The 56605-nt window shown below is 67.1% G+C and carries 58 protein-coding genes, 1 tRNA gene and 1 pseudogene (2 of these 60 only partly in view); 35 read left to right on the forward strand and 25 right to left on the reverse strand.

Annotated features, from left to right (window positions below; translation table 11 throughout):
• The 7 genes from HRF36_RS04250 to HRF36_RS04280 all read left to right on the forward strand — a co-directional run.
• Positions 1-2214 carry the 3' portion of a hypothetical protein gene (locus HRF36_RS04250; RefSeq protein WP_173206621.1) on the forward strand. 747 nt of this gene lie to the left of the window's left edge, so 2214 of the gene's 2961 nt are visible here — the last part of the coding sequence; its start codon lies beyond the left edge, outside the window; it ends in the stop codon at positions 2212-2214.
• Complete coding sequence (locus HRF36_RS04255; RefSeq protein WP_173206624.1) at positions 2211-2876, forward strand: alternate-type signal peptide domain-containing protein; 666 nt, start codon at positions 2211-2213, stop codon at positions 2874-2876. The genes HRF36_RS04250 and HRF36_RS04255 overlap by 4 nt, the downstream gene beginning before the upstream one ends.
• A complete protein-coding gene (locus HRF36_RS04260; RefSeq protein ID WP_173206627.1) occupies positions 2873-3778 on the forward strand; it encodes a hypothetical protein in 906 nt (301 codons plus the stop codon). Before HRF36_RS04255 ends, HRF36_RS04260 begins: the two co-directional genes overlap by 4 nt.
• A gap of 100 nt (positions 3779-3878) precedes the next feature.
• Positions 3879-4619, forward strand: a complete 741-nt coding sequence (locus HRF36_RS04265) for a SipW-dependent-type signal peptide-containing protein (RefSeq protein WP_173206630.1) — start codon at positions 3879-3881, stop codon at positions 4617-4619.
• A gap of 93 nt (positions 4620-4712) precedes the next feature.
• On the forward strand, positions 4713-5447 hold the full coding sequence (locus HRF36_RS04270) for a signal peptidase I (protein WP_173206633.1): 735 nt from the start codon (positions 4713-4715) through the stop codon (positions 5445-5447).
• Positions 5448-5520: 73 nt separating this feature from the next.
• Complete coding sequence (locus tag HRF36_RS04275) at positions 5521-7179, forward strand: bifunctional 3'-5' exonuclease/DNA polymerase (RefSeq protein WP_371740010.1); 1659 nt, start codon at positions 5521-5523, stop codon at positions 7177-7179.
• 195 nt (positions 7180-7374) lie between these two features.
• Positions 7375-7878, forward strand: a complete 504-nt coding sequence (locus HRF36_RS04280; protein ID WP_173206639.1) for a DUF3145 domain-containing protein — start codon at positions 7375-7377, stop codon at positions 7876-7878.
• A gap of 103 nt (positions 7879-7981) precedes the next feature.
• Here the strand turns inward: HRF36_RS04280 and HRF36_RS04285 are convergent, their stop codons facing one another.
• The 6 genes from HRF36_RS04285 to aceE all read right to left on the reverse strand — a co-directional run bounded on the left by HRF36_RS04285 (position 7982) and on the right by aceE (position 15721).
• Entirely contained in the window at positions 7982-9220 is a 1239-nt protein-coding gene (locus HRF36_RS04285; protein ID WP_173206642.1) for a beta-ketoacyl synthase, read from the reverse strand.
• 157 nt (positions 9221-9377) lie between these two features.
• Positions 9378-9626 (reverse strand): acyl carrier protein, encoded by a 249-nt coding sequence (locus HRF36_RS04290; protein WP_043592609.1) that lies wholly within the window; start codon positions 9624-9626, stop codon positions 9378-9380.
• Positions 9627-9708: 82 nt separating this feature from the next.
• Entirely contained in the window at positions 9709-10719 is a 1011-nt protein-coding gene (locus HRF36_RS04295) for a beta-ketoacyl-ACP synthase III (RefSeq protein ID WP_173206645.1), read from the reverse strand.
• Complete coding sequence (locus HRF36_RS04300) at positions 10716-11636, reverse strand: ACP S-malonyltransferase (RefSeq protein ID WP_173206648.1); 921 nt, start codon at positions 11634-11636, stop codon at positions 10716-10718. The genes HRF36_RS04295 and HRF36_RS04300 overlap by 4 nt, the downstream gene beginning before the upstream one ends.
• Before the next feature lie 106 nt (positions 11637-11742).
• Positions 11743-12954 carry a PucR family transcriptional regulator gene (locus HRF36_RS04305; RefSeq protein WP_371740012.1) on the reverse strand — a complete coding sequence of 404 codons (1212 nt, stop codon included), beginning with the start codon at positions 12952-12954 and terminating at the stop codon, positions 11743-11745.
• A 22-nt stretch (positions 12955-12976) separates the two neighbouring features.
• Entirely contained in the window at positions 12977-15721 is a 2745-nt protein-coding gene (gene aceE, locus HRF36_RS04310) for a pyruvate dehydrogenase (acetyl-transferring), homodimeric type (protein WP_173206651.1), read from the reverse strand.
• Positions 15722-15985: 264 nt separating this feature from the next.
• Between aceE and HRF36_RS04315 the strand changes: the two genes are divergently transcribed.
• The gene (locus HRF36_RS04315) at positions 15986-16459 is read left to right on the forward strand and encodes a peroxiredoxin (protein ID WP_173206654.1); all 474 of its coding nucleotides are present in this window, start codon (positions 15986-15988) and stop codon (positions 16457-16459) included.
• An 85-nt stretch (positions 16460-16544) separates the two neighbouring features.
• A tRNA-Val gene (locus HRF36_RS04320) sits at positions 16545-16617 on the forward strand.
• Positions 16618-16662: 45 nt separating this feature from the next.
• Here the strand turns inward: HRF36_RS04320 and HRF36_RS04325 are convergent.
• From HRF36_RS04325 to HRF36_RS04340, 4 genes are all read right to left on the reverse strand, one after another.
• Positions 16663-17769 carry a tyrosine-type recombinase/integrase gene (locus HRF36_RS04325; RefSeq protein ID WP_173206657.1) on the reverse strand — a complete coding sequence of 369 codons (1107 nt, stop codon included), beginning with the start codon at positions 17767-17769 and terminating at the stop codon, positions 16663-16665.
• The gene (locus tag HRF36_RS04330) at positions 17766-17960 is read right to left on the reverse strand and encodes a hypothetical protein (RefSeq protein ID WP_173206660.1); all 195 of its coding nucleotides are present in this window, start codon (positions 17958-17960) and stop codon (positions 17766-17768) included. The genes HRF36_RS04325 and HRF36_RS04330 overlap by 4 nt, the downstream gene beginning before the upstream one ends.
• Positions 17961-18302: 342 nt before the next feature.
• Positions 18303-19556, reverse strand: coding sequence for an AAA family ATPase (locus HRF36_RS04335; RefSeq protein ID WP_173206663.1), 1254 nt, complete (start codon positions 19554-19556; stop codon positions 18303-18305).
• A 94-nt stretch (positions 19557-19650) separates the two neighbouring features.
• A complete protein-coding gene (locus HRF36_RS04340; protein ID WP_173206666.1) occupies positions 19651-19980 on the reverse strand; it encodes a hypothetical protein in 330 nt (109 codons plus the stop codon).
• Between the two features lie 709 nt (positions 19981-20689).
• Between HRF36_RS04340 and HRF36_RS04345 the strand changes: the two genes are divergently transcribed.
• From HRF36_RS04345 to HRF36_RS04375, 7 genes are all read left to right on the forward strand, one after another.
• Positions 20690-21004 (forward strand): HNH endonuclease, encoded by a 315-nt coding sequence (locus HRF36_RS04345; protein ID WP_173206669.1) that lies wholly within the window; start codon positions 20690-20692, stop codon positions 21002-21004.
• Complete coding sequence (locus HRF36_RS04350) at positions 21001-21336, forward strand: hypothetical protein (RefSeq protein ID WP_173206672.1); 336 nt, start codon at positions 21001-21003, stop codon at positions 21334-21336. The genes HRF36_RS04345 and HRF36_RS04350 overlap by 4 nt, the downstream gene beginning before the upstream one ends.
• Positions 21329-21571: a hypothetical protein gene (locus HRF36_RS04355; RefSeq protein WP_173206675.1), complete on the forward strand. Its 243-nt coding sequence runs from the start codon at positions 21329-21331 to the stop codon at positions 21569-21571. Before HRF36_RS04350 ends, HRF36_RS04355 begins: the two co-directional genes overlap by 8 nt.
• The gene (locus HRF36_RS04360) at positions 21564-23168 is read left to right on the forward strand and encodes a hypothetical protein (RefSeq protein WP_173206678.1); all 1605 of its coding nucleotides are present in this window, start codon (positions 21564-21566) and stop codon (positions 23166-23168) included. Before HRF36_RS04355 ends, HRF36_RS04360 begins: the two co-directional genes overlap by 8 nt.
• Before the next feature lie 110 nt (positions 23169-23278).
• A complete protein-coding gene (locus HRF36_RS04365; RefSeq protein ID WP_173206681.1) occupies positions 23279-24352 on the forward strand; it encodes a phage portal protein in 1074 nt (357 codons plus the stop codon).
• A gap of 2 nt (positions 24353-24354) precedes the next feature.
• A complete protein-coding gene (locus tag HRF36_RS04370; protein ID WP_173206684.1) occupies positions 24355-25944 on the forward strand; it encodes a hypothetical protein in 1590 nt (529 codons plus the stop codon).
• A gap of 62 nt (positions 25945-26006) precedes the next feature.
• Entirely contained in the window at positions 26007-26339 is a 333-nt protein-coding gene (locus HRF36_RS04375) for a hypothetical protein (protein WP_173206687.1), read from the forward strand.
• Positions 26340-26985: 646 nt separating this feature from the next.
• Here HRF36_RS04375 and HRF36_RS04380 read toward each other — a convergent pair.
• A complete protein-coding gene (locus tag HRF36_RS04380) occupies positions 26986-27468 on the reverse strand; it encodes a hypothetical protein (RefSeq protein ID WP_173206689.1) in 483 nt (160 codons plus the stop codon).
• Positions 27469-27501: 33 nt separating this feature from the next.
• Here HRF36_RS04380 and HRF36_RS04385 point away from each other — a divergent pair, with 33 nt between their 5' ends.
• The 10 genes from HRF36_RS04385 (at position 27502) to HRF36_RS04430 (ending at position 34295) form a co-directional block, all read left to right on the forward strand.
• A complete protein-coding gene (locus HRF36_RS04385; protein WP_173206692.1) occupies positions 27502-28092 on the forward strand; it encodes a hypothetical protein in 591 nt (196 codons plus the stop codon).
• 19 nt (positions 28093-28111) lie between these two features.
• Positions 28112-28468: a hypothetical protein gene (locus HRF36_RS04390; RefSeq protein WP_217270863.1), complete on the forward strand. Its 357-nt coding sequence runs from the start codon at positions 28112-28114 to the stop codon at positions 28466-28468.
• Between the two features lie 5 nt (positions 28469-28473).
• On the forward strand, positions 28474-28899 hold the full coding sequence (locus tag HRF36_RS04395) for a hypothetical protein (protein WP_173206698.1): 426 nt from the start codon (positions 28474-28476) through the stop codon (positions 28897-28899).
• Positions 28900-28902: 3 nt separating this feature from the next.
• Positions 28903-29424, forward strand: a complete 522-nt coding sequence (locus tag HRF36_RS04400) for a hypothetical protein (protein WP_173206701.1) — start codon at positions 28903-28905, stop codon at positions 29422-29424.
• Entirely contained in the window at positions 29424-30905 is a 1482-nt protein-coding gene (locus HRF36_RS04405; protein WP_173206704.1) for a hypothetical protein, read from the forward strand. Before HRF36_RS04400 ends, HRF36_RS04405 begins: the two co-directional genes overlap by 1 nt.
• Positions 30902-31255 carry a hypothetical protein gene (locus tag HRF36_RS04410; RefSeq protein WP_173206707.1) on the forward strand — a complete coding sequence of 118 codons (354 nt, stop codon included), beginning with the start codon at positions 30902-30904 and terminating at the stop codon, positions 31253-31255. The genes HRF36_RS04405 and HRF36_RS04410 overlap by 4 nt, the downstream gene beginning before the upstream one ends.
• Entirely contained in the window at positions 31252-33003 is a 1752-nt protein-coding gene (locus tag HRF36_RS04415) for a carbohydrate binding domain-containing protein (protein WP_173206710.1), read from the forward strand. The genes HRF36_RS04410 and HRF36_RS04415 overlap by 4 nt, the downstream gene beginning before the upstream one ends.
• 9 nt (positions 33004-33012) lie before the next feature.
• The gene (locus HRF36_RS04420) at positions 33013-33615 is read left to right on the forward strand and encodes a hypothetical protein (protein ID WP_173206713.1); all 603 of its coding nucleotides are present in this window, start codon (positions 33013-33015) and stop codon (positions 33613-33615) included.
• Positions 33615-33944, forward strand: coding sequence for a hypothetical protein (locus HRF36_RS04425; protein ID WP_173206716.1), 330 nt, complete (start codon positions 33615-33617; stop codon positions 33942-33944). Before HRF36_RS04420 ends, HRF36_RS04425 begins: the two co-directional genes overlap by 1 nt.
• Before the next feature lie 141 nt (positions 33945-34085).
• A complete protein-coding gene (locus HRF36_RS04430) occupies positions 34086-34295 on the forward strand; it encodes a hypothetical protein (RefSeq protein WP_173206719.1) in 210 nt (69 codons plus the stop codon).
• Positions 34296-35080: 785 nt separating this feature from the next.
• Here HRF36_RS04430 and HRF36_RS04435 read toward each other — a convergent pair.
• The 3 genes from HRF36_RS04435 to HRF36_RS04450 all read right to left on the reverse strand — a co-directional run bounded on the left by HRF36_RS04435 (position 35081) and on the right by HRF36_RS04450 (position 37532).
• A complete protein-coding gene (locus HRF36_RS04435; RefSeq protein ID WP_173206722.1) occupies positions 35081-35779 on the reverse strand; it encodes a hypothetical protein in 699 nt (232 codons plus the stop codon).
• Positions 35780-36680: 901 nt separating this feature from the next.
• Positions 36681-36944: a hypothetical protein gene (locus HRF36_RS04445; RefSeq protein ID WP_173206728.1), complete on the reverse strand. Its 264-nt coding sequence runs from the start codon at positions 36942-36944 to the stop codon at positions 36681-36683.
• A 54-nt stretch (positions 36945-36998) separates the two neighbouring features.
• Positions 36999-37532 (reverse strand): GNAT family N-acetyltransferase, encoded by a 534-nt coding sequence (locus HRF36_RS04450; protein WP_173206731.1) that lies wholly within the window; start codon positions 37530-37532, stop codon positions 36999-37001.
• Between the two features lie 71 nt (positions 37533-37603).
• On the opposite strand from HRF36_RS04450, the gene HRF36_RS04455 reads away from it, so the two are divergent.
• Positions 37604-38425, forward strand: coding sequence for an ornithine carbamoyltransferase (locus HRF36_RS04455; protein ID WP_173206734.1), 822 nt, complete (start codon positions 37604-37606; stop codon positions 38423-38425).
• 140 nt (positions 38426-38565) lie between these two features.
• On the opposite strand, the gene HRF36_RS04460 is transcribed toward HRF36_RS04455, so the two are convergent.
• From HRF36_RS04460 to HRF36_RS04485, 6 genes are all read right to left on the reverse strand, one after another.
• On the reverse strand, positions 38566-38760 hold the full coding sequence (locus tag HRF36_RS04460) for a hypothetical protein (RefSeq protein ID WP_173206737.1): 195 nt from the start codon (positions 38758-38760) through the stop codon (positions 38566-38568).
• A 279-nt stretch (positions 38761-39039) separates the two neighbouring features.
• Positions 39040-39675 (reverse strand): hypothetical protein, encoded by a 636-nt coding sequence (locus HRF36_RS04465; protein WP_173206740.1) that lies wholly within the window; start codon positions 39673-39675, stop codon positions 39040-39042.
• Positions 39676-40117: 442 nt separating this feature from the next.
• Positions 40118-41098 (reverse strand): alpha/beta hydrolase, encoded by a 981-nt coding sequence (locus tag HRF36_RS04470; protein ID WP_173206743.1) that lies wholly within the window; start codon positions 41096-41098, stop codon positions 40118-40120.
• Positions 41091-42614, reverse strand: coding sequence for an MFS transporter (locus HRF36_RS04475; protein WP_371740014.1), 1524 nt, complete (start codon positions 42612-42614; stop codon positions 41091-41093). Before HRF36_RS04475 ends, HRF36_RS04470 begins: the two co-directional genes overlap by 8 nt.
• 105 nt (positions 42615-42719) lie before the next feature.
• Entirely contained in the window at positions 42720-42866 is a 147-nt protein-coding gene (locus HRF36_RS04480; RefSeq protein WP_173206746.1) for a hypothetical protein, read from the reverse strand.
• A 38-nt stretch (positions 42867-42904) separates the two neighbouring features.
• The gene (locus HRF36_RS04485) at positions 42905-43897 is read right to left on the reverse strand and encodes a sugar phosphate isomerase/epimerase (RefSeq protein WP_173206749.1); all 993 of its coding nucleotides are present in this window, start codon (positions 43895-43897) and stop codon (positions 42905-42907) included.
• A gap of 157 nt (positions 43898-44054) precedes the next feature.
• Here HRF36_RS04485 and nhaA point away from each other — a divergent pair, with 157 nt between their 5' ends.
• Together nhaA and HRF36_RS04495 are read left to right on the forward strand one after the other, a co-directional pair.
• Complete coding sequence (gene nhaA, locus HRF36_RS04490) at positions 44055-45353, forward strand: Na+/H+ antiporter NhaA (RefSeq protein WP_173206752.1); 1299 nt, start codon at positions 44055-44057, stop codon at positions 45351-45353.
• Between the two features lie 124 nt (positions 45354-45477).
• Complete coding sequence (locus tag HRF36_RS04495; RefSeq protein WP_173206755.1) at positions 45478-47343, forward strand: BCCT family transporter; 1866 nt, start codon at positions 45478-45480, stop codon at positions 47341-47343.
• 341 nt (positions 47344-47684) lie between these two features.
• Here the strand turns inward: HRF36_RS04495 and HRF36_RS04500 are convergent, their stop codons facing one another.
• Positions 47685-48299 carry a helix-turn-helix domain-containing protein gene (locus HRF36_RS04500; protein ID WP_173206758.1) on the reverse strand — a complete coding sequence of 205 codons (615 nt, stop codon included), beginning with the start codon at positions 48297-48299 and terminating at the stop codon, positions 47685-47687.
• 433 nt (positions 48300-48732) lie between these two features.
• Positions 48733-50151, reverse strand: coding sequence for an NAD(P)/FAD-dependent oxidoreductase (locus HRF36_RS04505; RefSeq protein WP_173206761.1), 1419 nt, complete (start codon positions 50149-50151; stop codon positions 48733-48735).
• Between the two features lie 239 nt (positions 50152-50390).
• Between HRF36_RS04505 and HRF36_RS04510 the strand changes: the two genes are divergently transcribed.
• A complete protein-coding gene (locus HRF36_RS04510) occupies positions 50391-51263 on the forward strand; it encodes an alpha/beta hydrolase fold domain-containing protein (protein ID WP_173207924.1) in 873 nt (290 codons plus the stop codon).
• A 27-nt stretch (positions 51264-51290) separates the two neighbouring features.
• Here the strand turns inward: HRF36_RS04510 and HRF36_RS04515 are convergent, their stop codons facing one another.
• Positions 51291-51572 carry a GlsB/YeaQ/YmgE family stress response membrane protein gene (locus HRF36_RS04515; RefSeq protein WP_173206764.1) on the reverse strand — a complete coding sequence of 94 codons (282 nt, stop codon included), beginning with the start codon at positions 51570-51572 and terminating at the stop codon, positions 51291-51293.
• A 119-nt stretch (positions 51573-51691) separates the two neighbouring features.
• Between HRF36_RS04515 and HRF36_RS04520 the strand changes: the two genes are divergently transcribed.
• On the forward strand, positions 51692-52360 hold the full coding sequence (locus HRF36_RS04520; protein WP_173206766.1) for a DNA-binding response regulator: 669 nt from the start codon (positions 51692-51694) through the stop codon (positions 52358-52360).
• Between the two features lie 95 nt (positions 52361-52455).
• Here the strand turns inward: HRF36_RS04520 and HRF36_RS04525 are convergent, their stop codons facing one another.
• The gene (locus HRF36_RS04525) at positions 52456-52824 is read right to left on the reverse strand and encodes a helix-turn-helix domain-containing protein (RefSeq protein ID WP_173206769.1); all 369 of its coding nucleotides are present in this window, start codon (positions 52822-52824) and stop codon (positions 52456-52458) included.
• Between the two features lie 91 nt (positions 52825-52915).
• Between HRF36_RS04525 and HRF36_RS04530 the strand changes: the two genes are divergently transcribed.
• From HRF36_RS04530 to HRF36_RS04545, 4 genes are all read left to right on the forward strand, one after another.
• Positions 52916-53773, forward strand: coding sequence for an SDR family oxidoreductase (locus HRF36_RS04530; protein WP_173206772.1), 858 nt, complete (start codon positions 52916-52918; stop codon positions 53771-53773).
• A gap of 99 nt (positions 53774-53872) precedes the next feature.
• A complete protein-coding gene (locus HRF36_RS04535) occupies positions 53873-54601 on the forward strand; it encodes a histidine phosphatase family protein (protein ID WP_173206775.1) in 729 nt (242 codons plus the stop codon).
• Between the two features lie 33 nt (positions 54602-54634).
• Positions 54635-55186, forward strand: coding sequence for a DUF3090 domain-containing protein (locus HRF36_RS04540; protein WP_173206778.1), 552 nt, complete (start codon positions 54635-54637; stop codon positions 55184-55186).
• Positions 55186-56001: an SCO1664 family protein gene (locus HRF36_RS04545; protein WP_173206781.1), complete on the forward strand. Its 816-nt coding sequence runs from the start codon at positions 55186-55188 to the stop codon at positions 55999-56001. The genes HRF36_RS04540 and HRF36_RS04545 overlap by 1 nt, the downstream gene beginning before the upstream one ends.
• Here HRF36_RS04545 and HRF36_RS04550 read toward each other — a convergent pair.
• Positions 55970-56605 (reverse strand): annotated as a pseudogene (locus HRF36_RS04550) (VWA domain-containing protein) (it continues 1363 nt past the right edge of the window). The gene HRF36_RS04545 and the pseudogene HRF36_RS04550 sit on opposite strands and share 32 nt — an antisense overlap.

Consider the following 56605-nt stretch of genomic DNA (forward strand, 5'->3'; position numbering starts at 1 on the left):
ACCACGACCCCGGTCGACGGCCTCACGATCGATCACGTCACGTACAACGTCACCACGGGCGGCAGCGGCTGCAACGCCTGGACGGCGGAGGGGTGTTCGTCGACACCTCTGAACCTCGTCAAACAGAAGGTCACCAAACTGTCGTTCACCGACAATGCCGTGAACAACCTGAACCGGACGAACAGCACCTACTCCCGGGTCCTCAACCTCCAGAGCGCGACCGTGGACGACCTGGTCGTCTCGGGCAACGACGTGGTCTCGCCTCGCATCGGTGCGGCACAGACGTCGCTGTTCGACATGGGATCGAACCGCAGTCAGGCCGCCTCCATCGGCACGATGACCATCACCGACAACCGGATCACCGGAGTGGCTTCGACGGTTCTCGACACCGATGCCGTCATCCGGCTCCCGACCGACAAGGCCCTGCTGGGCACCGGGTTGATCGCTCGCAACACCATCACCTCCGAAGGCAAACAAGCGGCGGGTGTCAACGCCGTCTACTGGGACGGCCCCTTTGGCGACACCACCAACGTCTCCGACAGCCACCTGACCATCGAGGACAACCACTTCGACGGGTTCGGCAAGAACACCGTCGGCACGGTACGCATGTACCAGACCGGAGCCGTGGCGATGCAACGGAACACCTTCGGCACGAACTCACTCACCCAGTCGGACACGACTCGCGAAGAGGGGACGACGGCCGGGGCCCTCGACGCCGTCATGGTGGGCAACCTCGGACTCGGCGCGAACGGCAAGATGAACACCTGGTTCCCGACGGCGCGCACGTCGTCCAACAGCCAGGACGCCCCCATCGAGGCGCACGAGTGCGCCGTCGATCTCGAGATCGCTCCGCCCGACGATCCCCGTAACACCACGGCGATCGACGGCGCTCGAAACCCGTCCCACCCTGCGCGCGTCGACGTGTACTGGACCGCGGGCAACACCGCCGAGGTGTTCCTCCAGTCCGTCGACATCGGATCGGGCGAGGCCCGGACCATCCACGTGCCCCTGCCCGCCGCCGCCGACGAGCGCCTGGCTTCTTTGCCGAGCGGGGCGCCCGTGCCGGTCGACCCGGCGACCGGCGTGGTGTCCGGAGGCCTCCGCCTTCAGACCCAGGACCCGAACGCCGGCGCGACGACGGTCTCGTCCCAGTACAGCCGAGTCGTCTCCATCACGGGCAGCTGCCTTCCCGCCATCACGATCGACCAGGCAGCCGGACAGAACGACCCCACGATGGGCCGCGACCTCCACTACACGGTCACGTCGTCCATGAGCCTCGACCCGGCCACCGTCACGAGCGACGACATCGTCTTGCAGGCCCGACCGACGGCAGACACCACGGACGCCGCGCGCTTGAACCCCCGGATCACCGCCGTCACCCCGGTCGAGGGCACTGACGAGAGGGAGTACGACGTCGTCGCCCGGGTCGACGATTCGGCCACCGTGACGGCGACGATCGGGGCGGGGGCCGTCACCAGCCAGGTCGGCATGACCAACACGGCACCCGCGACGAGCACCGACAACCAGATCACCTTCACGAACCCGATCGCGCTGACCCCACCGAACCTCACGGTCGTCACCGGCGACAAGAAGGGCAAGTCGTACAAGCTCGCGATCCGACCGGGTGCGCCGACGCCCACCGATCGCCTGCAGTTCAGCGCCGTCGTCGACGACGCGGGGCAGCAGCACGGTGTCGCGGTGTCACCGGCGTCACCGACCATCTCGGGTGGACGCACGACGAGCGGGGCCGTGACCGTCAGAGCAACCGACGACGACGTTCCCGCCGACACTCCGGTCAGCATCGCCCACACCATGACGACGCAGGACGCGAACTACCAGGGGCTGGTCGTCCCGAGCGAGACGATACGGCTGTTCTCCACCGATCCCACCCTGCAGATCACGAAGCAGGCCTACGTCGACGTCGCCGACCAGTCGTCCCCCGCGACGATCCAGGCGACCGGCACCGAGGCGCCCAAGGACTCCCGACTGACCGACGGTCAGGCCGTGTGCTTCGTCTACACCGTGACGAACATCTCGAAAGGCGACCTGGCGACGCGTCTGACCGACGCGGTCGTCACCGACACCGACACCCGCCTCGGCAAGAACGGCGTCATCGGCACCGTCCCGGCGCTCAGCGTCGGCGAGTCGGTCCAGTTGTCCGCCTGCACCAGTCTCATCCCCGTCGACACGACCGCAGGAGGAGTTGACCGATGACGACCGACACGACGCCCGCAGGACGCCACGTCGCGCTCATGGCCGGAGGCGCGGGGCTGGCCATCCTGCTCGCCGGCGGCCTCACCCTGGCGGCCTGGTACGCAACCGACACCATCCGGGGTGCCCACCTGATCGCAGGCGACATGTCCATGACCACGGGGACGCCGACCTGGGCCCAGGTGACACCCGGAGTGTCCGAACCGCAGTCCGGAACCCTGACGACGACACCGACCGACTTCTACGCGATGCCCGGGGACGTGATCGACATCACCGCCCCGGTCACCGTGACGTTGACCGGAAAGAACCTCAGCGCCGGCCTCGAGGTCGACCTCGACGAACACGGTGCCGCGGCCAGAGCCTCGGACGCCGGACGACTCACGCTCTCGTACCACGTCGAAGACGCCGAGGGGCACCAGGTGGCCCCGGTCACCGGCGACGCCCCGCTCGGCACGCCTCTCTCGGTCCCGGGGCTTTCCGGGGACGACGATGCCGTGACGAGCTCATGGCAGGCGGTCGTCCGAGTGGGAGTCCTCGGTGACTACGAGTGGACCGACGGCACCGTGACGGTCGACCCCGATCTCTCGTCGGCAGGCGACCTCACGGTGCGGCTGCGGCAGGTCCGTGACGGCGCGGGGTTCACGACTCCCGGGGGCTCGTCGTGAGACGGCGAACGAAGGCCCTCGTCGCCGCGACCGCTGCGGCCGCGTGCCTGGCGGCCGGTACCGGAGCCCAGGCCCTCTGGTCGATGGACGACACCGCCGCGGTCTCGCCGATGCAGGTCGGCCGGGTTCAGTTCGCCGCGCAGGCCGACAGCGGCCGGCGCGTCTTCTCGGAGGCCGGTGCTCCGGTGACGGTCTCCGTTCCCGGCTCCGTGATCGCGAAGGTCGTCGATCAGGTGGGTCCCGATCCCGAACCTGTCTTCTGGCGATTTCGCGCCTCCGGAGCCGCCCTGGGGATCGCCGGTCTGGACTACGACGTGACCGCGGTCGCGCAGACCTCGACGAACGGCGAGCGCACCGATCTCGCCGATGGGCTGGCGAAGCCGGGCACCCTGCTCTCGAAGTCGACGATGACGATCTATCCCGCCAGCGCCAACGGGGACTGCTCCACCGTCCCGGACGTCGGCCCCGACCAGGAGGACCGGAACGTCCGGCTCGCCGGGGCCACGGATGTCGAGCTGCAAGCACCCGGCGCGAACCGCGACGGTGCGGTGCGGACCGACGAGTGGTGCGCGGCGATCAGCTGGCAGCGCGACCCGGATGGCGTCTACGCGAACGGCGTTCAGGTCGTCGCCACGGGTGAAAACGGTACACAGAACGGAGCCCTGGACGACTGGAGCTCGGTCGTCGCCTTTCCCGCGTCGCTCGACCCCCTGGGTGACTACCTGAGCCGAGTCGACGCCTCGGCGACAGCCGCTGACGGTTCGACGTCCCACGACGACGACCGCTGGGGATCTCGGCTCTTCCCTGATCCGAAACGGGAGCCCGACGTGACTCTCGAGCTCGATCCGACGGTGACGAGCGTCAAACCGCCTGCGTCCGCCGGACCGCCCGCACACTCCTGACCCCAAAGATTTCTGCGGGCTACTCGCCGAGTCCCGCAGATCCCCGCCCTTCCGGGCAACGACAACGTCCCGCTCGGGACCTCGACAGATTGAGAACGACATGACGAACAACCCTGTAATCGTGATCGAAGAGAAGAAGCGCCGCACCGGTCTGGTCTGGTTCGCCGGAGGTGTCGCGGCTCTGCTGCTCGGCGGCTCGACCTTCGCCCTCTGGTCGGCATCCGAGGGTTTCGCCGGCAGCACGATCACCGCCGGTGACCTGAACATCAGCGTCGACGAGGCGTCGTTCTGGGACGTCTCGGCCGACCGGGCCGACTCGACCACCAGCGTTCCCGGCACGGACGGCAGCCAGAAGGGGCATCCCCTGAAGCCCTCGGACGGCAGCACGTGGCGGATGGTTCCCGGTGACAAGGTCGCGGCGGCGTTCTCGTCCGACATCACTCTCGAGGGTGACAACCTGGTCGGTCAGCTGACCCTCGACGGTCTGCAGAACAACGAGCTGGAGAACAAGGGAATGACCTACTCGTTCGAGGTCTACCAGGCCGGCAAGAAGATCGTCGGCGAGAAGGCCCTGCCGACGACGGGCCAGGTCGCACTCGCGGACTTCTCGGCACCGGCGACGGGTCAGGACTCCGGCCTCGAGGACGCGGACGGTACGACGGTGCTGCCGATGACCGACACGACCGAGAACCTCACGATCGTCGTCTACGGCTCGTTCGACGCGTCGACCGAGAAGCGTGACCAGGTGACCGCGAAAGACACCCTCGCCGACCTCGAGCTCTCCTTGAAGCAGATCCGCGACACGGGTGCTCAGTTCGTCGCACAGGACCACAGCGAGTAATCCGTCCATCCGGGTGGGGCCGACAGCGTGTCGGCCCCACCCCAGTGGTGCCGAGCCGCGACATCGCTCGGCACAGAGAACGAAGGAGGCACCATGACGAGCGCACATCCATCCGCGACGGCGCAGCCGCCGCTCCGCCTGCAGCCCACCTCCACGTGGCGACGGGCCGGGCGTGCAGCGACCTTCACCCTCGGCCTGGCGATGCTCGCCGCGGTCGTGGCCGTGTTCCTCGTCCCCGTGCTCACGGGGGGAGCTTCGCTCACGGTACTGACCGGGTCGATGACACCCACGTTCTCCCCGGGGGACGTCCTCGCCGTCCGGGGCATCGAGCAGGGTGACGTCTGCGCCGACGTCCGTGTCGGCACCGTCATCAGCTATCTGCCCCGACCGAACGACCCGACGCTCATCACACACCGGGTCGTCGAGAAGACGGCTGGTGAGTACCCGGACGGAACCTCGTGCCGTCTCGTCACGCAGGGCGACGCGAACTCGGCTGCCGACGAGGCGATCTCACCCGCCCAAGTCCGGGGCGTCCTGCTCTACAGCATCCCGAAACTCGGGTGGGCCCGTCAGTGGGTCGCCGACAACATGATCGCGGCGGGGATCGCGTCGGCCGTCGTCGCCCTCGCATGGTGGTTCGTGACGGGACGACGACCGCGGACCCGCATCTACACCGTGTCGAGTGTGGATGCTTCTGCAGCCGAGACCTCCGCCGGGGCCGAGCACGAGGAAGACCTCCACCTCCGTGATGCGGCGCTGCGCAAGCGAGAGGCCGACCTGCTCAAGCGAGAGGCCGACCTGCGCGATCGTGAGCTCTCCCTGCCGTGAGGTGACGGCGACGCACCGGCCGCTGCACTGGTCCGGGGACGGCGATGCCGGTGAGCGATGGGATGATCGACCGGTGTTCTTCCTCCTACGCCGACTGCCCGATGGCGACGTCGAGCTGACGCGGTACGAACGCAGCGGGTCTGGCCGACTCGAGGCGACGGGGGTCGAGTCCATCGCCGCGACCGACCTCCCGGCCCGCGTCGCCGGGCTCGAACACGAGGTCTCGCCCCGCTGGGTCTGGGACGACACCCCGCGGTGGTACCCGCGCCTCCTCGACGCCGGGGTCACGGTGGCCCGCTGCTTCGACCTCCGGCTCGTGCACGCCATCCTGCGGCGGTCGACCGCCGCCCCCCGGTTCCCACCCGGAGGCGCCGCTGCGGGGCCGTGGGACGTCGCCCAGGCGGGGCCCGGTGAGGCGGACGGCCTCTTCGAGGTCGTGCCCGACTCGCTGCCGGACCCCGCGGGCGAGTTCCTCGCCCAGCGCGAGGCGATCGAGTCCTCGTCGACCCGGGGGCGACTCGAGTTGCTCGTCGCCGCCGAGTCCACCGGGGCCCTGATCGCCGTCGAGATGCGACACCGGGGTATCCCGTGGTCGCCCAAGGCGCACGACGAGCTGCTGACCGCGGCCCTCGGCCCGAGGCCTGGTCCGGGTGAGCGCCCGGCCCGCATGCGCGCAGCCCTCGCCGACGTGAGGCAGGCCCTCGACGCCCCCGACCTCAACCCCGATTCGCCCGCCGAGCTGATCAAGGCCCTGAATCGTGCGGGCGTACTCGTGCAGTCGACTCGTCAGTGGGAGCTCCAGCGGCACGACCATCCCTCGATCGCCCCCCTGCTCGCCTACAAGAAGATGCAGAGACTGCTCGTGGCCAACGGGTGGACCTGGCTCGACGCGTGGGTGCACGGCGGGCGATTCCGCCCGGACTACGTGCCGGGCGGCGTCGTGACCGGTCGCTGGGCGACGAGTGGAGGAGGCGCGCTGCAGCTCCCGAGGGCGGTGCGCGGCGCCGTCGTGGCCGACCCGGGTTGGACCCTCGTGGTCGCGGACGCCTCGCAACTCGAGCCGCGCATCCTGACCGGGCTGTCCGGCGACCGGGCGATGGCTCGGGCGGGGTCGGGCGACCTCTACGAGGGGATAGTCGCGAGCGGTGCCGTCGCGACCCGCGCCGAGGCCAAGGTCGCCATGCTCGGCGCGATGTACGGCGCGACCCAAGGCGAGAGCGGCCGCCTGGTGCCGCGCCTGGCCCGACGGTTCCCGGACGCCATGGCGCTCGTCGAGACGGCGGCCCGCACGGGCGAGGCCGGGGGAGTCGTCGACACGCTGCTCGGACGCAGTTCGCCACGACCCTCCGACGACCTCGGCACGGGCGGTGCCGGGGCAGGTGCCCTGCCGCCCGAGATGGGCCTGCGACCCGCCGATCGTGACGCCCGCGCCTGGGGTCGTTTCACGCGCAACTTCGTCGTGCAGGGCACTGCCGCGGAATGGGCACTCTGTTGGCTGGGTGCCCTGCGGCGCCGGCTCCACGCACGGTGGGGGACCGACGCCGGGGCTCCCCACTTCGTGTTCTTCCTGCACGACGAGGTGGTCGTGCACGCACCCTCGGCCGTCGCCGACGAGGTCGTCGCGCTGGTCGCCGAGAGTGCGGTCGAGGCGGGGCGGCTGCTCTTCGGCGACGCTCCGGTGGCCTTCCCGGTGACGGTCGCCGTCGTCGACGACTACTCCCGGGCCAAGTGACCTGGTACTAGCTCGAGTCCACGCGTCATTCGCAGGTGTTACACAGTTGTGATTTCTCAGGCGGGTCGGTCATACTTCACAGAACGGGCCACGGTCCGTGCACGTCCGGGCTCCGGCTCACACAATCGAAGAACGCACACGAGTCACGTCTGACAGGTCGATGGGGAAGTCGCACCTGAACCAGATGGAGGAATCGTGGCTGCTGCAACCGCTCGGGGAGTGCTCTACGTGCACTCGTCCCCTCGTGCACTGTGCCCACACGTCGAGTGGGCCGTCGGTCGTGCCCTCGGGCACGGCGTCAACTTCGCCTGGGTCGACCAACCCGTACTGCCCGGTGCCCAGCGCACCGAGTTCTCGTGGCAGGGCGACGAGGGCTCCGGTGCCCGAATCGCCTCGGCCCTGCGGGGTTGGGAACACCTGCGCTACGAGGTGACCGAAGATCCGGGCGAGGCCCACGACGGTGGTCGCTGGATGCATTCGCCCGATCTCGGTGTCTTCTTCGCCCAGACCGACACCGCCGGCAACACGGTCATCCCCGAGGACCGCATCCGCTACGCCATGGAGATCGCCGGGTCGAACACCCTCGAGCTGCATCGCGAGCTGCGCCTCGCCCTCGGCCAGGCCTGGGACGACGAACTCGAACCGTTCCGTTACAGCGGCGAGGGCAACCCCGTCGTCTGGCTGCACAAGGTCGGCTGACCGGCCGAAACTCTGGCGTCGTGCTCGGGCGTACCCGCCGACGACGCAGGAGGCGCGGGTCGCGTGATCACGCCACCCGCGCCTCCTGCGCTGCTCGCTCCGGTCAGACGGAGCGGAAGCCGACGACGGCGTTGTGGCCGCCGAAGCCGAACGAGTTGCTGATCGCGACGATCTCACCGGCTGGCAGGGGGCGGGGTTCGCCGACGACGACGTCCATGTCGATCTCGTCGTCCATCTGCGTGACGTTGATGGTCTGCGGCGCGAGGCGTTCGTGCAGCGCCTTGACGGTGAAGAGTGCCTCGATGCCGCCCGCACCACCGAGCAGGTGGCCCGTGGCGGCCTTGGTCGCCGAGACGATCAGTTTCGAGGTGTGGTCACCGAAGACGCGCTTGATGGCGTGGTACTCGGCGATGTCGCCGACCGGGGTGCTCGTCGCGTGTGCGTTGACGTGGACGACCTCATCGCGGTCGACTCCCGCGTTCTCGAGGGTCGTGATGACGGCTCGGGCGGCCCCGGTGCCCTCGGGGTCGGGAGCGGTGATGTGGTACGAGTCGCTCGTGACCGCACCGCCGATCAGTTCGGCGTAGATGCGCGCGCCGCGGGCCAGGGCGTGTTCTTCGGTCTCGAGCACGAGAGCGGCGCCACCCTCGGCGAGGACGAAGCCGTCACGCGTGACGTCGTAGGGGCGTGAGGCCGTGGCGGGGTCGTCGTTGCGCTTCGAGAGGGCCTGCATCGCGGCGAACGAGGCCAGGGGCATGGGGTGGATCGCTGCTTCGGAGCCACCCGCCACGGCGATGTCGGCCAGGCCGGACTGCAGGTGCTCGTAGGCCATGGCGATCGACTCGGTGCTGGAGGCGCAGGCCGAGACGACCGTGCGGGCACCGGCACGCGCGCCCAGGCTCATCGAGATGGCCGCGGCGGGCCCGTTCGGCATGAGCATCGGGACCGTCATCGGCAGGACGCGGCGCGGTCCCTTCTCCCGGAGGGTGTCCCACCCGTCGAGGAGCGTCCAGACGCCGCCGATTCCGGTGGCCCAGTCGACGATGAAGCGTTCGGGGACGACCTCGGGCGAGCCGGCGTCGGCCCAGGCCTCGCGAGCGGCGGTGAGTGCGAACTGGCTCGACGGGTCGAGGCGCTTGATCTCTCGACGGTCGAGGACGTCGGCCGAGGGGGTGCGTGCCTGGCCGGCGAAGGTGACGGGCAGCTCGTACTTGGCGACCCAGTCCTGTTCGAGGGTGGTGATGCCCGACTGGCCGGCGAGCAGGTTCTGCCAACTCTCGGTGGCGGTGCCACCGAGTGGGCTCGTGGCGCCGAGTCCGGTGACGACGATCTTCTTGGTCATTGACGTTCCTTCTGGGAGGGCCGGTCGGGGAGCTGTACCGATGTACGACGACGCCGTGACCCGGGCTGCAGCCGAGGCTGGTGGCGTGGGATCGACGGCGTCGAGGGCACAGCGGCGGGGCCCGGTCACCGTGAGGGGCGACCGGGCAGCCGACGTCTTAGTTCTGCGCCTTGTGGATGTACGTGACGGCGTCGCCGACGGTCTTGAGGTTCTTGACCTCTTCGTCGGGGATCTTGACGTCGAACTTCTCTTCGGCGTTGACGACGATGGTCATCATGGAGATCGAGTCGATGTCGAGGTCGTCGGTGAACGACTTGTCCATCTCGACGGTGTCGGTGGCGATCCCGGTCTCGTCGTTGACGAGCTCGGCGAGGCCGGCGAGGACTTCTTCGGTGGACAGTGCCATGGTGTTGTCTCCTTGAGGGGGGTGTCGTTGTGACCGGGGTAAAGCCTATACAGCCGCCCGCGGTCGGATGGGCAGCGGCGCGCTAGGGCAGCACGACCACCTGGGCGCCGAACACGAGTCCGGCGCCGAAACCGATCTGCAGCGCGAGGCCGCCGCTCAGCTCCGGGTGTTCGTCGAGAAGTCGGTGGGTCGCGAGCGGGATGCTCGCGGCCGAGGTGTTGCCGGTGGTGGCGATGTCGCGACCGATCACGACGGACGCGGGCAGGCCGAGCTGCTTGGCGAACTCGTCGATGATGCGCATGTTCGCCTGGTGCGGCACGAAGGCGGAGAGCTGGTCGGCGGTGACGCCGGCGCGCTCGAGGGCCTCTTTCGCGACCTTCGCCATCTCCCAGACGGCCCAACGGAAGACCGTCTGACCCTCTTGGCGCAGGGTCGGCCAGGGCACTTCTCCCGCTCCTTCGCGGTACTCGGTCATGGTGTTGGTCATGCCGATCGCGTCCCATTTGGAGCCGTCCGAGCCCCAGACGGTCGGGCCGATGCCCGCACGGTCCGATGGGCCGACGACGGCGGCACCGGCCCCGTCGGCGAGCAAGAAGGAGATCGTGCGGTCGGTCGGATCGATGACGTCGCTGAGCTTCTCGGCACCGACCACCAGGACGTACTCGGCGAGGCCCGACTTGACGAACGAGTCGGCCTGAGCGATTCCGTAGGTGAACCCGGCGCACGCGGCCGAGATGTCGTAGGCGGCGGCGGGGTTCGCCCCGACGCGCTCGGCGAGGAGCGACGCGACCGAGGGGGTCACGACGCCTGCGCCGATGGTCGACACGAGGACGGCACCGATCTGGTCGGGACGGATGCCCGACTTGGCGATGGCCTCGTTGGCGGCGGTCTCGGCCAGGTCAACGACCTTGACGTCCTTGCCCGCGCGACGGCGGGTGATCACGCCGGTGCGCTGTTGAATCCACTCGTCGCTCGAGTTGATGGGCTCGACGATGTCGGCATTGGGAACGATGTTCTCGCCGCGGGCGGCGCCGAGCGCGTAGATGCGGGTGAACTGGGCACCGGTGGTCTGGTTGAGCTGGGGGGTGGTCATTCTGCTCCCTCGATGAGGTCGACGGCGGCCTGCAGGTCGTCGGGTGTCTTGACGGCGACCGAGGGGACGCCCCTCAGCGCGCGCTTGGCGAGGCCGGTGAGGGCTCCGGCCGGGGCGAGTTCGACGATGCCCGTCACGCCGGCGTCGGCGAACGATCGCATGGTCGCGTCCCATCGGACGGGCGATGAGACCTGGCCGACGAGGAGCTCGACGAATCGCGCACCGGACTCGACGGTGGCTCCGTCGTGGTTGGTCCAGAGGGTCAGCGTCGGGTCGGTGGGCGTGATGCCGGCGGCGGCCGTGCGCAGGCGTTCGACGGCGGGCTGCATGAAGCGTGTGTGGAAGGCTCCGGCGACCTGGAGCGGCACGACGCGGCTCTTGGCCGGAGGGGCGGCCGCGAGCTCCGCGAGGGCTGTGGTCTCGCCCGCGACCACGATCTGGCCACCACCGTTGTAGTTGGCGGGGGAGAGGCCGAGCGCGTCGAGGCGAGCGAGCAGCTCGGCCTCGTCTCCGCCCAGGACGGCGCTCATACCGGTCTCGACGAGAGCCGCCGCGTCGGCCATGGCTCGGCCTCGCTCGGCGACGAGTTCGAGGGCGTCGACGTCCGTCAGGACGCCGCTGACGGCAGCGGCGGTGAATTCCCCGACGGAGTGGCCCGCGACACCGGTGACGGCGGACCGGTCGACGCGGCTGAAGAGTGCACGGGCCGTGAGGATGCCGGCGGCGACGATGAGGGGTTGGGCCACGGCGGTGTCGCGGATCGTCTCGGCGTCCGACGTGGTGCCGTGGGAGACGAGGTCGGTGCCGGCCGCGTCACCGAGCGACGCCAGCAGGGCGCGCTGGTCGGGGTCGGCGAGCCAGGGTTCGAGGAAACCGGGAGTTTGGGAGCCCTGACCGGGCGCAACGACAACGATCACTGGTCCATCATGCCAACGAGTCGGGGGTCTGCGGTGTAGCAACTCGACCAAAGATCGGCGCCGACGTTGTCGAAGAACACAGTCGGAGCGTGCGGTCGGTCGTCTGTCACGCGCGTCGGGTGGTCGGCCCGTCGGGGTCGGCAATCGATCCGAGGACGAGCGCGGACTGCAAGATGAGTGCCTCGCGGGCACCGGTGGCGTCCCAGCCGATCACGTCGGTGACACGCTTGAGGCGGTAGCGCACGGTGTTCGGGTGGACGAAGAGTTCACGGGCCGTGGCCTCGAGCGATCGACCGTTGTCGAGGTAGCACCACAGGGTGGTCAAGAGCTCGGTGGAGTGGGCCTTGAGCGGCTTGTAGATGCGGTTGACGAGTGTCGACCGAGCCACGGGGTCCCCGGCGAGAGCCCGTTCCGGCAGCAGGTCGTCGGCCAGCACCGGGCGAGGAGCATTGCGCCAGGCCCGAGCGACGGCGAAGCCTGCGAGGGCGGCCTTGGCGCTCTTGGAGGCGTCGACGAGGCTCGGCACTTCGTGACCGAGCACGAGGTGCCCGTCACCGAACCCGGGTTCGAGGGCGCGCGCGATGTCGGTGAAGCTGGGATGCGTCGAGGAGGCACTGCTCTCGTCGAGTGGGTCGGCCCGCCCGATGACGAGCACCAGCCGGCTTCCCTGCACACCGATCAGCACATCGGCCTCTCGGTGCCGTGCCGTTCGTCGGAGCATGTCGACGTCGAGCATGCGAGGAGCCGTGCCGACGAGGACGGCGACCTCGCCGTGACCGTGCCAGCCGAGGGCGGCGATGCGGCTGGGTAGTTCGTCGTCGTACTCGCCACTGAGGATCGAGTCGACGACGAGCGCCTCGAGCCGGGCGTCCCACAGGCCGCGGGCTTCAGCAGCGCGGGCGTACACGTCAGCCGAGGCGAACGCTATCTCGCGCGAATAGAGCAGGATCGCCTCACGCAGCGAGTCGTCACCGTCTTTGACGCGCTCTTCGACGACCTCGACGGTGATACGGATGAGCTGGAGCGTCTGAGTCAGGCTGACCGAGCGGAGCAGTTCACGGGGGGCCGACCCGAAGACGTCGGCCGCGATCCAGGGTGTGGAGCGGGGGTCGGCGAACCAGCTGATGAACGAGGTGATGCCGGCTTGGGCGACGAGCCCGACCGCCGAGCGGCGCCCGGGGGGCATGTCTCCGTACCAGGGCAGCGTCTCTTCGAGTCGCTTGATGGTCGCAGTGGACAACTCACCCGAGACCGTCCGCAGCCACGCGAGCGTGCGCTCTTTCGTGGCTGCGGACGGTTGCAGGGGCGAGGTGGGCACCCGCTCGGCACTCACGGGGTCGTCAGGCCTCCCCGCCGGCGGCGCCGCTGGTGCCGGCGGTGACGTCGTGCAGCTGGTACCGGTCGATGGCCTGCTGGACCACGCCCGGGTCGACCTCGCCACGGCGGGCGAGGGCCTGCAGGGTTCGGACGACGACCGACGGGCCGTCGATCTTGAAGAACCGACGAGCGGCGGCGCGGGTGTCGCTGAAGCCGAAGCCGTCGGCTCCGAGTGTCAGGTAGTCACCGGGGACGTACTCACGGATCTGGTCGGGCACGGCCGCCATGAAGTCGCTGGTGGCGATGAACGGACCCTCGGCACCCCGCAGCTTCTCGGTGACGTACGGCGTCTTCGGCTCGTCGTTCGGGTGCAGGAAGTTGTGCTCTTCAGCGGCGAGGCCGTCGCGTCGCAGTTCGTTCCAGCTGGTGACGCTCCAGACGTCGGCCGCGACGTTCCAGTCGTCGGCGAGCAGCTGCTGGGCCTCGAGGGCCCACGGCACGCCGACACCCGAGGCGAGCAGCTGTGCGCGGGGGCCGAGGTTCTCGGCCTCCTTGAGCTTGTAGATGCCGCGGACGACACCGTCGACGTCGAGCCCCTCGGGTTCGACGGGTTGTGCCATCGGCTCGTTGTAGACGGTGATGTAGTACATGACGTTCGGATCGGAGTGCGACGCGTTGCCGTGTTCGTCCGTCCCGTACATGCGATCCATGCCCGACTTGACGATGTGGCCGAGCTCGTAGCCGAACGCGGGGTCGTACGAGACGACGGCGGGGTTCGTGGACGCGAGCAGCAACGAGTGGCCGTCGGCGTGCTGCAGGCCTTCGCCGGTGAGTGTCGTGCGACCGGCGGTGGCACCGATGATGAATCCTCGGGCCATCTGGTCGCCCGCGGCCCACATGGCGTCGCCGGTGCGCTGGAATCCGAACATCGAGTAGAAGACGTAGACCGGGATCAGCGGCTCGCCTTGCGTCGAGTACGAGGTGCCTACGGCGGTGAAGGCGGCGAACGCGCCGGCCTCGTTGATGCCGACGTGGATGATCTGCCCCTGGGGGCTCTCTTTGTAGGCGAGCAACAGTTCTCGGTCGACCGACGTGTAGTGCTGACCGTTCGGGTTGTAGATCTTGGACGTCGGGAAATAGGCGTCCATGCCGAACGTGCGAGCCTCGTCGGGGATGATCGGCACGATCCTGTGGCCGAAGTCGGGCGAGCGCAGCAGGTCTTTCAGCAGACGGGCGAAGGCCATCGTCGTCGCGACCTCTTGCTTGCCCGAACCCTTCTTGACGACGTCGTAGGTCCTGGCTTCGGGTACGGCGATCTGCGTGTACTTCGTGCGACGTTCGGGTACGTAACCGCCGAGCGCTCGACGCCGCTCTTGCATGTACTGGATCGCATCGTCGTCCTGGCCGGGGTGGTAATACGGCGGCAGGTAGGGGTTCTCGTCGAGCTGGGCGTCGCTGATCGGGATGCGCAGCTCGTCGCGGAACTGCTTGAGGTTGTCGAGGGTGAGTTTCTTCATCTGGTGGGTCGCGTTGCGCCCCTCGAACGACGGGCCGAGGCCGTAGCCCTTGACCGTCTTGGCCAGAATGACCGTGGGCTGGCCCTTGTGCTCGGTCGCGGCCTTGAATGCGGCGTAGACCTTGCGGTAGTCGTGGCCACCGCGCTTGAGGTTCCAGATGTCGTCGTCGGAGTAGTCGGCGACGAGTTCGAGGGCTCGCGGGTCGCGGCCGAAGAAGTTGTCACGGACGTAGCCGCCGCTCTCGGCCTTGTAGGTCTGGAAGTCACCGTCGGGCGTGGTGTTCATCAGGTTGAGCAGTGCACCGCTCGAGTCGTTGGCGAGCAAGGTGTCCCACTCGCGACCCCACACCACCTTGATGACGTTCCAGCCGGCGCCGCGGAAGAACGACTCGAGCTCTTGGATGATCTTGCCGTTGCCGCGCACCGGGCCGTCGAGGCGCTGGAGGTTGCAGTTGACGATGAAGTTGAGGTTGTCGAGGCCCTCGTTGGCCGCCACCTGCAGCTGGCCGCGGCTCTCGACCTCGTCCATCTCGCCGTCACCGAGGAACGCCCAGACCTGCTGGTCGCTGGCGTCCTTGATGCCGCGGTTGGTCAGGTACTTCGCGACCTGTGCCTGGTAGATGGCGTTGATGGGCCCGAGGCCCATGGACACCGTCGGGAACTGCCAGAAGTCGGGCATGAGGCGAGGGTGCGGGTACGAGCTGAGCCCGCCCGAGGCGTGGGACTTCTCTTGACGGAAACCGTCGAGCTGGTCGGTGCCGAGGCGTCCCTCGAGATAGGCGCGGGCATACATGCCGGGGGAGGCGTGGCCCTGGAAGAACACCTGGTCGCCGCCGCCGGAGTGGTCCTGGCCGCGGAAGAAGTGGTTGTTGCCGACCTCGTAGAGCGCAGCCGACGACGCGTAGGTCGAGATGTGCCCGCCGACCGAGATGCCGGGACGCTGGGCGCGGTGGACCGTGATCGCGGCGTTCCAGCGGACCCATTTGCGGTAGCGACGTTCGAGCTCTTCGTCGCCGGGGAACTCGGGCTCGTCCTCGGGGGCGATGGTGTTGACGTAATCCGTCTTGGGGACCATCGGCACGCCCAGGTGCAGCTCGCTCGACCGGGTGAGCAGGCTCTTCATGATCTCGCGGGCCCGTTCGTGACCCTGCGCCTTCACGAGAGCGTCGAGCGACTCGCGCCACTCCGCGGTCTCTTCGGGATCGCGATCGGCCTTGTCGACCGTGTACGGGTCCTGATCGTTAACCGTCACCCTTGACCTCAATCATCTGTGTGGAGCGGCCTCCTCTTGGAAGACCACCGCGTGGAGTGGACAAACAGATGTCAGGCCCGTCGTGCCCGGGTTCCGAGACGTACTCCGCCTGACCCGCCCACTCTAGTTGCCCCGGCTGGCACAGGCTCGGCGCGCGCTGGGAACGCCCGGACGCGCCGCCGCTTGTAATCCGACGCGTGAGGCGTAGGATCGGCGATCGTGTCAGACGCCGACCGCCCGGGTCGACGCGAAAGGAACGCACCCATGGCTCTGGAGAACGCCATCCAGGCTCCCGACTTCGACCTGCCGAACCAGTTCGGCGAGCGAGTGCGGTTGAGCGACTTCCGAGGCGTCAAGCCCGTGGCCCTGGTGTTCTTCCCCTTGGCGTTCAGCAGCACCTGCACGAAAGAGCTCTGCACGCTTCGCGACAACCTCGCGATGTTCCAGGACCACCGGGTCGAACTGATGGTCGTGTCGGTAGACTCGAAGGCCACGCTCAGGGCGTTCGCCGAGGAGAAGGACTACGACTTCACCCTTCTGGCGGACTTCTGGCCGCACGGCGAGGTCTCGAAGGAGTACGGCGTGTTCCTCGAGGACAAGGGGTTCGCGACGCGCACGACGTTCTTGATCGACGTCGACGGCGTCATCCGCGAGCACTTCGGCACCGAGCCCGGCCAGGAGCGCTCGCTCGCCGACTACCGTGCGGCCCTCGACCTCCTCGTCCCCGTCACCGCCTGACCCACCCTGTACGAGAGCCCAGGAGGCGCCGGCCGGTTCGCCCACCCGCTAACCTGGACTTGCTCGCCCGGCTCACCCGGTGCGAGGGCCTTTAGCTCAGTTGGTAGAGCGCCACGTTTACACCGTGGATGTCATCGGTTCGAGCCCGGTAGGGCCCACATAACAAAACCCCCGCACAGGCGGGGGTTTCGTCATTTCTAGGCTTAGCCTTCGGCTCTCAGGTTCGGAGAGCTAGTCCCTGTGTGGTCCCCGAGGACTGCGTTGATCCGGGCCAGAGCAGCCGCGTCACTGTCAGTCCCCATCCAGTGGCTGTAGGTGTCAGCGGTGAGGGTGGCCGTCGAGTGACCCAGCCAGGTCTGGGCAGTCTTGAGGTCAATGCCGTTGGTCAGCCAGAGGGTGGCTGCCGTGTGCCGGAGGTCATGCTCACGGCGTCCACGAGCCAGGGCAGTCCAGCCCACCGCACGCTTCCAGTTCGGACCATTCAGGCGCTCGCCCCGGGGGCTCACGAAGAGCAGATCATCCGGGCCGCGTCCAGCCATCAGAGGCTTGACGATGGCCACGACCTCATCGGCCAGCGGGACGGTCCGGGCCGATCCACCCTTGGTGACCGTCCGCACCTCCTGACCATCGGAGGCGGACCGGCTGACACGGAAGGCAGGGCGGGGGACTAGCTGGACATCGCGGACCCGGAGGGCGACAAGCTCGCCCCACCTGAGGCCGGTGAGCCCGAGGACGAGAGCGACCGGACCCAGGGTCGGGTGCTTGGCGGTGAGGTCGGCGGTGACCTCCCGGAGCTCCGCCAGAGAGTAAGGGTAAATCTCTTGCTTCTTGTCCTGCCCCTTGCCGCGAGGTACCCGCGACTCTAGGACGGGATTCTTCGAGATGAGGGCTTCGCGCACTGCCCACCCGAAGAGAGAGGAGAGGGTATTGCGGAACCGCATGACCGTGGACCGGCTCAGCTTGTGGAGCATGGTGCCGTAGAGGGCATCAAGGTCCGAGGTGCGGATAGAGGAGATGGGCCGGTTGCCGAGGGTCGTGGGCAGGTGGGCCGCGAGAGCGTAGCCCTCCGTCTGGTGCGTCTTGGTCGAGATGGACGCGGCACGGCTACCCATCCACATCTCGGTCACCTCAGTCAGGCTGACCTTGCCAGCCTTGGGGTCGACGAACTCACCTAGCAGTAGGGCACGCTTCTGCTTCGCCTCGTAGGCGTCGGCGTCCCGCTTGAGGACGAACGTCTGGTCAGCGACCAGGAGGCCCTTGCTCTTGACCTTGACTCTCCACCGACCGTTAGCGGTCTTGGCCACGCTCACGAGGTGGCCTCGCACGCAGCAAGGGCACGGTCATAGCGGTCATTCCACTCTTCCCGGGAGATGCCTTGGGTCGAAAGGTCCGCCTTGTCCAGGCACTCATCCACGGGGTCAGCCTTGGGAGTGAGGGAGGCAAAGAGAATGAGGACGATGGCCGCTCCGAGGAGTACCAGTGCCCAAGCCTTGACGCTCATGCGTTGTCTACCTTCTGACCGCCCAGCCAGGCGTCCAGGTCGGACTGCCGGTAGCGGGGGATGGGGTCTTTAAGGTTCCCCAGGTTAATCCAAGTCGGACCCGTTTTAAAGGTCCGCCACCGAGAAAGAGTGGCTTGTGAGACGGAGAGGTAGCTGGCTACCTCAGATGACTTCATGAGAGCGGGCGTCACCCGCGCGGTAGGTACTGACATGTAACGGATGCTAGGTGAGCAAGCTGGGGATGATATGTCAAACCCTACTATGCGTTGTTGTCAACTCTGTGAGATAGCTGAACATGAGAGTACTTTCCGGCTCAACTTCTCATATGAGAGACTTGCTTGACTACTTATTGATATGAACGGTAAGAAGCTGCATAAGCTTTGGGTCACTGTCAGACGGTACAAGTACCTTGTCCGTCTCGACCCACTTCTTATACTTCCGATCCCACTTCTTGTAGACGGCGCTGGTGTTGTCTGCCTTCTCGATGCCGCAGGCCTTCCGCATCTCGGTCTTGCTGTGAGGTAGGCCGTCCTCGTAGAGGGCGCTCACGAGCACCCAGTCCTGATCGACCTGGACCGAGTGGTCCCGAGCTACCACCGCAGACCCGAGGTGGTCATCAAGGTAGAAGCCCTCCAGCTTGACTGGAGCCCCATCCTTCTGCTTGCCGTCTGCCGAAATCTCGGTTGACAAGTAGAAGCCCGCGCCGCCCGACTTAGCCACGATCACCGTGTCAGCGTTGGACCGGATGACCGAGGTGCCACGGACACCACCTCGCTCAGACTTGTTGGTGTGGTGGACCAGGATGACGGTTGAGCCCTCCTTGTGGTCCCTGAGGCGCTTGGCTACCCGGAACACCTTGGACATCTGGGCAGCATCGTTCTCGTTCTCGATGGCCGCTAGCTGGCTCAGGGTATCCAGGATGATGAGGTCAGGCTGGAGGTCATCCAGCAGCGCCTCAAGGCGCGCCACGCTCTCCTCATCGGAGAGGTTGACGCCAGACTCCAAGTAGTTGACCGAGCCCGCAGGCGGGCGTGTGTGGTGCCGGTCATCCCACGCTCGGACACGCTTTCCGAAGGCGCTGGCACCCTCAGCGGCCACGTAGAGCACCGTGCCCTGGGAGACGTTCTCCCCGAACCACAGAGTCTTAGTGGCCACGCAGCGGGCCATATGGATCATCGAGAAGGTCTTCCCGATACCGGCTTCTCCAGCAAATACGCAGACCGTGCCCTTCTGGATCATGGTCGGAATCCACCATTGCGGAGCCGGGCGGTTGGCTACCTCCTCCTCAGTGACTAGGCGTAGCTCGTCCTGAGGGTTGGTCGCAGCGCGGATTAGCTCATCGGCCAGAGCCTCGACCGTCTTGCGGTGTAGCTGGGCTGAGAGCGCTTTGTAGAATCCAGCGTCCGGCGCAGTCCTAGCCTCATCGATGTAGCTGGCCACACCTTCCGCCGTCCACCGGTTGGCAGGGTCCACGGGCCGGGCTGCCTCATGGGCCTTCTGGAGTTCGAGCATGGCCATCAGGTCTTGGACGCTTAGGTCCGCTGTGGCCGCACCGAACTCGGCAGTCTCCTTAGATACGCGGTACGTGTCGGTCATCGGATCAGCCCCGCTAGGGCAGGGAGGCCAACGAAGGTGGCCCAGAAGAGGACGGACATCATGATGTCGTCCAGACGCTCACGGGTGGGGGCGCTCATGCGCGGACCCACTTGCCGGTCGCCTTGTCGATACTCACAATCAGGGACGAGTGGCCATCCAGCTCGTCCCAAAGTAGTCGGTCGTGGATGACCGCTTGAGGTAGTCGCTGATTGAGAATCCTACGATTCAGCGCGTGGTGATCCTGGTGCATGGTGAGGTCATCAGCATGGATTGGTACCAGGACGTTGGGGGAGCCCTTCTCTTCTGGGTTTCGGTATGTTGCCAGTGCTAGTACGCGCTCAGCCTCAAAGAGGCCATCTTCTACGTAGAGAGCTACTAGGTACTGGTCTGAGGACATGGTGACCTCGACGACTGTGTATGACACGGGTGTTTCCTCACTTGTGTGAACTCGCTGACCTTGTGGCGCGATATCTCAATTGTGAGGCATATGTCAACAGGTGACATGTTGGTGTGGGCGTTCTCTCAGCTAACAAAGCGTGTCCAGAAAAATGGACACATCGTAAAAATGGACATCCATTCTGTGTCCAATGTCCACTTTTCAGAAGGCAAAAACCCTGTACTTATGCGGGCTGTGGGGGTGGACACGGCAAAAATGGACACTTAGGACACACACGAGCGGAGCGAGTGTGTCCACCGTCCTTGTCTAGTTGTCCAGGTCCAGTAAAAGTGTTCGACCAGTTTCCCAGTAGCCCAGATACCTGTGGTTACAGGGGAGTAGAGGGGTATAGGTATCATCTCGTCCTCATCACACAATCGTGGGGAAAATACCATTGAGGTATGCCAGAGAGTAATGATGAGCGCAACGTAGATGTCACGAGGTTGACACCCGTGAGCTACGCGTATGCACACAAGAAGGTGTATCGCGCCCGTGGCAAGGCCACCACGCACGAGTGCCAGGACTGTGGACGCCAGGCGTCACAGTGGGCCTACCGCCCCGGTGACCCGCACGAGGACAGCGCCCCCTACACACGCACAGTTCGAGGTGTGACCACCACATCCATCGTGTCCTGGTCACCCAACGTCTTCGCCTATGACCCCCTCTGTGTCCCATGCCACACGAGGAGGGACAAGGGATGACCGACCATCACCGCAGCCGGGCGTGGGTCAAGGTGCGCAACCGTGTGCGTCCCATCTTCCAGGCCCGCATCAACGCGGGTGGGATGCCGTGTGTGAACCGGTGCGTCATGGGCGGGATCGTCTACCCCGGCCAGGCGTGGGACGTGGCGCACCTCATCGATGCAGCCAAGGGCGGCACGGATGACATGAGCAACCTGGGTGCCGCACACCGCAGGTGCAACAGATCAGACGGCGGCACACAAGGTGCCATCAAGACCAACCAAGCAAGAGCGCAGAAGCGCAACGCAGAGAGCAGGAACCAACCGTGGTGAGCATCAAGAAGTACACGCAGCGTGAGCTAAATCGGGGCATGGCAGTAGGCATGGTGGCAGTCGAGAAGAAGGGTCGCCTGGTCTACTCCGCTGGTCCTGGTGTCCAGCGCAAGACTGGCCTGCGTCTCAGGCTGGCCAAGGTCTTCGGTCGTCCCGAGTACGTGAACCGTGATCCGTACGCGGGGCTGACCGAGGAGCAGGCCGAGGCCAAGTGTGAGCAGATCGTGGCCGAGCGCGCGGCCAAGGCATCAGCCGACGTACGCAAGATGACGGACCTCCTCAACAACTTCGCGGCTGACATGAGGCGCGAGGCAGGTGACAAGGATGAGTGACCGCCTAGTCCGTGAGGGTGGTGTGACGGTGGACTACATCAACACCACCCGTGACCTGGACCAGCTACTTGACCGCATGTCCACCGCCTTCGCCTACCACCACGACTGGCCACTCGACCAGGCACGAGCAGCAGCAGAGGACGCAGCGCTGGCCATGGACGGGGCAGGTGTAGCCGAGACCACCCGTGCCATCAGCCACGCCATGACTCAGGCATGGATGGATCGAGATGACTGAGCCCGAGCTAGACGAGCGGCTGACGACCGCAGAAAATTCGAACACGCGTTCGATTGACGGCTTCTTTGAGGATCGCGATAACCCCCGCCCGAAGGCACAGAAGCTTTTGTTTGCGACCCAGCACGGGCCAGCAGAGTACCGGGACTCCGGACTTCAACCGCTTCACGTCTCAAGCCTTGAGGGATCAAGGCAGCTTCGCCATGAGTACGAGTTGGGGATGGATTTTCTAGGGTATCAGGAGCGCAACCCGCAGGGCTACATGATGGCTGACGCTATCAACGCACTAGATGATGAGGGCCTTCCCCGCTCTGTCATCACGGCTATCTGCGTAGGCCGACGTGCCGGTAAGACGACGACAGTCTTCGCCATCATCTTGGGCCGGATGCTTAGCCGACCTAACTACATGGTGGGCTTCACCGCCCAGACTCAGGTCAAGGCGCGAGAGCGCTTCATGCGTGACGTGTATGACCGCGTGACGCGGCGCTGGGACATCACTGACGAGTCGTGCCCGGTCAAGATGGGTGTGGCCATGGGCCAGACGTACCTCGTGGTGAAGGCCACCGGCTCCCGTCTGACCATCATGCCGCCCACGTCAGACGCGGCACGAGGTGACGCCTACTCCCTCTTCGTCATCGATGAGGCGCAGCAGTTCACCGAGGACCACGGCCAGGCCCTCCTGGGTGGCATCCTGCCCACGTTCTCGACCCTCAAGGGTCAAGCGCAGTTGATCATGATGGGCACCCCTGCCGAAGCTCAGTCCGGCCTCCTCTGGTCGCAGCTTGAGAAGGGCCGCGCCGGGACGGGCGGCATCGTCGAGTACGGGGCCAACCCATTCACACCCGACCACGAGGAGGGGGAGTCCATCGAGGGCACCACCTCCGATCCTGACGTGTGGGTGGAGTCACACCCCGGCATCGGGAACCTAACGACCCTCCGAGATGTCCGGGTCTACGGCTTCGAGGGGATGAGCCTTGCCGACTTCAAGCGCGAGTTCCTGTGCCTCTGGCCAGCGGGCTCTGCCAGCCGGTTCATCAACCCGACCGACTGGGATGCCTGCAAGGTCGGCGGTGACCTGCCCGAGCTTCCGGCTCACTGGGCACTCGGTTTTGCCATCCACCCAGAAGGCAAATTCTCATCCATCGTGGCCGCGTGGCGCGACGACAAGGGCCTGGCTCACCTCTCCGTCCTGGACTCCCGAGATGGGGTCCGCTGGGTCGGCACGAGCCTGTCAGCTATCTACAAGAAGCACCGCAAGACCATCGTCTATGACTCCGCTAGCTCCGGGGCCAACGTCGAAATCGAGGGGCTGAATCGTACGTTGAGGCCTCGCGTTTCGCCACAGTCGTGGCCTAACGTCTCGACCGCTGCAAGCCTCGTGACCAAGCTCATCCGGACTCACGCGCTCCGGCACCACGACCACCCGGCTCTCAATGAGGCGGTGGCCAGTGCCACTAAGCGAGGCACCAGGGACTCCAACCGTTGGGCCTTCGGACGTATCGACTACGGCTCTGACATCACCGCCCTGGAGGCTGGAGCCATGGCTCTCCGCTTCCTCGATGAGACGCCAGAGCGCCAGCCGCTACCGCGCATCGCATAGTACGAAGCACTTCTAGACGCCCCGTTTCCCCGGTATCACTGGGGCAGCGGGGCGTCATACGTTGCAGTGCGCTAATCATGTTATCTATTGCGCCTTATAATAGATACAACATGGGATATTTCAAGGACCTCTTTGGCGCTGGGCGCGCGCGTGGACTCAACGAGTTCACCGCGCCCAGCGCAGTGGCCAGCCCATGGGCGCAGGAGAGTGACATCAAGCGCTTCATCATCAGTGAGGCGCTGGGCTCGCAGTTGTCCGCCCTTCCCATGGGCCGTGACAGTGCAATGTCCATCCCTGCCGTAGGCCGTGGCCGCAACCTCATCGTTGCCGCCATCGCTCCGCTGCCTCTCGTAGCGTTGAGCAACGGCACTCCGGTCACTGTCCAGCCGTCATTCCTCTACCGCTCCGACACGCTCGTGAGCCCGAGGGAGCGTCTTGTCCGGACGCTCGACTCCCTCATCTTCCACGGCCACGCTCTGTGGGCTGTGCAGCGTGGAGCTAAGCAGGAGGGTCAGGCTCACGCCCCGATCCTCGATGCCGCATGGGTCCCGCACGACCAGTGGTCCATCGACCAAGAGGGCAGAGTCCTCGTAGCTGGCAAGCCCGCTGACGCTGAGGAAGTCATCTACATCAATGGGTGGACTGACGGTCTGCTCAACACCGGAGCCCGCACCCTCAAGGGTGCTCTTGCTCTAGAGAACGGTCACGTTGACCGAGCCAACCACCCGGTCCCTCAGACCGTCATCGGCCACAAGTCGGACGCCGACACGCAGCTTGAGCAATCGGAAATCACCGACCTCCTTGACCAGTACAAGGCCGCTCGCCGGGACCCTGAGGGCTCCGTAGCATACGAGCCCCCCGGCCTCAGCTTCCGCTCCGAGGGAGCGTATGACGCCGACATGTTCATGACCGGTCGCAACTACAACCGTGTGGACATCGCCTCTCACCTAGGCATCCCCGCGTCCCTCTTGGACGGATCAACCGCTGAGGCATCTCTGACCTACGTGACGACCGAGGGCAACGCCAACCGCTTCGTGACCGAGACCCTGCCGCTCTTCATGGGTCCCATCGAGGACGCCCTGTCCTCCGACTCCGTTGTGCCGCGCGGCCAGTCCGTGCGCTTCGACAAGACCGAAATTCTGACCGCGCCGGGTACGCCCACGAGCGCACCCGTGGAGGACTAGCTATGACCGAGTACCTAGAGGCCGGAGACTTCTCCGTTGACCCTGAGGCCCGCACCGTCCGTGGCCTCCTCCTCCCGTGGGGCGAGCAGAGCCGTCTGAGCGCATCTCAGACAGAGCCCATCGCCTTCGACCGAGGCACCGTTGCCGTCCCGTCTGACGTGTCCATCGTGACCGCCAACCGCTTCCACGACCGTCACGACCCGGTAGGCCGTGCCACCTCCATCGAGGACACAGAGCAGGGCCTCGTGGCCACGTTCTCCATCGCCCGCACCACCGAGGGTGACGAGTTCCTGGACCAGTACAAGGACGGCTCGATTCGCAAGCTGAGCGCCGAGCTAGCCGGGATCGTCCGTGAGGGAGCACGTGGCATCAAGGCCCGCCTCACTGGGGCTGGCTTCGTCACAGAAGGTGCCTTCGCCAGCGCCGCACTCTTCGCCGTAGCCCCTGAGGACGACGTGGAGCTTACCGAGATTGAGCGCCTTCTTGAGCGCATGGCAGTCCTAGAGGCCCGCCTCCCAGAGACCCCCGAGCCCACCGAGGCCGAGGACGAAACACCCAACCCATCAACCGAGCCGGCTACCCCGGCCACAGAAGAGGAGACCATCGTGGCCGAGGCCCAGGTTCCAAACACAGCAACCGCCCCTGAGGCAGTCAAGGAAGAGACCAGCGCCAACGGTGTCTTCGAACTAGTCACCCGCGCCAAGAATGGCGACAGCCAGGCCGAGACCATGCTTGCTGCCCTCGCAGACATCAAGCACACCGGCACTGGTGCACTCGCATCTCCCGGCGTCCTCCAGCCCGCATGGCTCGGAGAGCTCTGGCAGGGTCGCACCTACCAGCGCAAGTACACCTCCCTAATCAAGAACGGAACCATCTCCGCGATTGAGGAGAAGGGCTTCGTCATGGACACGGCCTACGACCTCGTAAAGCCTTGGGCCGGTAACAAGACCGAGCTTCCCACCGGCACCGGTTCGACCTCGCTCCGCTCCAGCACGCTCCAGAAGTGGGGCTTTGCGGTTGACGTAGCGCGAGAGTACTTCGACCTTCCCGGTGGCCAGGAGGTCATTGAGGCCTTCTTCCGCCGCGTGACCGAGAGCTACGCCCGCGTCACTGACGAGTGGACACTTGGCCGCCTGTCCGCCGCCATCACCGGTGACAACCTCCAGGCTCCCGACACCTACCCCGCTGAGTACCCTGACGTCTTCGGAATGCTCATCCAGGGTGCCGAGGCCATCGAGGACGCTGGGGATGCACCCAGCTTCGCCATCCTCAACCAGGCCGCGTGGGACCAGTACAAGTACACCCCCAAGGACAAGCTCCCCGAGTTCGTCAGCTTCGCCTTCGGCATCGGTCGAGATGCAGTTGCAGACGGTCACCGCGTAGTACGCGGAAACGTCGGCTTCTCTGAGGCTCCCGCTGTGCTCGTTGGTTCGTCCACCGCCGCTCACCTCAACGAGGTCGGCGGAGCCAGCCCCGTGAACATCGAGGCTCTGGACGTTGTACGCGGTGGTATCGACCGCGCGACGGTCGGATACACCCAGTTCATGGTTGACCGCCCCGAGTCGCTCGTCCTCATCGGCGCAGACGCGTAGTCACCCGCCAGGCGGGGGCCGGTCTGTCTCCGGTCCCCGCCCCTTCCTGAAAGGGGTTCGCCATGGCACTCGCCACCGCAACCATCAAGAACGCTCTGGCCTCTGCCTACGGCTCCACCGCCGTGGCGGCTGCCCTGTACACCACCGTCCCTGGTGGGTCAGCAGGCACCGAGGTTACGGGCGGCGCGTACACGCGCAAGACCACCTCGTGGTCCTCAGCAGTCGGGGGCGTGGTCACCACGACCGTCACCTTTGACGTTCCCGCTGGGGTCACCGTCCAGGGCTACGGACTCCACAACGGCTCCGGCACCTACCTAGACGGGGGCGCTCTGACTAGTCAGGGCTTCTCCACCGCTGGCACCTACGCCCTCACCGTCACCTACACCCAGTCCTAGGGATCATGGCTATCACTCGCGTCCAGTCGGTCGCAGCTAGTGCGCAGTTCACGGCAACGCGAACGATCACGGTTGCGGCTACTGGTGCGGGCAACACCTTGATCCTGGTCTTGGAGCACCAGTCCTCAGCCGCGCCATCCGTCTCAGACAACGCGGGCAACACGTGGAGCCGAACCTCTAGCAGCCTCACCGCTGGAGCTACGGGGCAGTACCAGCTTGACATCTGGACCGCCTCCGCAGCAGCAGCCAGCGCCACCACGGTTACCGTCACCACGGTCACCAACGGCAGCGTCCTGGGAACGGTCTTCTACGAGGTGTCAGGTGCGGGCACCGTCAGGGCTACAGCCGCCAGCACCGCGACTACAGCCAACGGTGTCAACACCCTGCCGACCCCGCTAGGCCTCGACATCCGACCCGGTGACTTCGCCGTCTCGGCCGTTAGCTACTTTGCCAACTCATCCGACGAGACGGTGAGCAGCCCTTGGGTCCCGACCGGTTCGGGTATCTCGACAACACGTTTTGCAAGCTCCAGCCAGCTAGCCACTTCCGCCCAAAGCACCGGGCCGCAGTGGACACTGCCGACAGTCAAGAACGGCTGGGCTCAGACCGGAGTCATCTACACGCCAGCCGAGGTGACAGCACCCGCCTACTCTGCGTCCGTCTCGGTCTCAGGGTCCGGCACCTCGACCTCCGGCAGCGCCGTCAGCTTCTCCACCGCCGTGACCTCCTCAGGCTCAGGTGGGGCAGCCCAGGCCTCAACACCCGCCATGAGCAGCCAGGCCACATCTGCCGCCTCCGGCTCCAGCAGTGCCACCGCCATCTCCAGCTTCACGGTGTCTGTGGCCCCCACAGGTACCGGCTCAGCGGACGGAGTGGCCCTCGTAGCTATCCGAAGCGCTGGGTCCTCTAGAGGCTTTGGTGAGTCCGAGGCCGAGGGGTCACCTACCTTCACCGCCCGCGCCTCAGCGTCCGGCTTTAGCACCAGCACCACCCGCGTGACCCTCGCTCTGACCGGCTCCGGCCTGGCCTCAGGAGAGGGCACCAGCACAGCCACCGGTCTCTCCCTGGCAGCACTCCGGCCCCGCCGAGTTGCCGTTACTACGCCCCGCACCGGGGCGTCCATCTTCATCCAGTCACGATCCAGAACGGAGGTACGAGTCCCGTGACCATCGGCCCCTACTACCTAAACGATTCACCGGCCACACCGGTTGAGGTTGACCTCATCTCCGACGAGGACGTGACCGGCTACAACACCACGGTCGTCACCCTCGTGAGCCCTACCGGCCACGTGGTCCCCGTTACCGCCGTGTACGCGGACGAGACAGTACTGTTCACGATCCCCACCGGCAGCCTCACTGAGGCCGGTGTCTGGCACGTCCGCATCAAGCTCTTGGGCGGTAGCTCGCTCGTGACTCTGCCAAGCGTGCCGTTCGTGGTCCAGGCCCTCGATGGCTGGCACAACCTCGACTCCGCACGCTCCGACTGGGAGCAGGCACCTGCCGAGGACGTGACCCTCCACAACCTCCTGGAGACGGCCCGCATCGAGTGCGAGGCCTTCGCCCCGGCACGTGCCACCGTCCCCGCGAACTACCGCGCTGCCCAGCTACTCCAGGCCAGGAACTCTCTCAACGCCGGACAGGTCCAGCCTTCCGGTGACTTCGGAGAGGGGTCATTCCAGATGACCCCGTTCCCTCTGGATTGGAAGGTCAAGCAGCTTCTCCGACCTCAGACAGGGAGGCCTCTCGTTGGCTGACCCAATCAACTACCCCTCCATGAGAGGCGCAGTCCTGGAGAGCATCAGGCCCCTGGTCCCCAAGACGTGGGCTGTGCTGCCCGGCCAGATGACGGACTCCATCACCAAGACCACCGTGGCCCTCTCGCTCAACACCATCGAGCGCTTCCCTCAGGCCCCGCAGTACATCCGCATCGTCACCTACACGCTCACCATCGCCAGCCCTATGGGCAAGGCAACGGAGACGGACGACCGCGTGGATGACGAAATCCTCACTCTGCTCAACGCACTCGATGACATCGAGGGCTTGGCCTGGACCCGAGCCGAGCGGGGCGTCCTGGGGAACAACCCCGGATTTGACATCACCCTCACCTTCACCTTCGAGAAAGAAAGCTAACCAAAATGGCTATCGTCACACCTCAGCCCATCCTCATGGGCAACGCCTCCATCAAGATCGGTGGCACGTCCGGCAACAACTACGAGGGCGCAGTCTCGTCCGTTGAGTTCCAGCCCACCGCTGGCTCGGTCAACTTCAAGGGACTCGCTCCGACTGCCGTCTTCACCTACGCGACCAGCCCCACGTGGGCACTGGCACTGACCTTCGCGCAGGACTGGGACACCACCAACTCCCTCTCCAACTACCTCTTCGACAACCAGGGCAAGACTGTCCAGGTTGACGTGTACCCGGTAGCTGGCACCGGCAAGAAGGGCTTCTCCGCCCAGGTCATCATCCAGCCCGGATCGATCGGTGGAGCCATCGACTCCGTTGCCGTCTCGACCGTCACGCTGGGTGTCATTGGTGCACCCGCCCGCGTCACTCAGGCGTAGCCCATGGCCGCTACGTCTATCTCGATCTTCACGAGCAAGGAACTCCAGGTCACGGTGGGGCTTCTCAAGTCCATCGACAAGGACCTGAGTCGCGAGATTAGGCGTGCCGTCAAATCCATCTCTACCCCCGAGTGGACCCAAGAGGTGTCAGCCAACGTACGCAACCCGCTCCAGCAGCGGGTGTTGGCCAGCAACTCCACCGTGGCCGTGGGCAACGACAACGTTCGCCTCCGGTCCGGTAACTCGACCCGCCGTCTCAGCGGTGGGGGCAGCCCCGCCACGCTCGCCCGCGCCGCTGAGTTCGGTACCGACCGAGCCCGAGTCACGACCTATCAGCGCCGCAGCCCCAAGGGCAAGCAGCACACGGTCAAGCGCCGGGCCAGCGTCCAGCTACCGAGCCGCAGCCGATCCGGCTGGGCCGTCTACCCGGCTGCCGCAGAAATCACACCGCGTATTGCATCGCTCTACGCACAGACCACTCTCCGCACGTTCGCGGAAACCATCGAGAAGGGGGCACGAGGCTAATGGCTGGATTCAACCTATCCATCGGAGCCGACACCCGAGGCTTCTCCAGCGCCATCAAGTCCGGACTCATCAACCCCCTAGAGGACGTTGAGGATGTCATTGACAAGGTGGCCAAGTCTGGAGACGACATCGGCGGTGGCCTTGAGGACGGCATGCGCAAGGCGCAGCGCGAGACCAAGGACGCTGCCGACGAGATTGACACGCTCCAGGACAGCATCAAGCGGGTCAACAAAGCAGCCAAGGACTTCGGTGTAGACGGTGGTTCCGGCATCTCAGACGGAATCCGCAAGGGTACCGACGAGGCTGGAGAAGGCCTCAACGAGTTCAAGGACGAGGCGAACTCGACTGCCCGTGAGGCTGCCGCCAGCTTCGACGGTTCCGCCGAGTCCATCGGTGACGCCTTCCAGGAAGTCGCCGCCAACGCCTTCGCTGGCTTCGGTCCTGCCGGAGCCGCTGCCGGTCTCCTCCTAGCAGCCGGTCTAGGTGCTGCCTTCGCCAAGATTCAGGAGGGCAAGGAAGACACCGAGGAGTTCAAGGCCAAGGTTGCCGAGCTTGGTGCCGAGTTCATTGAGGCCGGTGGCAAGGGTGAGGCGTCCCTTGAGTACGTCATTGACAAGCTCAAGGAACTAGCCACCACTTCCGAGGAGGGCGTTACCAACCTTGAGGACTTGCAGAAGGCCGTAGAGGGTGCGGACGGAAAGAACTTCGAGGACATCGCTCAGGCCGTAGCCGGTGCTGGAGAGAACATCGATGACCTCATCAAGACTCAGGAAAAGTACCTTGAGCAGCTTGAGGAGGAGTCGCAGCTAGCGGACGCCAGCGTGACCGGCGCGCAGAAGGCAGCGACCGAGAAGGCCATTGCCCAGCAGCTTGTCGTGGAAGAGCTTCACAAGGCCAAGGACGCGACCGATCAGGCTAGGGCTTCCGAGGAGGCCTACAACGCAGCCGGTGGACCTGAGCTTGCAGCCAAGGCCGAGACCATCGAGAACTACGTCAGCGCCGTCCAGGACGGCTACGCCGACGCCGGAGCGTCCATCGACGAGTACGTAGAGGGCGGCGTTGCCAACCTCCAGAAGTACACAGAGGAGGCCGCAGCCCAGGCTGACGCCGTGACTGCGTACCAGCAGAACATGGTGGCCCTGAGCGGGATTCTCTCGGATGAGGCTCTGGCCTACGTGGCCTCTCTCGGCCCCGAGGCCGCGCCAATCATCGATGCCTTCGTCAAGGCTCCGCTTGCCCAGCAGCAGCAGACCGCCGACGTGTGGACCCGGCTCGGTACCGCCTCATCTCAGGCCTTCGGGACCAAGCTCCAGAACGACCTCAGCGGTGCCAGCTTCAACGCCAACGTCAACCTCCGCGCTAACCCGCAGCAGATCATCGACGCCATTGGTGCCCGCCGCTATGACGTGGCGGTCAACGCCCGAGTAGTCAACAACATTCAAAGTCAACTGCCGTCCAGGCAAGGAATGGGTGTCCCGTGAGTTCATCAATCAGCAGCGACTACGGGTCCGTGGTGCCTCTCTTGGTCACCGGCTACGAGTCCAACCGCAACACAAGGAACATCTTTCACCAAGTCCTAGGTGGGGGAGAGGACGTGACTCTCCAGCCCGCTTCACTCCGACGCGGACGCCTCTCGTGCCTCTTCGCCTCAGAGCAGGATGCCGTGGACTGCGAACTCATGCACGCAGGAACCTACGTGCTCAGCTTCGCGGACTCCGACCTACCCCTTGCCTCCATGAGGTACGTCCCTGACGGCTCTATCGTCCGCCGTCTCGACCAGGAGACGTACCTGTGGACGGTTGACATCGACTACCAGGAGGTGGAGCTATGACCGTCCGCGTCCCCGTCTACAACGCCTTCCTCGTACCCGACGTGTCCGTGGGGCGGTCCTACGTGCTCAACGTAGTGTCCGGTTCCCTGTATGCCGACGAGGGGAACGCGCCTCTCATCGGTGGCACCATCACCGTGTCCAAGCCTTCTCCCGAGGTCATGGCGCTCATCGACCCCTACGCTCCGCGCAGCCGCGTCACGCTCCAGGTCCGAGGCACCGAGAATGACCCAGCTAGTGAGTTCTCCCTCAAGATCACTGCCATTCAAGAGGACGCAGGAGATGGCCTTCTCGGCATCAACCTTGCCTCCGACGAGAGCTTGCTCATGGACTACGCCCTACCCACGAGCGCGCCCATCAAGACCTTCTGGGGATACCAGAACTCCGGCTATTCCATCGTGGTCGGGGTGCTCAACCGAGTCCTTGGACCGGGCCGCTACAACCTCAGCTATCGGACAGCCAACAAGCAATTCCCGACCTACAGCGCCCTCACCAATCTGATCCCCAACGGGTCATTCGACAATGGCTTGGTCACGCCCTGGGTAGGCCTCCAGGCCAACGTTAGTGCGTCCACCGGCTTCCGTCTGACTGGTCAGTACTCGTTGCTCGTCAACCCGAACTCGACCAGCAATGACTCCGCCGCCGAGCTTGCCGAGGTCCGAGTGACCCCCGGCAAGACGTACACGGTTAGTGGCTTCATCGCTCGTGCCGGTGTGCAGCCAGGCACCTTGAACGCTCGTGCCCGGCGTATCTGGGTCTACACCTACATCGACGGTCAAGTGGTCGTGGTCGGACAGTCACCTCAGGCACCGAACACCGCCGCCACCAGCCGCCAGTCGGTCACCTTCACCGTCCCGGCCAACGCCGAGAGTGTGAATATCCGTCTCTACTCGGGAGCCGCCAACGGGACCAACGCGGGCGTCTACTGGGAGAACGTGCTCATGGTCGAGGGTGACGGCCTGGACACCAACGGCGTCAGCGTCGTGCCCTTCTTCGACGGTGCCACCACGGACTCCACGAGCTACGTCTACGAGTGGACCGGCGACACCAACAACTCCGCCTCGACCCGGACCCCGGTCCTCGACCGAGGCCCGGACGCCCTGACGTGGATGCCCGGACAGACCGCCTGGGACTTCCTGACGCCGATCCTCGATGCCCTTGGGTGGAGGCTCAGCCCGGGTAAGAGCGCAACGCTATGGAACCTCGACCAGAACGATTCCCTCTTGTCTGGGTCTCCCGTCAGGATCGGCTACGGCACCAACCTCTACGAGGTCACGGACCTCAAGAGCCGGACCGCGAGTAACGCCGGGGGAGTGCCGCAGTTCGCGGACGCCGTGGTCGTGCACTACCAGTGGACCGACACCGCCACCCTGGAGAAGCGAGAGGCCTACGACTCCGCAGGACCCTCGATGCCGCAGAAGACACACCTGGTCGAGTACCAGGACACCGCCTACCCCGGACCTGGAGCGGCGGCCTACATCTTGGAGCGTCTGACGGCCCGACGCCGACAGCTACAGGTGAGCGCGGCAGCGAACTACACCGTGTGGCCCGGCCAGGAAATCGTCATCTCACCCGGACCTGGTGACCAGGTGTCCGGCTACATCGACGCCGTGGACTGGGACCTCAGCAACGGGGTCATGTCCATCCGATCCAAGAACCTCATCATCAACCCAACCGGCTCGCTAGGCGCATCGCCTGACGGGCAGACAGTCGGCTCCGTCTCCACGACGGTTGCCGATTACACAAGCTAGGAGCACACAGTGGCAGTAGGAGACGCAGCCGGGGCCAAGGGCCTCGCAACGTATACAGACAGCCTGTTGGTCAAGGACGTGGACAACGCCCTCAACCAACGGGGTGACGACACCGCAGCAACCATGACCCGCCTGGACACCGTAGAGGCGGCGGCACTGGGCAAGCCCATGTTCTCGGTCCAGCGAGGAACCTTCGACCAGAACATCGTCCACAACAACTGGTATCAGGTAGTCGGAAATGTCTTTGCCTCGCCAGTCATCAACACCGGCTTCACCTCCTGGACGACCGGTGCCCTCACCATCAAGCGCTCAGGTGTCTACACAGTCGGAGCCCACGTCCAGTACTACGGCCAGGGCTTCACGACCGTGGGCGTCCAGTTGACCAAGAACGGCAACGGCGTGGACACGACCGACATGCTGTGCAAGGACGAGTGGGGAGGCGGCGGATCAGCCGTCCCGGCTGCCACCGCGACCGCGTACAACGTGGTCCGTCTCGTGGCCGGAGATGTCATCCGTATGTGGACCCTCCAGCGCAACGCAAACGGCTCGACCGTGCCAGTGGGCAAGGTCGCCGGAGACGTGACCATGAGCCTCATGTGGGAGAACAACTAGTGAACAAGACCGCCATCTTCATCTGCTTCTCAGCCCTGGCAGCGGTCGGACTCGTCGGTTCGGTCGTCCTGGCCATCCACCGCCCGGACGCCACGGCTACCTTCACGTCTCTCATCGTGACCGTGCTCGGTCTGGCTGCCACCGCAGCCGGTACCTTCTACGCTCTTGGCAAGCAGGGCGAGAAGATTGACACCATCAAGACCCAGACCAACGGCACCCTCTCCAAGCTTCGCGAGGACAACGAACGCCTCAACCGTGAGGCCATCGAGAGGGCTCAGCGAGAGCAGCCACCCGCAGAGGGCAGACACCGCGCAGACCCCGAGAGCTAGTCTGACTACGAACCCCGCTCACGCCCCCCGCTGAGCGGGGTTTCTCATGTCTGCAACACACCTTGTGAGCGCCCCTCACCCTGCCGTCGTCGGACCTAGAATCCCGGCGCGGCACTGCCCGAGGTGCCCAGGAGGAGAAGCATGAACCAGATTGACGGTTACCCCATTGACCACCTCAAGCTCGTGGAGGCCTTGGACAAGCGTCAGGACAAAGTAGTAGCCGAGGGGGTGCGGGTAGATGTTGTGTTCGACCCGGAGCGAGACGACAAGCCCTACGCCGACGTGATCGTGACTCGGAGCTACCGGCTCTTCGATCAGGAGGTCAAGGACATGATCAAGGAAGCTCTCTAGGCTTCTCAAGGAACCCCACCCAGACCGGCCTCTGGGTGGGGTTTCCTAGTCCCTGGCTAGTCCCCGTAGGGTGCGATTTGGGGGACTAGGAGCAACGTGAGCAACGCCAGAACCCCATGGAATATGGGAAGTCTGGACCCCGGCAACCTTTACACCGTGGATGTCATCGGTTCGAGCCCGGTAGGGCCCACCGTCGAGAGTTCTGGTCAGACGACCAATGGCTGCCACCGCGCCCGCTGGGTCGGGTGAGTTCGCCGGTGGTGTTCGGCCGTCGCTCGATGCTCTCCAGTCGGCACGGACCGCTCACCGTCGTTCGGTGACGTCGACCCGAACCACAGATCTGTCGGCGGGCGTCGTCTCCCGTGGTCAATCGCAAGCCGGTCGTTCATCGGGACGCCCGCCCGGGCCGTTCTCGGTCGGACTTCGGGGATGCCGCCTACGACTCCACCGACCCGGTGGGTTGGCTGCTGTTCAACGTCCACGGGGTGGTTGGCCAGTTCGAGGCCGACCTCATCCGAGCCCGAACCACAGAGGGCATGGCGATCGCGAAGGCTGCGAGCGAGCTCCGTGGCCGCAAGCGTGGCCGGTGTCCTCCTCGGCTTGTGGTGGATATTCCTCGGATCGGCAGGTGGAGCGGCGGTCGCAGCGCATGTGCTGAAGCTGTCTCTCCGGTGGGCGGCCCGGCCGGTTCGAGACCTCCAAGCCGAGCTCGGCCCAGAATTCGTCGTACTTCTCGGGCAACGTCCCTGAAGTGCTCCACGAGCCGGTCGCCCGTTACACGATGGTCATGTGGGGCTGGCGTTCGTGCGTCGGTTGATGGTGTCGCCGTTCCAGGAGAGGTCGGAGTCCTCGTCGACCAGGTATGCCTCGAAGCGGCCGTCGGTGAGGATCGAGTCGATGAGCGTCCGAGAGCCGGCGACGATCGTGGAGTCCCAGTCGATCTCGGTGGCGAGCACCCAGGCGTGGTCCTCCGGCCAGAGCAATTGCGGGGGCTCGTCGGTTCGGAGGCCGATGAGTGGTCCCCATCCGGGCTTCGCGAGCTCAAGGGTGTCGGTCTGGGCGAGGAGGTAGTCGTAGCGATCGATGGTCACCGATCGGCCGACGAGGTGTTGGCCGGTGCCGCCGACCCAATACGCGGCGACGGCCTCATCAGACGTGGTGGTCTCGGCTCCCAGAAGCGGTGCGAGGGCGGCGAGCACCTGCGGATCGAGGTGGCCGACGTCACTGGTTCCACCACGGGGTTCGTCGAGGTCGAGCAGCCGTTCCCACTGCACGAGAGGGTGCATGACCTTGCCGGCCGTGGCGGCGACGTCAGACCATCGGCGGCGTTCCCAGGTGTCGTCTGCCGTGGGCCGGGGGTGGAGGATTCGCGCGTAGGCCTCGAAACCGTATCCAGCGACAGATCCGACCCTTGCCCAGCCTCCGACGCGGTACATCCGCGGCCCTAGCCAGGCGGCGCGTTCGACATCGTCGATGATCTGCATGGTGGTGACCCTGTCATGAGCGCGGAGCCGTGCCAAGGACGAACACCCGTTCGCGCGTCTGTTTCACGACGCAGGGTCCTACATGCCGATGATCGGGCCCGCGGCTTGAACTCTCGGTGGCTTGAGTGGGACCATGCCAGGCATTGGCGGTGTCTGTGACTGTGACTGGGCGCGTCCGACGATGCTCGCGAGGGAGGGGCTGTTCGCTGGGGCCCGTTCGTGGCGTCAGTTCGCGGGCCCGTGGTGCTGTCTTGCTCGAAGCAGAGCCGTGTGGAGGTCATCCGCCAGGAGGTCTTGATGGTTGTTGAGCAGTGTGATGGGGGCCTGCTGCTCGACGCTCAAGACGACCCACCTGCTGCTGCGGACGCGTTTCCGGTGATCGTTGGGCTCGATGCTGACCGTGCCAAGCCTGTCGAGAGGCCACTCGGCGGGGCTCGCGCCTCGAATGCGGGCGGAGGCTCGAGGTATGTATCGCAGGCGCGTCGACGATAGGACGAATACCCCCGCGTAGCCCCCGCCGCCGGTCGGCAAGATCCGTTGTGCAGAGGTGCCCCATACGAGAGCTTCTCCGGGCTCAGTGACAACTCGCCGCCATGCGCGTACGGCTCGAAGATCTCCGACAATTTGCGCACCACCCAGGACGGCAAACAGGACGAACAAGGTGAGAAAGGCCCACGACAGACCGTCCCGATCGGTGCGAAACATGAGCTGCGCACAGGCGATGGCGCCCAGGACGCCGAAGAGGGGCAGCTGGCCGACGACTGATCTTTGCAGAGCGCGCTCAGATGCCGTCACCGGTGGATCTAGGGCTGTTGCCACGGCCTTATCTTGCAGCCATCCTGGTGTCGATGGCGACTCGATGGAGGATCGCTCACCGGATTGCGTCGGCTGGCCATCGACGTCACTCATGAATGCGGTCACCTCGGGCGTTTCGCGTGAGGCGCATGGCGAGTGATCCCAGTGTGAAGATGACGGCGTAGGCGATGAACGCCACCCACAGGGGCGCTTGGATGCGGTCGACGAGGAACCAGAAGAGCCCACCGCCGACGAAGATCAAGACGAGGTTGAGCAGAACGGTTCTTGCCGGAAGCCACGGCGTCGGGCGCTCGATCACTGCAGCCGCGTCGACGGGGCGAGCCTGCGGCAATACTTCTTCGCTGCTCATAGGTCCAGCATGCCCCAGGACGTCATTCGGCATCGGTGTCCGATAGCCGATCCACTACACGGTCGCTGCAACTGGCAGCGCCACGGAGAACTTGAATCCGACGTGGGAGTCGACGAAGCCGAGCCTCCGGTAGAAGCGGTGCGCATCGGTCCGTGCGGCGTCAGAGGTGAGTTGCACGAGGGGTGCGCGGAGCTCGATCGCTGCCTCGTCAACGACCCACCGCATCAGCGCGCTGCCGATGCCCGAGGAGCGTTCCGTGCTCGCGACGCGGACCGCCTCGACGAGCAGCCGGGTGCTTCCACGTCGGGCCATGCCAGGGATCATCGTCAGCTGCAGCGTGCCCACGACCGCCTGATTCCGGGCCAGTAGCACGAGGATTTCGTTGCTCGGATCGTCCATGATCCTGTCGAGAGCTTCAGCGTAAGCGTCTTCGTCCTCGTCGCTGGCGACGTCGCCGCGGCCGGCACTGACCGGGTCGTCGGAGAGCAGCCGCATGATTGCGTGCAGGTCATCGGGCTCCGCCCGTCGAATGAGCACCTTGGCACCGAGGGCTGAGACATATCTGGGCAGACTCAATTGGCTGATCACAGTTGATTCTCTCCGTCAGGCACCCGCGTGCGATAGGGGATGCCAGGTCGGGCGGTCTCTACGGTGGTGGCATGCGTTCTCTCACGAAGCTTGACGAGTGGTCTGCGGCAGATGTCCTCGAGGTGTTCGCCCTGGCGGATGCGTACAGCGAGGGTCGTGGGCCGGTCAAGGAGGGGGCGGCTGTCATGTTCTTCCCACCGAGCAGTCTGCGGACGAGAGCCACGTTCGAGCGAGGGGCCTCGCTGATGGGGCTCCAGCCGATCGTTTTCCCCGACACCACGCTCGACAAGCCGGAGGCGCTGACGGATGTCGCTCAGTACCTGGACGCCTGGGTCGACGTCATCGTGGCCAGGCACCGCGACCTTTCCGTCATCGAGGGCTTGGCGGCGGCTAACGCGCTGCCCGTCGTGAACGCGATGACCGACGTGAACCACCCGTGCGAGGTGCTCTCCGATCTGTACTCCCTGCGCCACAAGGGCGACCTCTCAGGGCTCCGCTTCCTCTTCGTCGGCGCTGACGGCAACATCGCGAGGGCATGGCAGGAAGCCGCGAGGGTGCTGCAGCTGGACGTGATCCAGTGCTGTCCGGCTGAGCTCGTGACCCCGGGCGCGCTCTGGACGGATGACCTGGAGGCGGCAGTCAGGTCAGCGAACGTCGTCCTGACCGACGGTCCTGGCGTTCACGCAGAGCTCCTCGAGCCCTATCGGGTCACGGCGGCCCTTCTCGATCTCGCGCCGCCAGGGGTCCGCTTCGCTCCGTGCCCACCATTCGTGCGTGGCCGGGAGGTGAGTGCTGACGCCGTGTCGCACGCGGCCTTCGTTGGTCATGCGTTCAAGGCCCCGCTTCTTCCTGTGCACCAGGCGGTCATGGCATTCTGCATCGACCTCGGGTGACGACGCGTCCCGATAGCCGATCGTCCAGCGGGCTCGGTCACGCGTTTCGGCGGAGCTGGTCGAGGCCTACTGCACAGAGGTCGGTCAAGGTCCAGGAATGAGTGCCCGCTGCGTCGAGATCGGGGTTGGATACGGCGGACTCAAGCCTTGACAGGCCGCCAAGCGAGGTGAACGATCTCGGCGGTTCTCGCGACGACTACTTCTATCTGTAGCTCCGCGGCGGTTTCCGCGATGATGGCTTCGACCTCCTCGGGAACGCCTTCGCTCGGAAGGACCGTTGCTCCGGTCTCCCTGGCCGCGAACATGTCGAGCAGATCCTCGATGGCGTCACCCATGCCTCGATGCTTCCGTCCATCCGAGCGTTTGAACAGCACGTGTTGGCAAGTGTGATCCGATCGTCATCAATTCCACCGGTCAGACCCTCCGTAGGCGGCAGTGCGCGAGTTCTGGCTCTGTCTCATGAGCAAGTTGACCGTCCACCCGCCCGACCTCCGATGCGGGGCTGTCGCCGTTACCTGTACGACGTCGTCAGACGTCGAAAGACGTCCTGCCATCTCGACCTCGACTCGAGAGGCTCGCGATGGCGCCGGGCGCCGTGCCCGAGGCGCACCTGGTCAGACGACGTCGGTGCTGGACCGCCACGCGGCGAGGACCCGCCCTGCCCCCGTTCGGATCTGCCTGCCGCGGCCGTGGAGAAGGAGGGTCCCGCCGAAGATGAGCAGTGCCGAGGGTGCGGCCACGGTCGCTTCGGAGACGATCAGGAGGAGTCGGTATCCGCCGAACGGGATGACGCTGGTCACCACGAAGACGGCACGGACCACGACGACGGCGAGCAGCGAGAACGCCGACCATCTCCCGAGCAGATCCCGACGGATGATGACGACCACGGCCACGATCCCCCCGATGACACCGAGCAGCGACGACGCCAGCAGGACGAGGCTCACGGTACGAGCGTTCCCGACGACGTCGGTGGGGGCCACCGTCAGCACGACGGAGATGACGTCGCGTGCCGAGAACACCAGCAACCCCACCGACGCCGCCGCGGAGTGCTGGAGCAGCCCCCGCCGGTGCCGCAGTCCCACGACGAGGATCGCGATCCCGATCACGAGTGCGAGCGGCCCGGCCGTCCTGAGGATCTCGTGCAGGCCCGGATTCAGATGCCGCCACAGGGCCACCGCCGCCGAGGCGATGACGAAGGCGCCCGCCGTCGTCGTGGTCGCCGCCGATCTCATCGTCGCCGCTGTCGTCATGGTCCTCCTTGCCGATGGTGCCCCGACGCGAGCAGACACCCGTCGTGGCGATCTCGACCACGGCTGACTCAGTCAGTCGTCTCGGTCACGCCGAACCCGGCCGTCAGCCCGCCGTCGCCCTTTCCCGTGCCGGATGTCATCGGTGTTCGCGCCGACGATGTGTGCGGCGCGGCGAGCGGCCAGGTTCGGCGGCATCCGTCGATGCTAACGGCCTCGTTGGATTCCGTCAGGCCCCGCGCGCGGGAGTTCCGAGGTCGGCGGACTGCTCGGCGGAGCTGTGGACGATGGTTCGACCGGACAGGACATGGCAGGCTGCGGCGATGACCGGCTCTCGACGTTCGACATCGCCGACGAGCCCGTGGTGTTCCTCGGCTGCTTCCTCCTCGACGACGGTGCCGTTCCAGAGATCGAGTTCACCGCGCAGGCCCGCCCCGGTGTGCCGTCAGGCTGTCGGGACGAGGAGGCGCCCGGTCCAGTCGCGTAGGGCGGCGACGGCCCGGCGCGACAGTGTCGCTTCCGGCATCATGCTCGTCGACCCGTGGAACGCCCCCGGCCACACGTGCAGCTCCGCCTGCACGCCGGCGGCCCAGAGCGCGCTGGCGTAGGCGACGGTCTCGTCGCGGAACACCTCGGCGCTGCCGCAGTCGACGTACGCCGGTGGCAGACGGGACAGGTCGTTCGCGCGGCCGGGGGCCGCGTAGATCGACACGTCGTCGGCACCGCGACGGTCGCCGAGGTAGGCGTCCCAACCGAACCGGGTCATCTCGCGATCGGCGACGCCCACCCCGTCGAACTGCCGGGCGGAGGCGGTCGCGTCACGGTCGTCGAGCATGGGGCTGACGAGCACCTGGCCGACGGCTGCCGGCCCCTGCCGATCCCGGGCGAGGAGCGCCGTGCCCGCCGCGAGCCCCGCCCCGGCGCTCTGGCCGACGAGGACGATGCGATCCGGGTCGATGTCTAGCTCGTCGGCGTGCTCGGCGACCCAGAGCAGGCCGGCGTAGCAGTCCTCGACCGGGTACGGGTCGGGGTGCTCCGGCGCGAGACGGTAGTCGGGGCTGACCAGGACGACGTCGTGCACGAGCAGCCAGTCGTCGTACGACTCGAGATTGCCGAGGTGGTGGCCGAACATCATGCCGCCACCGTGGATCGCGTAGGCGCAGGCTGCCGTCCCGGTGCGGCCGATCCTCTGGATGACCGCGAGGGTGATCGGGTCGCCGAGGTACCCGGGGACGGTGATGCTGCGCCTCTCGAGACCGCGCGCGCGCAGACCGTCGTCGAGCTGCGCCTCCGTCATGTCGAGCCGTCGCATCTGCGGCAGCATCTCGGTGGTGAGGTGGAAGCGGCCGCGGGCGTCCATCGCCTCCAGGAAGGGCGCGAACTCCGGGTCGAACGGCGGGCGGGGCAGGGCGGTGGTGTCAGGCACGAGAGGGCTCCGGGGTGATGGGGGTGAGAGTGGTCGAGGGGTCAGGTGCAGCGGTGCGGGGGGCCAGATCGGCGGTCCGAGCTCGGAGCATCCCGACCACGACGAGCACGGTGGCGACGGCGGCGAGGCCGAGACCCGCGACGGTGAGGGCGTCCTCGAAGGCCGCGAGTCGCGGGGCCGTCCACGCGGTGGTGGTGATGCTGCCGGTGACGAACGCCGCGACGAGGGTGCCCGCGACGGCGACCGCGGCTCCTCCCGCGAGCTCGCTGGAGGTGTCGACGAGGGCCGCGCCGACCGAGGTGCGGTCGGCGGGGAGGCCCGTGAGAACCGAGGCTCCCGCGACGACGCCGACGACGCGCATGCCGGCGGCGACGAGCACGAGAGCGACCAGCACCCAGACGTACCCGTGACGGCTCAGGGCGCCGAAGACCGTGAGGCCCGACACGACCGAAGCCGCGCTGATCCACGCGGCCCGGCCCAGGCCGACCCGCGCCACGAAGGGCCCCACGAGGCGGCCCCCGGCCAGGAGCACGACCACCTGCGGCAGCGTGCCCACGGCGGCGAGGGCAGGGGGCCAGCCCCAGGCGAATTGCAGCTGTAGCGTCACGAGGTACGACAGCCCGGCGACGGCGAGGCCCGACGCGGCCTTGAAGGCCAGGCCGCTCGACACCAGGGGGCGGGCGAGCAGGTGCAGGTCGACGACCGGGTACCGCGCGGTCCGCAGGCGCGCGACGAACGCCACGCCGAACGCGACGGTCAGGGCGACAACGACCCACCCCCATGAGGAGGCGGTGGCCGGCGTGATGAGGACGGTCGGCGTCACGAGCAGTCCCGTCACGGTCGCGGTGCCCAGCAGCGCGCCGCCCACGTCGACGGGGTCTGGCCGCAGGCCTGCGGTGTCCTCCCGAGCGACACCGCACCGGATGCCGACGAACGCCAGCACGGCGATCGGCACGTCGGCCAGGAGCAGCACCTGCCAGGGGGCGACCGCGAGCACGAATCCGCCGACGGTCGGGCCGACGGCCAGGCCGACGAGTCCTGCGGTCGAGATCACCGTGAGGGCCCGGACGCGGAGGCCCTCGTCATCGAACAGTCGGAACGCCAACGCCATCGACCCGGGGGTGGTCATCGCCGCGGCGACGCCCGTCAGCACACGGACGATGATGAGCTGCTCGGTCGTCGTGATCGCCATGGTGGCGAGGCTCGCCACGGCCAGCAGTGCGAGGCCGGCGAGCATGACGCGGCGTCGTCCCAGCCGGTCCGCGACGGCGCCGAAGAGCAGCATGAGCCCGCCGAAGGCGACCGCGTAGGCGCCCGACACCCACTGCAGGCCCGTCGTGGTGGAGCCCAGCTCGCGGCCGATCGTCGGCAGGGCGACGTTGAGGACCGAGGTGTCGAGCATCTCGAACAGGAACACCGCGGACAACCCGGCCAGGGCGATCCACGAGTCGGACAGCCGGGGAGGCGCGCCACCGGTGCGCAGACGGCTGCGGGGAGAAGAGGAACTGGGGGACACGGGACGCACTCCTTCTAGGAAGAAGTGGCGACTCGTTCGATGCCGCGTGCGGATGCATCGCAGAGCGCGACGCCTTTTACCTCAGTGACGTTCACGATACACCGGCTACTGCTGAGGCAGAACCTCCACCACCGGGGCGACGACCAGGGCGAGAGATCGATCTCGGATGACGGCGAGGATGTCGGGGGCGATGAGGTCGGCGTGGGTCGTCGGCATTCCGTGCGGGTAGCCCTCGGAGATCGTGAGCGTCATATCGCTGAGTAGCTCGGCACGTGCTTCGCGTCGATGCCTCAGAGGGTGCTCAGCGCCGCTCTCAGCACGCCGGCCGCAATCTCAAGACCTTCGATGCGGCCGAGACTGGTGTCCTCGTGCTCGATGTTGACGGCCATGTCGGGGTCGACATCGTGAAGTGCGCGGAGGAATTCCGTCCAGTAGGCCGTGTCGTGTCCGCGGCCGAGTGCGACGAAGTCCCACGACGAGTTGACGGGCCACTCGTTCGCCCATTCGTCGCCGCCGAGGTTGGTCCGCTGCTCATCGGGTCGGAGCTTGCGGAAGCTGTTGTCGAGCACTCCGTTGATCGCCACGGCCGGGTTGATGCGGACGTCCTTCGCCGCGGCGTGGAGGACGAGGGGACCCAGATCGCGGACAACGGCGATCGGGTCCATCTGCTGCCAGAAAAGGTGAGAGGCGTCCAGCTCGACTCCGATGTTCGTCAGGCCGCCCTGGTCGACGAGTCGGCGGATGGTCGCCGGATTGAAGACGATGTTCTGCGGATGCAGTTCGAGAGCGACCTTGACCCCGTTGTCTCGAGCGAGGCGGTCGATTCGCTGCCAGAACGCCACGGCCACGTCGAACTGACGGTCGATGGCGTCGAGGGAGGCGCTGTTCCAGGCATTGACGAACCAGTTCGGCACCGAGGCACCGTCCTCTGCCCCCGGCAGGCCGGACATCGTCACGACACGGGTCTGCCCGAGCGCGCCGGCAGCTCGAACCGAACGCTCGACATCGGCAGCGTGTGCCTGACCGATGGCTGGGTCGGGATGCAGTGGATTGCCATTGCAGTTGAGACCTGCGATCTCGATCCCGGTGCCGTCGAACTGTCCGAGAAAGCGCTTGGCCGCAGCCGGGGAGGAAATGATGTCGTCCATGTCGGGCAGATGGACTGGTGGAAGGAACCCGCCGGAGTTGATCTCCATCCCCGTCAAGCCGAGGCCGGCGACCACCTCGATCGCCTGGTCGAGTGGGCGATCGTGCAAGATCGCGTCGTAGACACCGAGCTTCATGCTCTCTTCTCCTCGGTAGGACTCATGGGATGCATGTCATGACAATAGACCTGGGCCCAGGCGATCGTCCCGAGGCGGGCCGTGACGGACCATCTCGGAGACTCGAGCACTGCCTGGTGGGGTGTCGTCGGCCGCTGTCTGGTAAGACGAAGGGACCATGCCACACGACGACTCGATCTCTTCCCGCCCTCCCGCCGCTGCTGCTCCCGGACTCTTCGCCGAGGACACCTCCCTCGAGTCCACCCGTCTCGGGGAGATCCTCCGCAAGGAGACCGTGGGCGGCATCGTCCTGGTCATCGCCGCGATAATCGCCGTCGTGTGGGCCAATTCGCCGCTGTCCGGTGCCTACTTCGCGATCCGTGACTTCGAGTTCGGCCCGGCGGGTCTGGGGCTGCACCTGAGCGTGGGGGAGTGGGCTGCCGACGGACTCCTCGCGATCTTCTTCTTCCTCGTCGGCTTGGAACTCAAGCGGGAATTCGTCGCGGGAGAGCTGCGGAAGATCAGCAAGGCCATCGTGCCGGTGGCCGCCGCGTTCGGCGGAGTCCTCGTGCCCGCCCTCATCTTCACCGCCATCAACGTCGCCGATCCGGAAGCAGTGCGGGGGTGGGCCATCCCGACGGCGACCGACATCGCCTTCGCCGTCGCCGTCCTCGCGATCGTCGGGTCGAGGCTTCCTGCTGCGCTGCGGATCTTCCTGCTGACCCTCGCCGTGGTCGACGACCTCATCGCCATCGGGATCATCGCGTTCGTCTACACCAGCGCCATCGAGGTCCTTCCCCTGGTGCTGGCGATGGTCCCGCTCGCTACGTACGTGTTCTTGACGCAGAGGTTCCGTCGATTCTTCGGGCTGCATCCTGCCGCGAACTGGTTCATCCTCTTGCCGGTGGCCGTCTCGGTATGGGGGCTCATCCATGCCTCCGGCGTCCACGCCACCGTCGCTGGTGTCCTCCTCGGCTTCGCCGTCCCCGTCATCCGAAGCCAGGCCAGCGGCGGACCGGGCACCGGCCCCGGGCTCTCCGAGGTCTTCGAGCACCGTTTTCGGCCCATCTCCACCGGCTTCGCCGTCCCCGTCTTCGCGTTCTTCTCCGCCGGCGTCGCCTTCGGTGGTCTCGACGGGCTGAGGACGGCTCTCTCCAGTCCGGTCACGATCGGCATCATCGCCGCCCTCGTCCTCGGCAAACCCGTCGGCATCCTCGCCACGACGTGCATCACGACCCGCATCACCAGGGCAGAGCTCGACCGGACGATCACGTGGATCGATCTGACCGGTGTCGCACTCCTCGGCGGCATCGGCTTCACCGTGTCCCTGCTCGTCGCAGAACTGAGCTACGGGCTCGGAAGCGAGCACGACGACGACGCCAAGGTCGCCATCCTCGTCGCATCGATCCTGGCCGCGGGCCTTGCCACGGCTGTCCTCAGGCCTCGCAACCGGCACTACAAGCACCAGGACGCCTGACCGCCCGAGGCCTCGTCCTCTCGGTCGGCCTGCCTCCCGTAGCGGGAGGGAATAGTCGTCGAGATGTCGTCGCCGATCGACCCTCCATTCGGCGTCTGCGCCTCCGACCCGTCACCATGGATGCATGGCCACAACAACACCCCCCTCATCCGGGCCCACCGCCGACCATCCCGCACCCCTCACGGAGACCGTCTCGACAACCCCTCAACTGCGCCGCTGGGTCTTCTGGCCCGCCGCCGTCGTCGTCCTCGGCTTCGTCGCCTTCACCCTGATCGCCCCTGCGTCGGCCGAGGCCCTGTTCCTCGGCCTGCAGAGCGGCATCGTCCGCAACTTCAGCTGGTACTACGTCCTGATCGCCGCGTTCTTCGTCGGTTTCAGCCTGTTCCTCGGGTTCAGCAGATTCGGCGGCATCAAGCTCGGCAAAGACAAGGACGAACCCGAGTTCTCCACCGGGTCCTGGTTCGCTCTGCTCTTCGCCGCCGGCATGGGAATCGGCCTCGTCTTCTACGGGGTCTCAGAGCCTCTCAGCCACTTCGCCTCCCCGCGCCCCGGCGTCACCGGAAACGAGGATCAACTGGCCCAGCAGGCCCTGACCCAGACGTTCCTGCACTGGGGCCTGCACGCCTGGGCCATCTACGTCGTGCTCGGCCTCGCACTCGCCTACGCCATCCACCGCCGTGGCCGCCCGGTCTCGATCCGGTGGGCCCTGGAGCCCCTCCTCGGCAACCGCGTCCGAGGCGGCTGGGGCAACCTCATCGACGTCATCGCCCTCGTCGGCACGCTGTTCGGCGTCGCGACGTCGCTGGGCCTCGGCGTCATCCAGATCGGCGCAGGCCTCGAAGCGGCCGGCATCGCCGACAGCAGCATCGTCAGTCAGATCTCGATCATCGCCGTCATCACGGCCGTGACCATCGTGTCGCTCGTCACGGGCGTCACCAAGGGCATGAAGATCCTCTCCAACTTCAACCTCATCCTCGCGGCCGCCCTGCTCCTGTTCATTCTGATCGTCGGGCCCACGCAGTTCCTGCTCCGCGATTTCGTCCAGTCGATCGGCGCCTACCTGCAGAACGTCGTCGGCCTGTCGTTCAACGTGACCGCTCAGCAAGGCGCCGCCGGCGAGGAGTGGCAGGGAGCCTGGACCACCTTCTACTGGGGCTGGTGGATGTCGTGGGCACCGTTCGTCGGCATCTTCATCGCCCGCATCTCCAAGGGCCGCACCGTGCGACAGTTCGTCTTCGGTGTGCTGCTCGTCCCGACCGCGCTGACCTTCCTGTGGTTCGCCGTCCTCGGCGGCGCCGCGATCCACCAGCAGACCGACGGCGCCGGCGGCCTCGTCGGCGCCGACGGTTCGGTCGACGTCGAAGGGTCCCTCTTCGCCCTGCTCGGTGGCCTGCCCGCCGGCACCGTCCTGACCTTCGGGGCGATCTTGCTCATCGGGGTGTTCTTCGTCACCTCATCCGACTCCGGATCGCTCGTCATGGCGATGATCGCCTCCGGCGGTGACATCGAGCCGAAGAACTGGTTGCGCGTGTTCTTCGCCCTCGTCGCCGCCCTGCTCGCCGTCGCACTCCTGCTGACCGGAGGTCTCGACGCCTTGAAGACCGCCGCGATCACGACGGCGTTGCCGTTCAGCATCGTGCTGCTGCTGACGTGCTGGTCGACCATCATCGCCTTCACCCGCGAACGCCGGGCGTACGACAAGGCCGAACGCGACGTCCTCCTCGAGCACGTGGGTGCCTACTACGGCCTCGAGGTCGACGCGCCCGCCCAGGCGCACGGCAGGGGCCTGACCCGCCCCTGGGACGCGGTCATGCGCCGAGTCCGGGGCACTCGTGAGGGAACCCTCTCGGGCCCGGCGGCGTCGGCGTCCGCGGTCGTCGCCGAGCCACCGCTGCGCGTCGACGTCGTGTCGCCCGACCCGGCCATCGATGGCCGCCTCGACGAGGGCACACCCGCCACGACGGACCAGGACGACGCGAGAGAGCGCTGACCTCGCGGTGTCGGAATGACGGGCGTCGTCTCCTCGGAGACGGCGCCCGTCACCGTTCCTCATGCGTTCGTCGACACGGGGCCACCTGTCGATCCCTGACGGGGAACCGCCCGGACCACGGCCCAGGCAGAGCGTCACGGACCACACGTGTTCCCCGGCACGACTTCGGTCTGCGACACGTGTTGTGCGTACCGTGGTCGTGTCGTTCGGGGATTCGGGTCCCTGATCGACAGGCGGGGCCTCCATGTCGGGTACATGACGCCGGCCCCGCCGCTCCCACCGGTGCTCGACCATGCCTCCTCGGCACGGGCAGGCGACCTCGTCCGTCGTCGTCCCTCGCGTCAGCGGGCGAGCGTGTCCCTCGGGTGCTCGCCGAAACGGGCGTGGTAAGCGGCCGAGAACCGGCCCCTGTTGCCGAACCCCCACCGGCCGGCCACGTCGGAGACGAGGGTGGTCCCGGGGGCGCCTGCGAGGAGGTCTTGACGAGCACGGTCGAGCCGGACATGCCGGAGGTACGTCGAGGGACTGGCCCCGAGGTGCTCGTTCATGAGCTGCTGGAGGGTCCGCGTGTGCATGCCGGCCGCCGTGGCGATGTCCGTCGGCGAGATGGCCCGATCGGCGTAGGCGTGGACGTATTCGGCCGCGAGGCGGAGGCGTTTGGTGCGCTCGGTCCGGACGGCGTCCGGGACGTCGACGGCCCGCCAGGCGAAGAGGTCCAACAGGGTCCGGACGACCGCGGTCTGCACGGCGTGGCGGACGAGGGGCGGGGTGCGCTCGTCGACGATCGTGGGCGTGGCCGTGCCGAGGGTCCGTCGCCAGGCGGTGAGGGCGACCGCGCTCGGGACGGCGGCGTAGTCGAAGACGATGCGCTGGGCCGGTCCGCCGTGGCGTTCCGTGGCGACGGCCTCGCGGAAACCGGCGTCGACGTGGACGATGCTGTGCCGGTGCGGCGTCATGGAGAACGAGAACGAGAACGAGGTCTCGGTCGGTGTCAGGAACGGTCGGGCGCCCGTGTTGGTGAGGCGGCCTGCCGGGTGATCGATCGTGACGGAGCCCTGGTGGAACCACGAGACGACGTAGTCCCGAGACCACGGGATCGTGCCCTGCAGATGGCCGGTGAGGGCTTAGGTCTGCATGAAAGCGTCCGGCGGGTGTTCCCCTTCCGAGGTCGGTCCCGTCGAAGCATGTAGGTGCTGGGCAGGGGGAACTCCTGGTCCTGTTCTCGTTCACGGTCGCACGCTGGTGAGACGTGTCCGCAACCATGGAGACGAGATCCGGGGGTGGTTCGTCACACATCGCTCACGAGAGATCTGGGGACAGGATGCCGCAGGGGCGACCGGTCGTCTGCACCCCAGAAGGCATGGCACGGGTCGCCCGGACCCGGACCCGTCACTCGGGAGCGGGGCCCCCGTGTCGGACGGGCTCTGCCAAGACGGACCGGGCGGCCATGCCGATCACGGCACTGTAGGTGGGGTAGGCGAATCGGACGTCGGCCAGGGTGGCGACGTCGACGCCGCCGGCCATCGCGGTGGTCACCGCCTGGACCACCTCGACGGCGTTCTCTCCGACGGCGTGGGCCCCGAGGACGAGTTCGCGGCGCCGATCCGCGATCAACTTGAGGAACCCCGTCTCGCGATCGTCGATGACGGCTCGGTCGACGGCCGAGTACGGGATCGTGACGACCACGCACGACTCGTCCGCCTCACGTGCCTGCTCTTCGGTGAGGCCGACGCCTGCGTAGTCGGGATCCGTGAAGCCGCCGGCCGGCAGCAGGTGGTGAGGCGTCCGACGGTTGGCGCCGAGGACCGCGTTCTCGGCCGCTGCCTCACCCTCGAACTGCGCGGCCTGGACGAGCATGTCCCGTCCGTTCGCGTCACCGACCGCGAAGACATGCGGCACGGAGGTCCGGAAGTACCGGTCCGCGGGTATCGCCGACCGGACCACCTCGATCCCGGCCTCTCCGAGACCGAGGTCCTCCACATCGGCCGGCCAACCGGTGGCCATGATGACGACGTCGAAGTCAGCCGCGGAGGTCACGTCGTCCTGCCGCCAGGTCACGGTGACGGATCCGTCGTCGGCCCGGGCGAGGCCGTCGACCCCGTCGATGCCCGTCCGGACGTCGACGCCCTGCTCGGTGAAGGCGTTGGAGACGGCCTCGGAGATCGAGGCGTCGGACGCCGTGAGGACCCGCGGGGCGAGGTCGAGGAGCGTGACGGCGCTGCCGAACGCGTCGAAGACGGTGACGAGCTGGGCGCCCGTGTTGCCCGCTCCGATCACGGCCACCCGTCGCGGCAGGGCCGGGAGCTCGAGCACGTCCTCGGGCACCGTCGCGAGTTCCGCGCCGGGGATCGGCAGCCGGCGCGACCGGCCACCCACACAGACGATGATCGACTCCGCGGAGATGGTGCGACCGCTGTCGAGGACGAGGGTGGAGTCGTCGACGAACCGCGCCCGGCCCTCGTGGACGAGGTCGATCCCGGCGGCCTCGAACCGCTCGCTCTCGCGCTTGATGGACCTCACCGCGTCGACGCGTTCCCGGACGCGCGCGACGGTGGACGCCCAGTCGATCGTCGGGGGCGGGACGTCGACGCCGTAGACGTCCGCGTGCCGGGTCTCGCGGATCAGCCGGGCGGTCTTGGCCAGGACCCGGGTGGGCACGCAGCCGGTGTTCACGCAGGTGCCGCCCACGCGTCCCGCCTCGAGGACGACGACCCGGGCCCCGAGTTCGGCTGCCCGCAGCGCTGCCGCGGTGCCCGCCGGGCCGGCGCCGATGACCGCGACGTCGTAGTCCTTCTCCGAGATGCCCATGTGCTGCCTGCCCCTTCGTCCGACGGTCGTCACGACGAACTCAATCAGGTGGGGATGGACGGACGCCCTCGGTGACGGGAGAAACACCGAGGAGCCTCCTCGGCCGACCGGCCGCGCAGGGGGCCCGTGCCGCGCGAGAGGGTAGCGTCGCCGCCGTGAACACGCGCCCGTCCCGAGATCCTGCCCGCGCCTCCTCGGCGGTGCGCCTGCCGATAGCCGCAAGGCTCGTCCTGCCGAGAATGCTCGTGCCTGTGATGCTGCGGGTGACGCGGGCGAACCGGACGTTCGTCAGCGCGGCCGGCGCTCGGCGGCGCATCCGGCAGAGGGCGCTGCGGCCCGCGCCCTACGGGCCGCCCGCCGTGCTGCGCGACGACGTCCGCGTCGGCGTCGAGCAGCGGGGTGGCTGGCCGGTCTACACGATCACGCGGCGCGAGGGAGGCGGTCACGGGACCGTCGTCTACGCCCACGGTGGCGGTTGGGTCGGCGAGATCGTCTCGCAACACTGGCATCTCGCCGCGCAGCTCGCGGCCGAGGTCGGCACGACCGTCGTCCTGCCGATCTACCCCCTCGTCCCCTTCGGCACCGCCGAGGAGGCGCGGGTCGGCATCGTCGACCTGGTCGCCTCGTCGCACGGTCCCGTCGCCCTCGCCGGGGACTCGGCCGGGGGACAGATCGCCCTCTCCGCCGCCCTGTCGGCGAGGGACCAGGGCATCGTCGTCGCCTGCACGGTGCTGATCGCCCCCGCTCTCGACCTCACGTGGCAGAACCCGTGCATCCCCGAGGTGCAACCGACCGACCCCTGGCTCGGGACGCCCGGCGGACGCGTGCTCGCCGAGCACTGGCGGGGGGACCTCGACCTGCGCGACCCCGTCGTCAGCCCCTTGTTCGGCGACCTCGCGGGTCTCGGACCGGTGACGGTCTTCACGGGGACGCGCGACGTCCTGAACCCCGACGCGCACCTCCTCCGCGATCGTGCGGCCGAGGCCGGCGTCGAGCTCGACTGGCACGAAGGCGAGGGTGACGTGCACGCCTATCCGTTGCTTCCCACGCGATCCGGTCGCGCCGCCCGGGCGCAGATCGTCCTCACGCTCCGCCGCGCGCTGGGGACCTGAGCCGGGCGGTCTCGCGCCGGCCGGGACTCAGCGGCGAACGGCGCCGCGGCGACCCGAGACGGCGACCCAGACCACCAGGACGACGATCGCGCCGATGATCGAGCCGATGATCCCTGCGGGCTGGAAGAATCCGTCCGTCGGGTCGTGCTGGAACAGCAGGAAGCCGAGGAACCCGCCGACGAACGAGCCGATGACGCCCAGCAGGATGGTCATGGCGATCGACAGGCTCTGGCGGCCCGGGACGACCGCACGGGCGATGAACCCTGCGATGAGGCCGACGACGAGCAAGCTGATGATGAGACCGATCATGGTGTTCTCCTTCCGGGAGAGGTGCGCGACGGGCACCGTCGGTGCCGTGGCGTCGCAGGACTCAGCAGACCACCCCTTGAGGTGTGGCGGCACACCCCTCGGGGTGGGAAGGTGTCGTCATGCCCCTCGCCCCGCCCCGGTCGATCACCGTCGCACTCGTCGACGACTACGACGTGGTCCTCGCCGGTCTCGCTCACATGTTCGACCGGTACCGCGACCGGGTGGTCGTCGCCGAGATCGACGCCACGACGTCGCTGTCCGACCGGGTCGACCTGGTCCTCTACGACTCGTTCGCGCAGCCCGAGTCCGACCATCACGAGCTCGCGGAGCTGGTCGCCAACCCGGCGGCCGGCAAGGTGGTCGTCTACACCTGGAACTTCCACCCCGAGCTCGTCGAGGCGGCTCTCGCGCAGGGGGTGCACGGGTACCTGTCGAAGACGCTCGCCGCCCGTGAACTCGTCGAGGCACTCGAGGCGGTCCATCGCGGCGAGCAGGTCGTCAGCGACGCGCGGGGGCGAGCACCGAGCGCGCCGGGCCTCGACTGGCCCGGCCGCAGGGAGGGCATCACCGACCGTGAGTCCGAGATCCTGGCCCTCATCACCCAGGGCAAGAGCAACGCCGAGGTCGCGGCGCTGACCTACCTCAGCCCGAACACGGTCAAGTCCTACATCCGATCGGTCTATCGGCGGATCGGTGCCACGAGCAGGACCCAGGCCGTCCTGTGGGGGGTGCAGAACGGTTTCCGTCCGGACCACCACCGCATCGACCACTGGCTCGGAGGTCCGTAGGAGGTGCGCTGCGGCTCCGCCGTGACCTGCTCCTGATCCAAGGGGGCAGGCTCGGCGGTCCGGCCCGCGCGAGTCGCAGCTGGGGCGGTGACCGGTCAGCGGCCGGCGACGATCTCGTCGGCGTTGTCCGTGATCCAGTCCATCAGTGGCACGAGGCGCGTGGCGAGGTCGGTGCCACGCTCGGTCAGGGAGTAGTCGACCCTCGGCGGGATCGTCGGCTGGGCGGCTCGATGGACGATGCCATCGGCTTCGAGGGTCTTCAGCGTCGAGGCGAGCATCTTCTCGCTGACGCCCTCGATCTCCCGCCTCAGTTCGCCCCACCGCAGCGGGCCGCGTTCGAGCGCCAGCAGGATCAGCACACCCCACCGACTCGTCACGTGCGTCAAGACCACACGGCTCGGACAGTCCGCCGGGAAGCGACCGGAGGGGGCAGGGCGGGCAGGGCTCACGATTCCGACGTCCACGTCAGTAGCTTACGAAAAGGTGCGTACCCGCGTCGGGGAAGTCACCGGGGGTCGTCGTCGTTGTCACCGGCACGCAACCGAAAGGAACACCATGTCCACGATCGTCACCGCCGCCTCCGGCCAGCTCGGCCGCCTCGTCGTCGAAGCCCTCCTTGCTCGCGGAGCAGCCCCCGAGAGCGTCGTCGCCACGTCGCGCGACGTCTCGAAGCTGGCCGACCTCGCCGGGCGAGGCGTCCGCACCGCCGAGCTCGACTACACGCGGCCCGACACGATCTCAGCCGTCATCGCGGCAGGCGACGTGGTCGTCCTCATCTCGAGCGACGCCGTGGGTCAGCGCGTCCCTCAGCACACCGCCGTGATCGACGCGGCGAAGGCCGCCGGCGCCGCGCGCGTCGTCTACACGAGCGTCCTCGCGGCCTCGACCTCGCCCCTGATCCTCGCCCCCGAGCACAAGGCGACCGAAGAGTACCTTGCTGCCTCCGGGGTGCCCGCCACGCTGCTGCGCAACGGCTGGTACACCGAGAACTACGTGGGCGAGATCGCCACCGCCCGCGATTCCGGCGTCATCGCCGCGAGCGTGGGCGAGGGCCGCATCGCCAGCGCCAGCCGCCGCGACTACGCCGAGGCCGCCGCCGTCGCAGCCCTGGACGAGTCGACCGTGGGTCGCACCTTCGAGCTGTCCGGCGACCACGCCTGGGACTTCGTCGAGTTCGCCGAGGTGCTCTCGGACGTCACGGGTCGGCCCGTGCGCTACGAGTCGCTCACGCCCGAGCAGCACGCCGAGCGCCTCCGCGGCTTCGGCCTGGACGACGGCACCGTCGGTTTCGTCGTCGCCCTCGACGGGGACATCCGCGACGGGCTGCTCGCCGGGACGAGTGGCGACCTCTCGACCCTGATCGGTCGTCCGACGACGCCACTGGCCGAGGGGCTCGCGGCGGCGTCGGCCTAGTCGCGCGGGACGCGGGCACGACGAGGAGGCGCGGTGCCGGGTCGACCGACACCGCGCCTCCTCGTCGAGTCGGTCCGGCCCGGTGTCTAGGCTCGGGTCATGGCCACCCTCGTCCTCGTCCGCCACGGACGCACCACAGCCAACGCGAGCGGCGTGCTCGCCGGCCGGACGCCCGGCGTCCGGCTCGACGACGTGGGACGCGAGCAAGCACGGCGGACGGCCGAGCGGCTCGCGGCCGTGCCGCTGGTCGGCGTGGTGTCGAGTCCCCTCGAACGGTGCCGGCAGACGGCGCGTGCGATCCTCGACCGCCAGTCCGGTGCACCGGTGACTCCGATCGACCGCGGCATCACCGAATGCGACTACGGCGACTGGCAGGGGCGCCCGTTGAAGGAACTCGCCGGCGAAGCCCTGTGGTCGGTCGTCCAGAACCAGCCGTCGGCGGCGGTCTTCCCCGGCGGCGAGTCGCTCCTGTCGATGCAGGCCCGGGCGGTCACCGCCGTCCGACGACACGATGCGGCGTTCGAGGCGCAGCACGGTCCGGGGGCCGTGTGGGTCGCGGTCAGCCACGGCGACATCATCAAGGCGATCCTGGCCGACGCCTACGGCATGCACCTCGATCTCTTCCAACGCATCACCGTCGGCCCGGCCTCCGTGTCGATCGTGCGCTACGGGCCGAACCGACCCGACGTCGTCATGACGAACACGGAGTCGGGCGACCTCTCGTGGCTGCGTCAGGCGGCCCCTGCCGCCGACGCGGTCGTCGGGGGAGGCGCGGGTCCGGCAGGGCGTGCGGACGTCGCCGACGCCGACCGGGCGCCCTCGACCTGAGCGTCGGGGACGGGCCGCTCGTAGACTCGCGTCATGCCCTCCATCGTCCACACCTTCGACTGGCCGGACCGCGTCGTCGTCGGAACCGTCGGTCGTCCCGGCTCCCGCGAGTTCTACCTCCAGGCCCGTGACGGCGCCCGGGTCACGAGCGTGGGCCTCGAAAAGATGCAGTCGGCCGCCCTCGCCGAGAAGATCGACGAGATCCTCGATCAGGTGATGGCCGCCGACGGCAATCCGGTGAGCGTGCCCGCCGGCACGCCGGTCGAGCTCGTCGACAACGAGCCCCTCGACCAACCCGTCCAGCCCGAGTTCCGCGCCGGTGCGCTGAGCCTCGGGTGGGACCCCTCCACCGCCCAGGTCGTGATCGAGGCCTTCCCTCTGGTCGAGGACGAGGACGAGGTCGAGGACGACGGGTCCGAGGTCGAGCCCGACGAGGTCCTCGTCGTCCGCATCCCGGTCGGCACGGCGCGGGCCTTCGCGGCCCGCACCCTCGAGATCGTCGGGGCGGGTCGGCCGCTCTGCCCCTTCTGCGGGCAACCGATCGATCCCGAGGGCCACGTCTGCGTCCTGTCCGGCGATCTCTGATGTCGTCGGCGTCGGCCGACGACGCGCCGGTCGGCGAGTCCGGCGGCGTCTCCGGCCTCGTTCCGTCGAACGACGTCGAACTCGAGCTCACGGGCCGCATCCGCACGGCGTCGAACGCCTCCTTCCTGGCTCGCCTGGGCGACGTGTCCGTCATCTACAAGCCCGTGGCCGGCGAGCGCCCGCTCTGGGACTTCCCGGACGGCAGGCTCGCCGACCGCGAGGTGGCGGCGTACCTCGTCTCGGAGGCTCTCGGGTGGGGCATCGTGCCACGCACGTGGCTGCGTGACGGCCCACTGGGCGAGGGGATGGTGCAGTTCTGGCACGAGGTCGATCCCGAGCAGGACGCGGTCGACCTCGTCCCGGTCGCGGAGTTCCCCGACGTCGGGTGGCGTCTCGTGCTCGAGGGAGACGGCGACGACGGACCGGTCGCCCTGATCCACGAGGACACCGAGGCTCTCCGACGCATGGCCGTCTTCGACGTCGTGGTCAACAACGCCGATCGCAAGGGCGCTCACGTGCTCGCGTTGCCCGACGGGCGACGGCACGGCGTCGACCACGGACTCACGTTCCACGCCGAGCACAAGCTGCGGACGGTGCTGTGGGGCTGGATCGGCGAGCCGTTGACCACGGACGAGCTCGCCGGGGTCGGCCGTCTGCGGTCCGCGCTCTCGGGCCCGCTGGCCTCGGCGCTGGCCCCCCTCCTGACACCCGGCGAGCTCGAGGCGTTCGACGCCCGTTGCGCCGGTCTGCTCGCCTCGGCCGTCTTCCCCGAGCCGCAGGGGCCTATGCCGGCGGTTCCGTGGCCCGTGTTCTGACGTACGATCCGACGACGGCCGCTCCGAGGTCGTCGAGGTCGGGCGCGGTCACCGTGCCGTCGACGCGACGAGCCATTCCGTCGACGAAGCGGGCGAGTCCCGGATCGTCGCCGAGACGGAAGAAGGTGGTGTGCGCGCCGAGGCGGTGGGCGACGTCCAGCTGCTCGACGGCCCGCAGGATCGTCACGGGGTGCGGCGGATAGTCGAAGAAGACCTCGCCGCCGGGCTCGAGGTGCGAGGTCGGCTCGCCGTCGGTGACGATCAGCAGCACGGGTCGTGCGTTCGGGTGCTTGCGGAAATGGCGGTTCGCCAGCAGCAGGGCGTGGTGCAGGTTCGTGCCCTTGTCCCACTTCGCGTCGAGGGCCACGAGTTGCTCGATCGGCATGACCTCGGCGTACCGGCCGAAGCCGATGAGCTGCAGGTCGTCGCCGCGGAAGCGAGAGGTGATCAGGGTGTGCAGGGCGAGGGCCGTTCGCTTCATCGGCACCCAGCGGTCCTCCATCGCCATCGAGAACGACGTGTCGACGAGCAGGGCGACGCAAGCCTGCGTCCTGGCGTCCGTCTCGTGCACCTCGACGTCGCCGATCTGGATACTGACCCCGCC

The organism is Frigoribacterium sp. VKM Ac-2836 (genome assembly GCF_013248995.1).
Classification (GTDB): Bacteria; Actinomycetota; Actinomycetes; order Actinomycetales; family Microbacteriaceae; genus Frigoribacterium.

Coding starts and splice junctions, on each gene's coding strand:
- HRF36_RS04255 (WP_173206624.1), top strand. CDS start 2,211: ATGACGACCGACACGACGCCCGCAGGACGCCACGTCGCGCTCATGGCC.
- HRF36_RS04265 (WP_173206630.1), top strand. CDS start 3,879: ATGACGAACAACCCTGTAATCGTGATCGAAGAGAAGAAGCGCCGCACC.
- HRF36_RS04270 (WP_173206633.1), top strand. CDS start 4,713: ATGACGAGCGCACATCCATCCGCGACGGCGCAGCCGCCGCTCCGCCTG.
- HRF36_RS04285 (WP_173206642.1), bottom strand. CDS start 9,220: ATGACCAAGAAGATCGTCGTCACCGGACTCGGCGCCACGAGCCCACTC.
- HRF36_RS04290 (WP_043592609.1), bottom strand. CDS start 9,626: ATGGCACTGTCCACCGAAGAAGTCCTCGCCGGCCTCGCCGAGCTCGTC.
- HRF36_RS04295 (WP_173206645.1), bottom strand. CDS start 10,719: ATGACCACCCCCCAGCTCAACCAGACCACCGGTGCCCAGTTCACCCGC.
- HRF36_RS04315 (WP_173206654.1), top strand. CDS start 15,986: ATGGCTCTGGAGAACGCCATCCAGGCTCCCGACTTCGACCTGCCGAAC.
- HRF36_RS04330 (WP_173206660.1), bottom strand. CDS start 17,960: ATGAGCGTCAAGGCTTGGGCACTGGTACTCCTCGGAGCGGCCATCGTC.
- HRF36_RS04335 (WP_173206663.1), bottom strand. CDS start 19,556: ATGACCGACACGTACCGCGTATCTAAGGAGACTGCCGAGTTCGGTGCG.
- HRF36_RS04345 (WP_173206669.1), top strand. CDS start 20,690: ATGACCGACCATCACCGCAGCCGGGCGTGGGTCAAGGTGCGCAACCGT.
- HRF36_RS04355 (WP_173206675.1), top strand. CDS start 21,329: ATGAGTGACCGCCTAGTCCGTGAGGGTGGTGTGACGGTGGACTACATC.
- HRF36_RS04360 (WP_173206678.1), top strand. CDS start 21,564: ATGACTGAGCCCGAGCTAGACGAGCGGCTGACGACCGCAGAAAATTCG.
- HRF36_RS04365 (WP_173206681.1), top strand. CDS start 23,279: ATGGGATATTTCAAGGACCTCTTTGGCGCTGGGCGCGCGCGTGGACTC.
- HRF36_RS04370 (WP_173206684.1), top strand. CDS start 24,355: ATGACCGAGTACCTAGAGGCCGGAGACTTCTCCGTTGACCCTGAGGCC.
- HRF36_RS04375 (WP_173206687.1), top strand. CDS start 26,007: ATGGCACTCGCCACCGCAACCATCAAGAACGCTCTGGCCTCTGCCTAC.
- HRF36_RS04380 (WP_173206689.1), bottom strand. CDS start 27,468: ATGAAGATGGACGCCCCGGTGCGGGGCGTAGTAACGGCAACTCGGCGG.
- HRF36_RS04390 (WP_217270863.1), top strand. CDS start 28,112: ATGAGAGGCGCAGTCCTGGAGAGCATCAGGCCCCTGGTCCCCAAGACG.
- HRF36_RS04395 (WP_173206698.1), top strand. CDS start 28,474: ATGGCTATCGTCACACCTCAGCCCATCCTCATGGGCAACGCCTCCATC.
- HRF36_RS04400 (WP_173206701.1), top strand. CDS start 28,903: ATGGCCGCTACGTCTATCTCGATCTTCACGAGCAAGGAACTCCAGGTC.
- HRF36_RS04405 (WP_173206704.1), top strand. CDS start 29,424: ATGGCTGGATTCAACCTATCCATCGGAGCCGACACCCGAGGCTTCTCC.
- HRF36_RS04415 (WP_173206710.1), top strand. CDS start 31,252: ATGACCGTCCGCGTCCCCGTCTACAACGCCTTCCTCGTACCCGACGTG.
- HRF36_RS04430 (WP_173206719.1), top strand. CDS start 34,086: ATGAACCAGATTGACGGTTACCCCATTGACCACCTCAAGCTCGTGGAG.
- HRF36_RS04435 (WP_173206722.1), bottom strand. CDS start 35,779: ATGCAGATCATCGACGATGTCGAACGCGCCGCCTGGCTAGGGCCGCGG.
- HRF36_RS04445 (WP_173206728.1), bottom strand. CDS start 36,944: ATGAGCAGCGAAGAAGTATTGCCGCAGGCTCGCCCCGTCGACGCGGCT.
- HRF36_RS04455 (WP_173206734.1), top strand. CDS start 37,604: ATGCGTTCTCTCACGAAGCTTGACGAGTGGTCTGCGGCAGATGTCCTC.
- HRF36_RS04460 (WP_173206737.1), bottom strand. CDS start 38,760: ATGGGTGACGCCATCGAGGATCTGCTCGACATGTTCGCGGCCAGGGAG.
- HRF36_RS04465 (WP_173206740.1), bottom strand. CDS start 39,675: ATGACGACAGCGGCGACGATGAGATCGGCGGCGACCACGACGACGGCG.
- HRF36_RS04480 (WP_173206746.1), bottom strand. CDS start 42,866: ATGACGCTCACGATCTCCGAGGGCTACCCGCACGGAATGCCGACGACC.
- HRF36_RS04485 (WP_173206749.1), bottom strand. CDS start 43,897: ATGAAGCTCGGTGTCTACGACGCGATCTTGCACGATCGCCCACTCGAC.
- nhaA (WP_173206752.1), top strand. CDS start 44,055: ATGCCACACGACGACTCGATCTCTTCCCGCCCTCCCGCCGCTGCTGCT.
- HRF36_RS04495 (WP_173206755.1), top strand. CDS start 45,478: ATGGCCACAACAACACCCCCCTCATCCGGGCCCACCGCCGACCATCCC.
- HRF36_RS04500 (WP_173206758.1), bottom strand. CDS start 48,299: ATGACGCCGCACCGGCACAGCATCGTCCACGTCGACGCCGGTTTCCGC.
- HRF36_RS04505 (WP_173206761.1), bottom strand. CDS start 50,151: ATGGGCATCTCGGAGAAGGACTACGACGTCGCGGTCATCGGCGCCGGC.
- HRF36_RS04510 (WP_173207924.1), top strand. CDS start 50,391: ATGCTCGTGCCTGTGATGCTGCGGGTGACGCGGGCGAACCGGACGTTC.
- HRF36_RS04515 (WP_173206764.1), bottom strand. CDS start 51,572: ATGATCGGTCTCATCATCAGCTTGCTCGTCGTCGGCCTCATCGCAGGG.
- HRF36_RS04520 (WP_173206766.1), top strand. CDS start 51,692: ATGCCCCTCGCCCCGCCCCGGTCGATCACCGTCGCACTCGTCGACGAC.
- HRF36_RS04530 (WP_173206772.1), top strand. CDS start 52,916: ATGTCCACGATCGTCACCGCCGCCTCCGGCCAGCTCGGCCGCCTCGTC.
- HRF36_RS04535 (WP_173206775.1), top strand. CDS start 53,873: ATGGCCACCCTCGTCCTCGTCCGCCACGGACGCACCACAGCCAACGCG.
- HRF36_RS04540 (WP_173206778.1), top strand. CDS start 54,635: ATGCCCTCCATCGTCCACACCTTCGACTGGCCGGACCGCGTCGTCGTC.
- HRF36_RS04545 (WP_173206781.1), top strand. CDS start 55,186: ATGTCGTCGGCGTCGGCCGACGACGCGCCGGTCGGCGAGTCCGGCGGC.